The organism is Pseudomonas citronellolis (assembly GCF_001586155.1).
Taxonomy (GTDB): Bacteria; Pseudomonadota; Gammaproteobacteria; order Pseudomonadales; family Pseudomonadaceae; genus Pseudomonas; species Pseudomonas citronellolis.
Window position 1 is genome coordinate 4,452,321 of sequence record NZ_CP014158.1, and the last position, 54,901, is coordinate 4,507,221.

Here is a 54,901-nt window from a genome sequence, read left to right on the forward strand (position 1 = left end):
GAAAGGCCGGCTGCGGCAGTTGCACGCCGCGGGCGCGGTAGTAGTCGCCGGCGTTGAACTGCAGCTGGTAGACCCCGGCGCGGAAGTCCTCGCCCTGCAGCAGCGGCTCGTCGCAACGGCCGTCGTCGTTGGTCACGCGGGTGGCGACCAGTTCCAGCTGCTGGCCTTCCACGCGGTAGAGCTCGACCTTGATGCCATGGCCGGGGCAGCCGTGGGCGGAATCCAGTACGTGCGTCGTCAAACGTCCCATGGGCTCTGGGCATCCCCGGCGCGGCCGGCGGACGCCGTCCTCCTTCTCGGTGTGGTGTGGGTTGCACCCCGCAGGCGGCGGCCGGCCGGGTGGATTGGATGGGACGAAAATACGCCATCACCCAAACATTGTATACAAAAAATTTGCTCCAGCACCCCGAAACGGCGCCCACGCACCAGCACGCGGCACTTCGATCCGCAGCCGGAGCCAGGAAGGCCACAGCCCGCCGGGCTGACCGTTCGGGCAGTCAGTTTGCTTGCTTTACCGACGGATGCGGATGACGACGGATGGCGAAATCGGCACGCGGGATTGTATTTACATACGGCCACACAACTTGTATACAATGTCTCGCAACACGGTGACGCACGCCCTACCGCCCGCGCCACCCCCAACAAGAAGGAACACTGCAGTGAGCGCTGACTACCCACGCGATCTGATCGGTTACGCCGACAACCCTCCCCACCCGCACTGGCCGGGCGACGCCCGCATCGCGCTGTCCTTCGTGCTCAACTACGAGGAAGGCGGCGAGCGCTGCATCCTCCATGGCGACAAGGAATCCGAGGCCTTCCTCTCCGAGATGGTCGCCGCCCAGCCGCTGCAGGGCGCGCGCAACATGAGCATGGAATCCCTCTACGAATACGGCAGCCGCGCCGGCGTCTGGCGCCTGCTCAAGCTGTTCAGGAAATACGACCTGCCGCTGACCATCTTCGCCGTGGCCATGGCCGCCCAGCGCCACCCGGACGTGATCAGGGCGATGGTCGCCGCCGGCCACGAGATCTGTAGCCACGGCTACCGCTGGATCGACTACCAGTACATGGACGAGGCCCAGGAGCGCGAGCACCTGCTGGAAGCCATCCGCATCCTCACCGAGCTGACCGGCGAGCGCCCGCTGGGCTGGTACACCGGCCGCACCGGCCCGAACACCCGGCGCCTGGTGCGCGAGGAAGGCGGCTTCCTCTACGACTCCGACACCTACGACGACGACCTGCCCTACTGGGACCCGCAGAGCACCGCCGAGAAGCCGCACCTGGTGATCCCCTACACCCTGGACACCAACGACATGCGCTTCACCCAGGTGCAGGGCTTCAACAAGGGCGACGACTTCTTCGAATACCTCAAGGACGCCTTCGACGTGCTCTACGCCGAAGGCGCCGAGGGCGCGCCGAAGATGCTCTCCATCGGCATGCACTGCCGCCTGCTCGGCCGCCCGGCGCGCCTGGCCGCGCTGGAGCGCTTCATCCAGTACGTGAAGGGCCACGAGAAAGTGTGGATCGCCCGCCGCGTCGACATCGCCCGCCACTGGCACGAAAAGCACCCGTTCAAGGAGAGCCAGGCATGAGCCGCTTCCAGACCCTCACCCCGGCCAGCCTCGACCGCGCGGCCTTCGTCGTCGCCTTCGCCGACATCTACGAGCACTCCCCCTGGGTGGCCGAGAAGGCCTACGACCTGGGCGTGGACGAAAGCCTCAACGACATCGAGAGCCTGCAGCAGCGCATGGCCGACATCCTCCTGTCGGCCAGCCATGAAGCCCAGCTGGCACTGATCAATGCCCACCCGGACCTCGCCGGCAAGGCCGCGGTGCGCGGCGAGCTGACCGCCTCCAGCACCTCCGAGCAGGCCGGCGCCGGCATCCACGAATGCACTGCCGAGGAATTCGCCCGCTTCAACGAACTCAACGATGCGTACAAGGCGAAATTCGGCTTCCCCTTCATCAAGGCGGTGAAGGGCAGCAACCGCCACCAGATCCTCGCGGCCTTCGAGGAGCGCATCCACAACACGCCGGAGCAGGAATTCCAGACCGCCCTGGCCGAGATCAACAAGATCGCGATGTTCCGCCTGCAGCAGCTCTGAGCCGCGCAACCGGAAATTCACGTCACCAAGGAGAACAAGATGAGAACCTACAACGCTCCCTTCGAGAAATTCGTCAACCTGGCCGACGAGCGCCTGGGGAGCAAGGTGATCAGCGTCACCGACGAATGGTTCGCCGCTGCCAGCCGCATGCTGCAGCCCACCCCCGCGGTGTGGAAGGAAGGCGTATTCGACGACAACGGCAAGTGGATGGACGGCTGGGAATCCCGCCGCAAGCGCTTCGAAGGCTATGACCACGCGGTGATCCGCCTGGGCGTGCCGGGCTCGATCAAGGGCGTGGACATCGACACCAGCTTCTTCACCGGCAACTTCCCGCCGTCGGCCTCCCTCGACGGCTGCTTCGTGGCCGAGGGCGAGCCGAACGACGACACCCAATGGACCGAAGTGCTGTCCTCCGTCGAACTGCAGGGCAATAGCCACCACTACCACGAGATCAGCGACGAGCGCCCCTACACCCACCTGCGCCTGAACATCTACCCGGACGGCGGCGTGGCGCGCCTGCGCGTGTACGGCATCCCGTTCCGCGACTGGGCCAAGCAGAACCCCGACGAGCAGGTCGACCTGGCCGCGGCACTGAACGGCGGCCGCGCCCTCGCCTGCTCCGACGAACACTTCGGCCGCATGAGCAACATCCTCAACCCCGGCCGCGGCGTGAACATGGGCGACGGCTGGGAAACCGGCCGCCGCCGCACCCCGGGCAACGACTGGGTGATTGTCGCGCTGGGCCACGCCGGCATCGTCGAGAAGATCGTCGTCGACACCCTGCACTTCAAGGGCAACTACCCGGAGAGCTGCAACATCCAGGCGGCCTTCGTGAAGGGCGGCACCGACAGCCAGATCGCCACCCAGAGCCTGTACTGGCGCGAACTGCTGCCGAGCCAGAAGCTGCAGATGCACAACGAGCACACCTTCATCGAGCAGATCAGGGAACTGGGCCCGATCACCCACGTGCGCCTGAACATCTTCCCGGACGGTGGCGTCAGCCGTCTGCGCCTGTTCGGCAAGGTGGCCAGGTAAGCGAAACACCGCCGTCGTCCCCGCTGGCGCGGGGGGCCAGAGACACTGGGCCCCCGCGTTCGCGGGAGTGACGGAAAAAGCGGTTCCCGGGCCCCGCCCGGGTTCAGTACAACAAATACAAGTGACCAGCCATGCGTACCCTGAAGATCGAACCGTTGACCAAGGAAGCCTTCGCCCCGTTCGGTGATGTCATCGAGACCGAGGGCAGCGCCCACTTCATGATCAACAACGGTTCCACCCGCCGCTATCACAAGCTCGCCACGGTCGAGACCGCGCAGCCCGAGGATAAGGCGATCATCAGCATCTTCAGCGCCGAAGCACTGGAGATGCCCTTGCGCATCCGCATGCTGGAGCGTCATCCGCTGGGCAGCCAGGCCTTCGTCCCGCTGCTCGGCAACCCCTTTCTGGTCGTGGTCGCGCCACTTGGCGACGTACCTGTACCGGGCCTTGTCCGCGCCTTCCTGACCAACGGAAGGCAGGGCATCAATTACCACCGCGGCGTCTGGCACCACCCGGTGCTGACGATCGAAAAGCGGGATGACTTCCTGGTGGTCGATCGCAGCGGTTCCGGCAACAACTGCGACGAGCATTTCTTCACCGAGGACGAGCAACTGCTCCTCGACCCCCAACTAAACTAATAAGAGAGGCCCGTCCGCCGCGACGCCGGCGCCCGGGCAAGAGGTAATGACTGTGGAAGCACATCTCATCGAATGGGCGAACCTGCTGGTTCGCTGGATTCACATGATCGTCGGCATCGCCTGGATCGGTGCCTCGTTCTACTTCGTCTGGCTGGAAAACAACCTCAACCGCGTCAACCCGCGCGAGGGGCTCTCGGGCGACCTCTGGGCGATCCACGGTGGCGGCATCTACCACCTGGAGAAATACAAGCTGGCGCCGCCGAAGATGCCGGACAACCTCCACTGGTTCAAATGGGAGGCCTACTCCACCTGGCTCTCGGGCGTGTGCCTGCTGACCATCGTCTTCTACCTGAACCCCAGCCTGTACCTGGTGGCCCCGGGCAGCGACCTGGCGCCCGCCGCAGCCATCGCCATCGGCATCGGCTCGCTGATCGCCGGCTGGTTCATCTACTCCGGCCTGTGCGACTCGCCGCTGGGCAAGACCCCCGCCCTGCTCGGCGCCATCCTGTTCGCCCTGCTGGTGCTCGCCGCCTACCTGCTCAGCCAGGTGTTCAGCGGCCGCGGCGCCTACCTGCACGTCGGCGCGATCATCGGCACCATCATGGTCGGCAACGTGTTCCGGGTGATCATGCCGGCCCAGCGCGCGCTGGTTAAGGCCATCGAGGAAGGCCGCGAGCCCGACCCGGTGCTGCCGGCCAAGGGCCTGCTGCGTTCGCGCCACAACAACTACTTCACCCTGCCGGTGCTGTTCATCATGATCAGCAACCACTTCCCGAGCACCTACGGCAGCCACTACAACTGGCTGATCCTGGCGTGCATCGCGGCGCTGGCGGTGATAGTGCGGCACTACTTCAACACCCGCCACAACGGCAACGGCATGGCCTGGGCCCTGCCCGCCGGCGCCGTGGGCATGATCGCCCTGGCCTTCGTCACCGGCCCGACGCTGCAGAGCGCCGCCCCCGCCGGCAACGCCGCGCAGGTGCAGTACCAGCCGCTGCCGGAAACCGCCATCGGCGGCAAGACCGCCGCCGAACGCGCCAAGGAAGAGGCCAACAAGCCCGCCGCCGCGCAGGCCCAGGCGCAAGCCTCGGCGCCCGCTGGCGTGGATTTCGACAAGGTTCATCACGTGATCCAGGAGCGCTGCGTGGCCTGCCACTCGGCCAAGCCGACCAGCCCGCTGTTCAGCGCGGCCCCGGCCGGCGTGATGTTCGACACCCCGCAGCAGATCCAGGCCCAGGCCGCGAAGATCCAGGCCCTGGCCGTGGCCTCCCAGGTCATGCCGCTGGGCAACATCACCCAGATGACCCAGGACGAGCGCAACCTGCTCGGCAACTGGATCGCCAAGGGCGCCCAGACCAACTGAGCCACCGCGGTTCGCCGGAACCAGAAAGACCGCACCTTCGGGTGCGGTTTTTTTATGCCGTAGGCTTTTCGTACCCCACGCCGAGCTGGAGCGGACTCCGTCCGCGATTCCGCCGGCAAGGCTTGCGCCCGATGTTTCGCCTGCACCATGTAGGAGCGCGCCCTGCGCGCGAATCGCGGACAAAGTCCGCTCCTACCCCTCCCGGCAAACACAACGCCCCGTAGGATGGTGTTGAGCGAAGCGATACCCATCGCCACGACCGCATGGGTTTCGCCAAGGCTCAACCCATCCGTTGAGGCGCACCTCGGCGCGGCCTGCAAGACAGTTGCTCCTACAGAAGCACCGACTCCACGAAATAAAAATGTAGTCCCACCCGACCTACGGCTACATCCCGCCAAGACCACGGAACACGCGGCCTAGAGCGACCCGAAACCCATCATTCACAAGCCGACCGGATAGTTGTATACAAAAACATATTGAAGCGAATACACATCGACGCTATAAAGTCCCGCACCGCTTCACCCGCACGGCCCCGGGGGTGTGGCGAGCCAGTACTACCCGGTCGCCGAGCCTGATCGGCGTCCACCAGTGACACAACAATAAAAAATCGAGGTGTTGCATGTCCGAGGTAACTGAGCGCCACGCGGCCGGCTCGTCCGCCGACCAGCGTCTGCCGTTGCTGCAACTGCTGCTGGTGGGATTCCAGCACGTGCTCCTGATGTACGGCGGCGCCGTGGCCGTCCCGCTGATCGTCGGCCAGGCCGCCGGCCTGTCCCGCGAGGAAATCGCCTTCCTGATCAACGCCGACCTGTTGGTCGCCGGCATCGCCACCGTGGTGCAGTCGCTGGGCATCGGCCCGGTCGGCATCCGCATGCCGGTGATGATGGGCGCCAGCTTCGCCGCCGTCGGCAGCATGGTGGCCATGGCCGGGATGCCCGGCGTGGGCATCAACGGCATCTTCGGCGCGACCATCGCCGCCGGCCTGTTCGGCATGCTCGTCGCGCCCTTCATGAGCCGCATCGTGCGCTTCTTCCCGCCGCTGGTGACCGGCACCGTGATCACCTCCATCGGCATGTGCCTGTTCCCGGTGGCCATCAACTGGGCCGGCGGCGGCAAGGGCGCGGCCAACTTCGGCGCCCTGGAATACCTGTTCCTGTCCAGCCTGGTGCTGGCCGCCATCCTGCTGGTCAACCGCTTCCTCAAGGGCTTCTGGACCAACGTCTCGGTGCTCATCGGCATGCTGCTGGGCTATATCGTCGCCAGCGCCATGGGCATGGTCGACCTGTCCGGCATCGATACCCGCCCGGCCTTCGAGGTGGTCACCCCGCTGCACTTCGGCGCGCCCAGCTTCCACCTGGCGCCGGTGCTGTCGATGTGCCTGGTGGTGCTGATCATCTTCGTCGAGTCCACCGGCATGTTCCTCGCCCTGGGCAAGATCACCGGCGACGAGATCTGCCCCAAGCGCCTGCGCCGCGGCCTGCTGTGCGATGCCACGGCGTCGTTCTTCGCCGGCTTCATGAACACCTTCACCCATTCGTCGTTCGCCCAGAACATCGGCCTGGTGCAGATGACCGGGGTGCGCAGCCGCTTCGTCACCGTGGCCGCCGGCGGCTTCCTGATCCTCCTCAGCCTGATGCCCAAGGCCGCCTACGTGGTCGCCTCGATCCCGCCGGCGGTGCTCGGCGGCGCCGGCATCGCCATGTTCGGCATGGTCGCCGCCAGCGGCATCCGCATCCTCCACGAGGTGGACATCGTCGACCGCCGCAACCAGCTGCTGGTGGCGGTGAGCATCGGCATGGGCATGGTCCCGGTGGTGCGCCCGGACTTCTTCGCCGCCCTGCCCGCCTGGATGGAACCGATCACCCACAGCGGCATCGCCATGACCGCGATCTGGGCCGTGCTGCTCAACCTGCTGTTCAACATCCTCGGCGAACGTGGCCGCGACGCCCTCTGCGGGCACCACTGAAGCCGACGCTTTCGGCGGGCCCCTCCCGACGCCCGCCGCTTCCAGCCGCGCCTCACTCCTGCGCGGCTTTTTTCATTCGCGCGGTAGTGACTGGAGCATCTGCCGGCGCAGTGCCGTAGGGGTTAAGAACGCCTACACCGCCGGGAAGCTCCATTCGCGAGCAAGCTCGCTCCCACGAACCCAGAGAACCGCCGAACCGGATCAGAACACCAGCTTGTAGCCAATGCTGAACAACATCACCGCCAGGCACGGCCGCAGGACGTTGTCCGAAATGCGCCCGGACAGATGGCTGCCCAGGTAGATCCCCGGCAGCGAACCGCACAGCAGGTACCCCAGCAGTTGCCAGTCCATGTTGCCCATGCTGGCATGGCCCAGGCCGGCCACCAGCGTCAGAGGCACCGCGTGGGCGATCTCGGTGCCCACCAGGCGGCGGGTGGCGAGGAAGGGATAGAGCACGAACAGCGCCACCGTGCCCAGCGCGCCGGCGCCGATGGAGGTCAGCGCGACCATGGCGCCAAGCACCACGCCGGTGAGAATCGTGAGGCCGTTGAGGCTGGCGCCGCCCAGGTGGTAATGATCGCCGGCATGCTTGTGGGCGAAGGCCAGCAGCTTCTGCTTGAACAGGATGGCCAGGGCGGTGAGCAGCAGGACCACGCCCAGGGCGTGCTTGATCACCGTGTTCAGCGCCTGGGTGTCGGCGCCCAGGCTGTGCAGGAACAGCAGAGTCAGGCCCGCCGCCGGCACGCTGCCGAGGGTCAGCCAGCCGGTGATGCGCCAGTCGACGTTCTTGTGCCGGGTGTGCACCAGCACGCCGCCGGACTTGGTGATGGCCGCGTACAGCAGGTCGGTGCCCACGGCGGCCGCCGGGTTGATGCCGAACCAGAGCAGGATGGGCGTCATCAGCGAACCGCCGCCGACGCCGGTCATGCCCACGATGAACCCGACCAGCAAGCCTGCGACAACGAAACCAAGGACGCCGAATTCCATCAACCCTTCCTGAAAGCCGTGAACGGCTTGCGAAAACCGGCGGGCAGGATAGCGGCTTTCCTTATAAGCGCTTATATCAATATCGACTTAATTTATAACCAAATCTTAAAGCGCCGCCCACGAAAAAGGGGCCCGCAGGCCCCTTCTCCGTCACGCGCCGGTCAGTCGCTGTCCGGCTTGCTGTCCACCACGCCGGTGGTGTTGTTCAGCAGGCTCTTGGTCGCGGTCTGGATGAAGGATTCCAGGCGCTTCTTCAGCTCGGCCTCGTCCGGCACACCCTGCACGCGCTCGGCCTTGGGATGGGCGCCGACCTGGTAGTCGTACACGCGGATGTCGCCTTCCTTGGGCTTGATCAGGATGCGGTTGCCGGAAAGGATGGCCACCACCTGTTCGCTGCCCGAGGGCTTGATCACGCCGAAGCCCTTGTCGCCGGCCGGCAGGTTCAGCAGGTCGCGGCCCCAGCACTGGTGGCGCACCTCGCCGCCCAGGCGGCCCATGATGGTCGGCACTATGTCGATCTGGGTGCCGACGGTGTCGCGGCTGGCGCCGTACTTCTCCTGGATGCCCGGGGCGATGATCAGCAGCGGCACGTTGAAGCGGAACAGGTCCATCTCGGTCAGCTGTTCCGGCGCGCCGAAGCCGTGGTCGCCCACCACTACGAACAGGGTGTCCTTGTAGTACGGCGACTTCTTCGCCTTCTCGAAGAACTGGCCCAGCGCCCAGTCGGAGTAGCGCATGGCGGTCAGGTGCTCGTCGAGGCTGCCGTTGCCGGTCACGCGTTCCACCGGCAGGTCCTTGGGCAGGGCGTAGGGCACGTGGTTGGAGAGCGTCTGCAGCAGGGCGTAGAACGGCTTGCCGCTGGCGGCCAGGCGGTCCAGTTCCTCGTTGCCGCGGGAGAACATGTCCTGGTCGGACACGCCCCAGGTCGGGTCGGAGAACACCGGGTTCACGAAGTCGTTGCGGCCGACGAAGGTGGTCATGCCCTGGTTGGCGAAGAAGCCGGACTGGTTGTCCCAGGCGAAATCGCCGTTGTAGACGTAGACGTCGTCGAACTGGCGCGCGCTGAGCAGCTGCGGCAGGCCGGAGAACTTGTGGCCGCCCTCGGGCGTCTGCATCAGGTACTCGAAGCCCGGCAGGTTGGGGAAGCAGGCCATGGTGGCGAACATGCCCTGGTGGGTATGGGTGCCGTTGGAGAAGAACTGGGTGAACAGCAGGCCTTCCTTCGACAGCTTGTCGAAGTACGGGGTGATGTTGCCCGGCGCGCCCAGGGCGCCGACGAAGTGGCCGGCGAAGCTTTCCATGAGGATCACCACCACGTTCTTCACGCCCGGCAGCGTGCCTTCGGCCGGCGGGGTGAAGTCGCGGCGGATGGCCGCGTCGTCGGCGTCCACCAGCTTGTCGTTGGGCGTCAGCAGCATCTGCCGCACGGTGTCGCGGGCCTGGTCGTCGGGCAGCGTGGCCTTCCAGATGTTCGCGCGGTCCTCGCCGAAGCGGTCCTCGGCGGCCTTGAGCAGGGTCATGGAGCCGTTCAGGCCCAGGTGGTTGGCGAACATCGAGTCGGTGGTGAAGGCATCGCCCCAGCGCAGCGGCGGGCCCTGGCGCAGGGTGCCGCGGTAGGCGACGCCGGCCACCAGCACCACCACCAGCAGGGCGGCGACGCGCAGGTACCAGGCGGCGGCCGAGGCGCCCACGGCGCTGGGCCGGGTGGCGCGGTCAACGCCGCGGAACAGCATGAACAGCAGCCAGGTGGCCACGGCCCAGGCCAGCAGGTAGCGGACCACCGGGTAGCCGTACCAGATCATGCTCATGACCGTCTTCGGGTCTTCGGACATGTACTGGAACACCAGGCTGTTCAGGCGCTGGTGGAACTCGCGGTAGAAGTCCAGCTCCAGCACGCCGAGGAACAGCGTCAGGCTGGCCAGGGCGGTCAGCCACAGGCGCCAGAACATGCGCCAGCGCATGGCGGTGACGCTGGCCAGGGCGAAGATCATCGGCGCGACTATCAAGATCACCGCGCGGATGTCGAAGCGCAGCCCGGTGACGAAGGCCTCGACGAAGGCGCTGGCCGGGGTGTCGCCGATCAGCTCGCGGTTGTAGATCAGCAGCGCCAGGCGCAGCAGGGAGAACATCAGCATCAGCGCCAGGCTGCCGAGCAGGATGAACCCCAGGTGGCTGGACACCGTGGCGCGCGCCAGGTTGGCGGCGCGCTGGCGGGTATTCAGGACTTCCGATTGGCCCATGTTTCAGGTTCCGTTCTGTGCAACGTTCGGTTCGGGCGCCCTCCCCTGCGGGGAGGTGCGGAGGCTCCACGTCCGGGAGCCGGACGTGGAGCGGGCGGCGCATTCTAGTCGGTGAAAATTAGCCAGACCTTAAGAAAATGCCGTCAAGGTGTCGGATTATGCCCAACGCAGGTGAAAAAAGAGTCGCCGCCGCCGGATGGTTCCGACAACGGCGCTTGCGGATCAGTCGTTGTGCGGCTTGCCGATGGCCTGCAGCACGTACTGCGGCAGGGCGAAGGCGCCCTGGTGGATTTCCGGGTTGTAGTAGCGGGTGGCGATGCCGCTGGCGGCGAAGCGCTGGCGCAGGGTTTCCAGCGGCACGCGGCGCAGGGCCGGCTCAAGAGCGCCCCAGGCGAAGGTCATGGCGCCGCCGATGTAGGTGGGCACCGCCGCCTGGTAGAAGTGCCAGTCGGCGAACAGGCCGTTCATCCGCCCAGCGGTGTTGCGCACGGTGTCCAGCTGCATGAACGGGGTGCCGTTCTGGGTGACCAGCACGCCGCCCGGGTTCAGGCAGCGGTGGCAGGCCTGGTAGAAGTTCTCGGAGAACAGCACCTCGCCCGGGCCGATGGGGTCGGTGGAGTCGGAGATGATCACGTCGAACCTGCGCTCGGTAGTGGCGACGAAGCGCATGCCGTCGTCGATCACCAGGTCCAGGCGCGCATCGTCGAAGGCGCCGTTGGAGTGGCGCGGCAGGAACTGCCTGCACATGTCGACCACGGTGCCGTCGATCTCGACCATGGTGATGTGCTCGACGCTGGCGTGCTTGCACACTTCGCGCAGCATGCCGCCGTCGCCGCCGCCGATGATCAGCACGCGCTTGGCCGCGCCATGGGCGAGGATGGGCACGTGGGTGAGCATCTCGTGGTAGATGAACTCATCGGCCTCGGTGGTCTGGATCACCCCGTCCAGGGCCATCACCCGGCCCATGCGGGCGTTCTCGAAGATCACCAGGTGCTGGTGCTCGGTGCGCACCTCGTGGAGCAGCTGGTCGACGCTGAAACGCTGGCCGTAGCCTTCGTAGAGGGTTTCCTGGTAATCGCGCATGGGCGGTCTCCCGGTTCAACGGTGAATGAAGCGGGCCGAGGGCCGGCCGTGAAAGGCGCGCATTCTACTGTGCAAGGCATGACAGGTCGAACCCGCGCACTTCGCCCATTCATCTTGCCCGCTCAGTTTGCCCGCTCACTTTGCCTACTCACTTTGAAAGCCAGCTGCGGGACGACAGCGCGGCGGCGGCGGGTTATGGTCAGCGCCATGAACGCACCCATCACGCCCCTCGTCCTGCACCTGCCCTACCAGCCGCCCTGGGACTGGGCACAGTTCCACGCCCATTTCGCCCTGCGCCGCCTGGCCGGGGTGGAAACCCTGGGCGAGGCGCACTACCGGCGCAGCCTGCGCCTGGAAGGCGTGCCCGGCTGGATGGACATCCGCCCGCTGGCCGACGAGCCGGCGCTGCGCCTGGAGCTGCACCTGGACGGCGCCGGCGCCGACAGCGCCCCGCTGGCCGCGCGGGTGCGCAAGATGTTCGACCTGGACAGCGACCCGCGGGCGGTGGCCGCGCACCTGGGCGCCGACCCACTACTGCGCCCGCTCGTCGAAGCCTGGCCAGGGCTGCGCCTGCCCTGCGCCTTCGATCCGTTCGAGCAGGCGGTGCGCGCCATCGTCGGCCAGCAGGTCACGGTAAAGGCCGCGGTGACCATCACCGGCCGCTTGGTGCAGCGCCTCGGCCAGCCCCTGGGCAACGCCGTGGCCGACGGCCCGCAGTACCTCTTCCCTACCCCGCGGGCCCTGGCCGAGGCGGACCTGGACGGCATCGGCATGCCCGGCAAGCGTGTGGCCAGCCTGCAGCGCTTCGCCGCCGCGGTGGCCGAAGGCGCCCTGGAACTGCATGTGGAGGATGGCGCGCAAGCGCTGGTGAAGCGCCTCTGCGAACTGCCCGGCATCGGCCCCTGGACCGCCGAATACGTGGCCCTGCGCGCCTTCGGCGAGGCCGACGCCTTCCCCACCGCCGACCTGGGCCTGCTCAAGTCGCCGGTCTGGGGCGAGGCCGGCACCAGCGCCCGCGACCTGCAACGCCGCGCCGAGGCCTGGCGCCCCTGGCGCGCCTACGCCGCCGTCTATCTCTGGCAAGCCTACTCGCAAGGCAGCCGCATCGGAGGATGAAGCCATGCATTACCGCTACTACGACAGCCCCCTCTGCCGCCTGCTGCTGGCCGGCGACGAACAGGGGCTGCGCATGCTCTACATGACCCCCTTCGAAGGCCACGAGCCGGGCCCGGACTGGCGCGAGGCCAGCAGCCAGCTCGACGCCGTGATGCGGCAGTTGGACGAATACTTCGCCGGCAAGCGCAAGGTCTTCGACGTGCGCCTGGCGCCCCAGGGCACCGAGTTCCAGCGCCAGGTCTGGCACGCGCTGACGCAGATTCCCTACGGCCACACCACCTGGTACGCCGACCTGGCCGAACGCATCGGCCGGCCGAAGGCGGTGCGCGCGGTGGGCGCGGCCAACGGCGCCAACCCGATCAGCATCATCATCCCCTGCCACCGGGTGATCGGCCGCGACGGCAGCCTGACCGGCTACGGCGGCGGCCTGCCGCGCAAGGAGGCGCTGCTGCGGCTGGAGGGGGTGATGGTGGGGGAATCGCGGGAGTTGGAGTTGGTTTGATGGGGTTTCCAGGTGGTTTTCGTGTTTCGGGGAATCGATCCGAAACACCAATGCCAACCGGCAAACTCCATTCGCGAGCAAGCTCGCTCCTACGAAACCCCCCGCCCCCGCTACACCCGCACGTTGCCCTTGGGCCCGGCGATCGCCCAGATCACCAGCCCCAGCAAGGGCAGGATGAGGATCACCAACACCCAGATGATCTTGATGGGCACGTCCGCGCCGCTCTTGAGCACGCTGATGATCGCCCAGACATCGAGGGCGAAGATGATCAGGCCGATCAGGCCGTTGAAGGTCGAACCCATGGCGCCGCTCCCGCTGCTGGAGGTGTGCCCTCCAGCATAGACGGCAGTGGCCTCAGCAGCGGGCCGGGTCGATCAGGGCGAAGCTGGCCAGCGTCTCGTGGCCTTCCAGGGCGCCGCCTTCGCGGGCCAGGCCGATGGTTGCCAGGCCGGCTTCGCGGGCGGCGTCCAGCTCCTGCACCACGTCGGAGAGGAACAGCACCTGCTCCGCCGGCAGGCCGATGGCCTCAACGATGCGCGCGTAGGAGGCGGCCTCGCGCTTGGGCCCGCTGGTGGTGTCGAAGTAGCCGGAGAACAGCGGCGCCAGGTCGCCGGCCTCGGAGCAGCCGAAGATCAGCTTCTGCGCCTGGATCGAGCCGGAAGAGTAGACGTACAGGTCATAGCCCTCGGCCTTCCAGCGGCGCAGCGCCTCCACCGCGTCCGGGTAGACGTGGCCCTTGAGCTGGCCGGCGCGGTAGCCCTGCTCCCAGACCATGCCCTGCAGCGCTTTCAGCGGCGTGGCCTTGCGGTCTTCGGCGATCCACTGCAGGAGGATGGCGATGCAGCGCTCGACGTCGGCGCCGGCTTCGCCGCTCTCGGCGCGTACCGCGTCCAGCTGCGCGGCCACTTCCGGCTCGCCGGCGTGCTCGCGGACGAAATCCGGCAGGTGCGCGGCGGCATAGGGGAAGAGCACGTCGAAGACGAAGCTGACGGCGCTGGTGGTGCCTTCGATGTCGGTGAGGATGGCTTTGATCGGCATGGTAACTCCGGTGCAACGCTATCCGTAGGAGCGGACCTTGTCCGCGATGGCCGGAGGTTCCGGCGCGATTCGCGGATGAGATCCGCTCCTACGAAAGAAATAGAACGGGGGTGTCAGTCTTCCAGCAGCGGGAAGCGCCGGGCGATCTCGTCGCCGGTGAACTTCGCCACCCAGCCCTCGGGGTTGTTGAACAGGCGGATGGCCACGAAGTGCGGGCGCTCGCCCATGTCGAACCAGTGGCGGGTGCCGGCCGGCACCGAGATCAGGTCGTTCTTCTCGCAGAGCACGGCGTAGACGTGGTCCTCGACGTGCAGGGTGAACAGGCCGCGACCGGCGACGAAGAAGCGCACTTCGTCCTCGCCATGGCGGTGTTCGTCGAGGAACTTGGCGCGCAGCTCGTCCTTCTGCGGGTGGTCGGCGCTGAGGCTGACCACGTCGACGGTGACGTAGCCCTGCTCGTCCTTCAGGCGCTGGATCTCCGCCGCGTAGGCGGCCAGCACCTCGTCGGGGCTGGCGCCGGGGGCGATGGGCGCGCTGGCCTGCCAGCGCTCGAAGCGCACGCCGAGCTCGGCCAGGGTGGCGGCGATGTCCTCGGCGTGGGTGAGCAGCTTCAGCGGCTGCTCGGGGGCGGATTCGTGGTAGACGGTCAGGCTGCTCATGCTCGGGTCCTCGGGTACTGCCGGATTCGCTCAGCGCGTGCCGCCGCGAAGGCTGATCACTTTAAGTTCGCATTCGAAGAGGAATTCGAAGGCTTCCACCTGGCGCAGGGCGTCTTCCATGCGCGGCCCCCAAGTGTACAGGCCGTGGCCGCGGATCAGGTAGCCGGGGCAGTCCGGGTGGGCGTCCAGCCAGGGCTGGACCTTGCCCGCCAGGCGGGCGATGTCCTGGTCGTTGTCGAAGATCGGCACCGTCACCCGGCCCTCGTGGGTGGTGACGCCGGCAAAGGCCTTCTGCAGCTCGTAGTCTTCCAGCTCCAGGCGGTCGGCGGGGGTCAGGCGCGAGAGCACGGTGGCGTTCACCGAGTGGGTGTGCAGCACCGCGCCTATCTCGGCGCGCCAGGCATACAGCTGGGTGTGCAACAGCGTTTCCGCCGAGGGTTTCTTCCCCGCCTCGAGGCTGTTGCCGGCAAGGTCGGTCTCCAGCACGTCGTCGACGCCCAGCAGGCCCTTGTGCTTGCCCGAGACGGTGAGCAGCGCGCGGTCGGCGGCCAGGCGCGCGGAATAGTTGCTGCTGGTGGCCGGCGACCAGCCGCGGCCATACAGGAAGCGCCCGGCCTCGATGATCTGGCGGGTCAGGTGTTCACGGTTGTTGCTCATGGCCGCTCCTCTTTCAGACGGGTACGGATGATAACGGCTGCGGCCAGCGCCGCCAGGCTGGCGATGGCGAAAGTCCAGGCCGGGCCCAGGCTGGCCCAGCTGTAGCCGGAGTAAAGCGCGCCCAGGGCGCCGCCGGTGCCGGCCAGGGCGGCATAGAGCGCCTGCCCTTGCCCCTGCTGGCGCGCCTGGAAGCTGCGCTGGACGAAATGGATGGCGGCGGCGTGGAAGGCGCCGAAGGTGGCCGCGTGCAGCAGCTGGGCGAACAATAGCAGGCCCAGGTGGTCGGCCAGGCTGCCCAGCAGCAGCCAGCGCAGCGCCGCCAGCAGGAAGCTCGCCGCCAGCACCTGGCGCAGGCTGAAGCGCCCCAGCAGGCGCGGCATCGCCAGGAACAGCAGCACCTCGGCCACCACGCCCAGGGCCCACAGCCAGCCGATCAGCCCGCGGCTGTAGCCGAGGGCCTCCAGGTGCAGGGTGAGGAAGGTGTAGTACGGCCCGTGGGACAGCTGCATCAGGCACACGCACAGGTAGAAGGCGATCACCCCCGGCTGGCGCAGCTGGGCCAGGAAGCCGCTGGCCGGCGCGTCGCCGTGGCGCCAGGCCGGCTGCGCGTTGGGCACCCACCAGCTGGCGGCGACGATGCCCAGCATGATCGCCAGCAGCGCCCAGGGGTAGTAGTCCAGGCTGGCGGCCTCGAACAACCGGCCCAGGCCGACCACGGTGCAGATGAAGCCGATCGAGCCCCACAGGCGGATGCGGCTGTAGCTGGCGGTGCGCTCGCCCAGGTGGGCCAGGGTGATCACTTCGAACTGCGGCAGCACCGCGTGCCAGAAGAACGCATGCCCGGCCATCACCAGCGCCAGCCAGGCGTAGCTGTGGTCGAGGAAGATCAGCGCGAAGCACGCCGCCGTGCACAGCGCGCCGAAGCGCACGATGCGCAGGCGCTGGCCGGAACGGTCGCCCAGCCAGCCCCACAGGTTCGGCGCCACGCAGCGCATCAGCATGGGAATGGCCACCAGCTCGCCGATGCGCGCGGCGGAAAAGCCCAGGTGGTGGAAGTACAGGGCGAGAAAAGGCGCGGTCCCGCCCAGCAGGCAGAAATAGAAGAAGTAGAAGCTGGACAGGCGCCAGTAGGGGAAAGAAGCAGCCATGGGCTGGAAGCTCGAAGCTGGAAGTGGCGGCTCTGGGCTTCAGGCTTCCAGCTTCTGGCTCAGAGCTGCCCCAGCACCGGCGTATTGACGCGCACATCGGCATTCTGCGCGCGGTGGCGCAGCAGGTGGTCCATCAGCACGATGGCCATCATCGCCTCGGCGATGGGGGTGGCGCGGATGCCCACGCAGGGGTCGTGGCGGCCCTTGGTGACCACGTCCACCGGGTTGCCGTTCACGTCGATGGAGCGGCCGGGGGTGGTGATGCTGGAGGTGGGCTTGAGCGCCAGGTGCGCGACTATCGGCTGGCCGCTGGAGATGCCGCCGAGAATGCCGCCGGCATTGTTCGACAGGAAGCCCTCGGGGCGCAGCTCGTCGCGGTGCTCGGTGCCGCGCTGGGCGACGCTGGCGAAACCGGCGCCGATCTCCACGCCCTTGACCGCGTTGATGCTCATCAGCGCGTGGGCCAGTTCCGCGTCCAGGCGGTCGAAGATCGGCTCGCCCAGGCCCGGCGGCACGCCTTCGGCGACCACGGTGATCTTCGCGCCCACCGAATCCTGGTCGCGGCGCAGCTGGTCCATATAGGCCTCCAGCTCCGCCACCTTGTCCGGGTCGGGGCTGAAGAAGGCGTTCTGCTCGACGCTGTCCCAGGTCTTGAAGTGGATTTCGATCGGGCCCAGTTGGCTCATGTAGCCGCGCACCCGGATGCCCAGGCTCGCCAGGTACTTCTTGGCGATGGCCCCGGCGGCCACGCGCATGGCGGTCTCGCGGGCCGAGGAACGACCGCCGCCGCGGTAGTCGCGCACGCCGTACTTGTGGTGGTAGCTGTAGTCGGCGTGGGCCGGGCGGAACAGGTCCTTGATCGCCGAGTAGTCCTTGGACTTCTGGTCGGTGTTGCGGATCAAGAGGCCGATCGGGGTGCCGGTGGTCTTGCCCTCGAACACGCCGGAGAGGATTTCCACCTCGTCGGCTTCCTGGCGCTGGGTGGTGTGCCGGCTGGTGCCGGGCTTGCGCCGGTCGAGGTCGCGCTGCAGGTCTTCCAGGGAAAGCTCAAGGCCCGGCGGGCAGCCGTCGACGATGGCGACCAGCGCCGGGCCGTGGCTTTCGCCAGCGGTGGTGACGGTGAACAGCTTGCCGTAGGTGTTGCCGGACATGCGAGGCTCCGCGGAAGACTTGGGTGAACGAAAAGGCCCAGCAGTATACCTGCGACATACCGCCCTGCGAACCTTCCGCGGCGCGCGCCGTCAAACCGCTATCATGCAGTCCATGAAGCCTTCCATGCCGCGCCTTATCGCCCTTCTTTCCTGCTGGCTGTTCGCCGCAATGACCTACGCCGCCTCCCCCACCATCCTGCAACGCCCCTACGACCTGGACACCGGCCACGGCGTGCTGCGCGGAACCCTGCTGCTGCCGCAGACCGCCAGCCCGCCGCCGCTGGCCCTGCTGGTGGCCGGCTCCGGCCCCACCGACCGCGACGGCAACAACCCCGAGGGCGGCAACAACGCCTACCTGCGGCGCCTGGCCGAGGCCCTGGCCAGCAACGGCATCGCCAGCCTGCGCTACGACAAGCGCGGCATCGCCCGCAGCCGCGACGCCGCGCCGGACGAACGGCAGCTGAGCGTCGACGGCTACGTCGACGACCTGGTGGCCTGGAGCGACCGGCTGGCCGCGGACCCGCGCTTCGGCCCGCAGGTGCTGGTGGGCCACAGCGAGGGCGCGCTGATCGCCAGCCTGGCCGCGCCACGCAGCAAGGCCGCGGCCCTGGTGCTGATCGCCGGCAGCGGCCGGCCGATCGACAAGGTGCTGCGCGAACAGCTCTCGGTGCGCCTGCCGCCTCCGTTGCTGGAGAAGGCCGATGCCATCCTCGACCGGTTGCGCGGCGGCCACCAGGTGCCGGAGGTGCCGGCGCAGCTGAACGCGCTGTTCCGCCCCAGCGTGCAGCCCTACCTGATCTCGCTGTTCCGCCACGATCCGGCGCGGGCGCTGGCCCGGGTGCGCCAGCCGACGCTGATCCTGCAGGGCACCAGCGACATCCAGGTCGACGTGGCCGACGCCCAGGCGCTGCAGCGCGCAAGGCCGGACGCCGAGCTGCAGTTGATCTCCGGCATGAACCACATCCTGCGCATCGTCCCGGCCGACGTGAAGAAGCAGCTGGCGTCCTACAACGACCCCGGGCTGCCGCTGGCTCGCGACCTGGTCCAGCGGCTGGTCGGCTTCATCCTGCGAACCCGCCCGCAGACTCCATCGGCCGAAGGCATGAGCTGAAACGGGCGTCTCAAGAAATCACTGTCGGCGTCGATAATCGCTTAGCCCCTGTATGAAAGTCGTTACTTACACGCTTCCTACAGAAGTTGAGTTGATCCCTGGCCGTCGGCCAGGCCCGAGGAATCCGATGACCGACGCCGACCCGCGCAGCGACGCCGCCGCTCCCGCCGAAACACCGGCCCCGCCCCATCCCTGGGCGGAGCTGGCGCCGGAGCATTTCCGCCTGCTGCGTCTGGCGCCCCTGCCCACCGACCGCAGCACCGGCGCCCGCGCCCTGCGCTTCGTCCAGCTCGGCCGGGTGGAGCGCCACGCCCCGGAGCAGAGCCTGCTGCGCCTGAGCATCCAGCTGCCCGGCCAGGCCCTGCGCAAGGAGCAGAACCTGTTCGAGGTGTGGGCCGACCACCGCAACAAGGAAGTGCGCTTCGGCGCCGACAGCGGCTTCGCCCTGGAGCCGATCAACCGCGGCCTGGGCCGCTTCCTGCTGGCCCAGGGCATCGCCTGGGCGCGGCAGAAGTGGGCGCACTACAAGGTCGAGGGCGGCGTGCTGGGGGTGAAGGACGCGCCCAACGAGGACATCCGCCTGCGCCGCGACCACTTCCTGCGCGCCCAGGGCTTCGACGTGGAGTACGAGGACTCGCGCCTACTCAAGGCCCGCTACGACGCCGGGCGGGTGAGCGAGCTGTACGACGACTGGAACAAGGACAAGGTGCAACTGCTGCCGCTGCTGGACGCCGCGGCCATGCTGGAACAGGCCGACCAGAACCTGGCCAGCCAGGACAACGAGATCCGCAAGCTGCAACAGCGCATCGAGACCTTCCGCCGCGACGACACCAGCCTGCGCTTCATCATCGCCTGCCTGACGGTGTTCGCGGTGTTCCAGGCCGGGCTGCTGATCTGGATGGCGACGCACTGAGGGCCCGGCGCGGACGGACGGGCACGGCTCGCTCCTACGAAGAGCACGGCCGCGGGAGACTTTTGTAGGATGGGTTGAGCGAAGCGATACCCATCACCACGGCCGCATGGGTTTCGCAAGCTCAACCCATCCTACGAAAAGCACCTCGGCGCAGTCGGCAAGACAGTTGCTCCAACAAGAAAATGCCGTGCCCCACGGCGTACGTAGGGCGAATAACGCTCCGCGTTATCCGCCCTGCTGGCGGAATCGCGGATGAATCCGCTCCTACGCCCTCAGGCAAACACAAGACCCGTAGGATGGCGTTGAGCGAAGCGATACCCATCGCCACGGCCGCATGGGTTTCGCAGGAGCCCCCGGTATCGCCCCCTGTAGGAGCGCGCCCTGCGCGCGAAATCGCGGGCAGGGCCCGCGGCGCCTCAGTTCACCCGCGAGCGGAACAGCGCCTGGTGTTCGCGGCACTGCGCCGCCGACAGCAGGAACACCCCGTGCCCGCCGTGGCGGAATTCCAGCCAGGTGAAGTCCACCTCCGGGTACAGCGCCTCGACGTGCACCTGGCTGTTGCCCACTTCGACGATCAGGGTGCCCTGCTCGGTCAGGTGGTCGGCGGCCTCGGCGAGCATGCGCCGCACCAGGTTCAGGCCGTCGTGGCCGCAGGCCAGGCCCAGTTCCGGCTCGTGCCGGTACTCGGCCGGCATGTCGGCGAAGTCCTCGGCGTCGACGTAGGGCGGGTTGGAGACGATCAGGTCGAAGCGCTGCCCCGGCAGGCCGGCGAAGCCGTCGCCCTGCACGGTGTAGACGCGCTCGCCCAGTTCGTGGCGCTCGATGTTGACGTTGGCCACTTCCAGGGCCTCGAAGGACAGGTCGGCCAGCACCACTTCCGCTTGGAGGAATTCGTAGGCGCAGGCGATGCCGATGCAGCCCGAGCCCGTGCACAGGTCGAGGATGCGCGCCGGTTCCGCCGCCAGCCAGGGCTCGAAGCGCTGCTGGATCAGCTCGGCGATGGGCGAACGCGGCACCAGCACGCGCTCGTCGACCACGAACGGCAGGCCGCAGAACCAGGCCTCGCCCAGCAGATAGGCGGTGGGCACGCGCTCCTCGATGCGCCGGCGCAGCAGTTCGCGCAGGTGTTCGCGCTCATCGTCCTCGAGGCGGCAATCCAGGTACGCATCGGCCATTTCCCACGGCAGGTGCAGCGCGCCGAGCACCAGCAGGCGGGCGTCGTCCCAGGCGTTGTCGGTGCCATGTCCGAAGTACAGCCCCTCGGCATGGAAGCGGCTGACCGCCCAGCGGATATGGTCTCGAAGGGTCAGCAAACGGGATTCGGTCACGGCGCAGGGTCCTCGCGGCGGGCAAAAAGGCCGGCATTCTAGCCCAAGGCGGCCTGCCGCGGGCGCACACCGGCGTCGAGGGGGTCAATACCACTTTGCGCGGGTTTCGCATAGATTCACAGCGCCCGCGGAACAGACCACAATGGTGGCATACGCATCATAGGAGTTCGTCATGTCTCAACCGCTCAGCATGCTGAAGATCAGCGGACGCGGCTATCCGCCCGCCACCCTCCGCCAGAGCACGCTGCTGATCATCGACGCCCAGGAAGAGTACCGCAGCGGCGTCCTCGCCCTGCCCGGCCTGGAACCGGCGGTCGCGCAGATCCGCCAACTGCTGGATGCCGCGCGCAGCCAGGGCACCCCGATCGTCCACGTGCGCCACCTGGGCATCCACGGCGGCCTGCTCGACCCGCAGGGCCCGCGCGGGCAGTTCCTGCCCGAACTGGCGCCGCTGCCCGGCGAGGTGGTGGTGGAGAAGCGCCTGCCCAACGCCTTCTCCGGCACCGAACTGCACGACCGCCTGCAGCACAACGGCCGGCTGGACATCATCGTCTGCGGCTTCATGACCCATTCGAGCATCAGCACCACCGTGCGCGCGGCCAAGGACTACGGCTACCGCTGCACCCTGGTCACCGCCGCCTGCGCCACCCGCGACATCCCCACCCCGGATGGCGGCGTGCTCTCGGCGCGCGACCTGCACCACGCGGAAATGGCCGCCCTGGGCGACAACTTCGCCGCCGTGGTCGGCGAGGCCCAGGCGCTGATCTGAGCGCCGTCCGTCCCGCTGCGGCGGCAAGCCGCCGCCGCAGCTATTAGGCTGTAAGGCGACACATCCAGCGGGCACGCGCCGGACGGGCGGGCCAGGCATTCCCTGCGGGGGCGGAACCCCCTCCCGCCGACACCGGTCATAGCCTCGTTCAGCAGATGAGGAAGCCGGGATGAAGATGTCCGACAGTTTCGATCCACGCACACTACGCCCGAAGCGACCGGGCCGCTGGCGCTGGCGTTTCGTGGCCGCCGTGGCCGCGCTGATCGCCGCGTTCGGCGTGCTCGGCGCCCTGGCCGGCGGCGCGGCCTTGCTGCGCCGGCAACCGGCGGCGGGGGTCATGCACATCGAACCGGCGGCCGGCGCGGTATTGCTGGTGATCGGCCTGCTCGCCCTGTGGCTGGGCGTGCTCTTCTGGCGCCTGGCGCGGCGCCGCGCGCGGCGTGGCGACGGCCTCAGCCTGTCGCCGCGGCTGATGAAGAAGCGCGGCTGAGCGGCTTGCCGCAAAGCGCCCGCGGTCCGCTAGAATGCCGCCTCTTCGCGGAGGCTCCATGCAAGACGACGATTTTTCCCTGTTCGCCAACGAGATGCGCGGCGTCAAGCGCATCCAGGTGGACCAGGCCGACACCGGCAAGCCCAAGGCCGACCGCCAGCAGGTCAGGCTGCGCCAGCAGAACGCCACGACCAAGGTGGAAAACCAGCGCGTCGACGGGCTGTCCGACCTGTTCGTCATCGACGTCGGCGCCGAGGACGAGCTGTACTGGGCCCGCGACGGCGTGCAGGAAGGCCAGATGCGCAAGCTCAAGGCCGGCCAGATCGGCTTCGAGGGCAGCCTCGACCTGCACGGCATGAATATCGAGAAGGCCCGCGAGCTGCTCTGGGACTTCCTCGCCGAGGCCAGCCGCCTGGAGGTGCGCTGCGTGCGCGTCACCCACGGCAAGGCGGCGCGCACCGACGGTCGCCGGCCGCTGCTCAAGAGCCACGTCAACACCTGGCTGCGCCAGCACCCGCAGGTCCTGGGCTTCACCTCGGCCCTGCCGCGCCACGGCGGCACCGGCTCGCTCTACGTGATGCTGCGCCGCACCATGCTGGAGGGGCGCGACGAATAATCCGTCGCTCCCGCTGGCGCACCGCGCCCTTGCCAGCACGCCACGCGCGCCCTACCCTGCGCCTCTGCGCTTCAACGAGTCCCAACAGGTAGAACATGTCCCTGGAACAAAACTACTCGCAGATCCTCAGCCAGCTCGGCGAGGACGTCACCCGCGAAGGCCTGCTCGACACGCCCAAGCGCGCCGCCAAGGCCATGCAGTACCTCTGCCGCGGCTACCAGCAGACGCTGGACGAGATCGTCAACGGCGCGCTGTTCAGCTCCGACAACAGCGAAATGGTGCTGGTCAAGGACATCGAGCTGTACTCGCTGTGCGAGCACCACCTGCTGCCCTTCATCGGCAAGGCCCACGTGGCCTACATCCCCAACGGCAAGGTGCTGGGCCTGTCCAAGGTAGCGCGCATCGTCGACATGTACGCCCGCCGCCTGCAGATCCAGGAGAACATGTCGCGGCAGATCGCCGAGGCCGTGCAGCAGGTCACCGGCGCCCTGGGCGTGGCGGTGGTCATCGAGGCCAAGCACATGTGCATGATGATGCGCGGCGTGGAGAAGCAGAACTCCTCCATGGTCACCTCGGTGATGCTCGGCGAGTTCCGCGAGAACGCCGCTACCCGCAGCGAGTTCCTCAGCCTGATTCGCTGAGGTCGCTTGCGGGGATGGAAAACCGGCCTGTGGGGCCGGTTTTTCTTTGGGCTTCGGGTAGTCCGTGCGGCCGGGGGTAATCGCGGACGGAGTCCGCTCCCCCGTAGGATGGTGTTGAGCGAAGCGATACCCATCGCCATGACCGCATGGGTATCGCAAGCTCAACCCATCCTACGAAAAGCACCTCGGTGCAGCCCCGTAGGATGGGTTGAGCGAAGCGATACCCATCACCGCCACCGCATGGGTTTCGCAGGCTCAACCCATCCTACGAAGAACGCCTCGGAGCGGCCTGGGAAGTTCGGGCGTAGCGGACTTTGTCCGCGATTGGATTCACCGCCCACGCCGGACGCTCCGATGGCACGAACGGCTCCTGGCGGACTCAACCCCCCGCCGTGTAGTACCCCACCGCCACCAGGTAATGCCCGCTCTTGCGCAGCAGGGCGTGCTTGTTCTCCACCTTGCCGGTCACCGGGTTGCGCCACTGGTAGTCGAACTGCCCTTCGCCCTTGCTCTTGGCCAGCGCCAGCATGGCCTGGCCGATGGCGTTGCCGGCCGGGTCCTTGAGGCTGGCGAAGTCGGTGCCGACCATCCGGGTGTTGTAGCCGTGGGCGACGAACTTGCCGGTGTCCATGTCGACCACGAAGGCGTAGAGGTCATCCTCGATGAAGGCCTTGTCGAGGTCGTTGATGCGCTTGAAGGTGGCTTCCGGCGCCCCTTCCACCGCCTTCGCCGCTTTATCCAGCATGGCCTCGGCCTGGCGGGCGTCGGCGCGCGGGATGTAGTAGCCCACCGCCAGGAAGCGGTCGCCTATGCGCTGGTAGTAGGTGTGCTTGCGCTCGACGCGGCCGTCGGCCCAGTTCTTCCAGCGGTACTCGGTTTCCTGCACCTTGCCGTTCTCCGGGGCCTTGAGGGCCTTGGCGAACTGCTTGCGCATGTTCGGGTCGAGCAGTTGCGAGACGTCGCGGCCGATCAGCACCACCGAGGGGCCGCCGCTGGCCAGCATCACACCCTTGCTGTCGACGACGTAGACGTACAGCTCGTTATCGATGAACTCGCCCTGGCGGCTGAACGCGGCGAAGGCCTTGTCGTCCTCCTGGCGGTAGTAGCCCACGGCCTTCTCCAGCAACTGCCGGGCCCGCTGGGCCTGGGCGGCGTCGGCCGCGGTGCTGGTGGCGGCCGGCAGGTGCAGCGGGGCCAGGCAGGCGAGGCAGAACAGCAGCGCACTGAACAGGCGTTTCATGCAGGGTCCTCCATGTCGTCCCTTCTTGTTCTGGACTGAGCATAGATGGCCGCCACGGTTTCGCCCGCCGGCGTCAGCCGAAGAAGCGCTTCATCGAGCGCGACAGCCAGCCGCCGTGGCTCTGGTCGTGGGTCAGCTCGTGCATGCTGGCCTTGACCGACTCCACGTAGTTGGCGTCGTCGTTGCGGATGTGGGTGAACAGCCAGCGCCCGAGCAGCCCCTTGAGTTCCTCGGCGACGTCCTCGCCGGCGGCGAAGCGCAGGCGGTAGTCGGATACGCGCTTGATGAAGAGTTCGTGGACCTTCTTGTGGGCGCGGGTGAACTGGTAGCCGGAGTCTTCCAGCAGGGTTTCCTCGAAGGCGAAGTGCGACTGGGTGTAGTCCACCAGTTCCTCGATCACCTCGCCGACCCGCGCCTTGTCCAGGGTGCCCTGGGCCTCGTGCAGCTGGTTGATCATCTCGACGATTCGCTTGTGCTGGTTGTCGATCACCTGGATGCCGGTGTTCAGGTCATCCTGCCAGACCAGATAGGCCATTTTTCCCTCCCCCACCGGTCGCCGGCATTCCTGCCGCCGCGGCCCGGTTACTGCTCTATTGTTGGCTGGGTCCAGGGTAGGGAGGCGAAACGGCGCGCGCCATGATGCCCGTCAATGGGGAGGCCCTTAAACTGCGAGCCAGAGCGCACGAATACGAAAAAGCCCGCGCGATGGCGGGCTTCTTCTGACACTTCGGGCCCCTCAGTCGAGCATGTCGACGTGCCGCGGGTGCGCCGCGACGCGCGCCATCCAGGCATTGATCGCCGGGTAGCCGGAGAGGTCGAAACCGCCCTGGTGCGCCACGTGGGTGTAGGCGTACAGGGTGATGTCGGCAATGGAGTAGCTGTCGCCCACCAGGTAGGGCGTGCGCGCCAGCTGCTGCTCCATCACGTCCAGGGCCTTGTAGCCGCCCTTGAGGCAGTCCTCGTACTCGGCGCGGCGCTCGTCCGGCATCTTCAGGTAGAACTGGATGAAACGCGCCACCGCCACGTAGGGCTCGTGGCTGTACTGCTCGAAGAACTGCCACTGCAGCACCTGGGTGCGCAGGCGCGGCTCCTTCGGCAGCAGCTCGCTGCCGTCGGCGAGGAAGTTGAGGATGGCGTTGGATTCCCACAGGCAGCTGCCGTCCTCCAGTTCCAGCACCGGCACCTTGCCGTTGGGGTTCTTCGCCAGGAATTCCGGGGTCTGCGTCTCGCCCTTGAGGATGTCGACGTCCTGCCACTGGTACGGCAGGCCCAGCAAGTGCAGGACCAGCTTGACCTTGTAGCAGTTGCCGGACAACCGGTCGCCGTAGACGGTGTACATGTCGCCTCCTCAGGCAGGTTGGGCCGCTTGCGCTTCGCGGATCACCGCAGCCAGGCGGCGCAGGCCTTCGCCCAGGCGCTCCGGCGCCACGTGGCTGAAGTTCAGGCGCAGGTGGCCGGGGTTGGCGTCGGGGTCGGTGAAGAAGGGTTCGCCGGGCATGAAGGCCACGTTCTGCTGCAGGGCCTTGTCCAGCAGGCCGCGGGTGTCCAGCGGCTGCTTCAGGGTCAGCCAGAAGAACAGCCCGCCCTGGGGCACGTTCCACTCGGCCAGGTCGGCGAAGTGTTCTTCCAGCTGGGCCTGCATGGCGTCGCGGCGGATGCGGTAGAAGTCGCGCAGCTCGGCCAGGTGGCCGCGGTAGGCCTCGGTGCCGAACCACTGCAGGGCCTGCCACTGGCCGATGCGGTTGGTGTGCAGGTCGGCCGACTGCTTCAGGCGCAGCAGGTGCGGGAACAGGTCCGGGGTGGCGATCAGGAAGCCCACGCGCAGGCCCGGCAGCAGGGTCTTGGAGACGGTGCCGGTGTAGATCCAGCTGGCCTTCTTCAGACGGCTGACCAGCGGGGTGGCGCTGCCGGCGTCGAACACCAGCTCGCGGTAGGGTTCGTCTTCGATCAGGGTCACGCCGAACTCGTCGAGCAGCGCCGCCACTTCGTCGCGGCGTTCTTCGCTGTAGCGCACGCCGGACGGATTCTGGAAGGTCGGGATGAGGTAGGCGAAGGCCGGCTTGTGCCGCTCCAGGCGCTGGCGCAGCGCGGCCACGTCAGGCCCCTCGGCGCCCAGCGGCACGGTCACGCAGTCGGCGCCGAACAGCTGGAAGGCCTGCAGCGCGGCCAGGTAGGTCGGCGCCTCGAGCAACACCTCGGTGCCCGGGTCGATGAACAGCTTGCTGGCAAGGTCGAGGGTCTGCTGCGAACCGCTGACGATCAGCACCTGGCTGGCATCGCAGGGCACGCCCAGGGCCCGCGCTTCGGCGGCGATGGCCTCGCGCAGGGCCGGCTCGCCCTCGCTCATGCCGTACTGGCCCATGCTGGCCGGCATGTCCGCCCATTCCACCTTGGGCAGCATGGGTTCGGCCGGCAGGCCGCCGGCGAAGGACATCACCTCCGGACGTTGCGCCGCAGCGAGGATTTCACGGATCAGGGAGCTTTTCAGGCGGGCGATACGTTCGGAGAAGGCCATGGGGTCACCGGTAGCGGAGGCAGGAGCAAATGGGTCAAACTGGTTGACCGAAGCTACGACGGCCGAACGGATACGTCAATATGCCTGACCTTCTGCCCTCCGACACCTGGTCGGAAGCCATGCAAGCCTTTTACTTCAGCTACCGGGCGTTCACCGCCAAGCCGGACGAGATCCTCGCCCGCCGCGGCCTGGGCCGGGTGCACCACCGCATCCTGTTCTTCGTCGCGCGCCAGAGCGGGTTGAGCGTGAAGGAACTGCTGGCCACCCTGGGCGTGAGCAAGCAGGCGCTGAACATGCCGCTGCGGCAATTGCAGGAGATGCAGCTGATCCGCAGCGAGGCCTCGCCGGCCGATAAGCGCAAGCGCCTGCTCAGCCTCACCGCCGAGGGCGCCAAGCTGGAACGGGCCCTGCGCAACGAGCAGGCGCGCCTGCTGCAGCGCGCCTTCGCCGAGGCCGGCGAAGAGGCGGTGCACGGCTGGCTGGCGGTCAACCAGGCCCTGGCGCAGCCGCTTCAGGAAACCTGAGCGCCGCCCTCCAGCTCCCGCGCGCCGCGCAGGAACATCAGCGCCAGCGGCAGCAGCGCCGCGGCGGCCAGGACGGTGCCGGGGATGAACAGCAGGATGCTGGCCATGCACACGCCCGAGAGCACGTCGAGCCAGCCCAGCACCTTCACCGAGGGGTACGGCAGGCCGATCTTCAGCACCCGCACGCCATACCACAGGCCCACCAGGCCGCTGGGCAGGAACAGCGCCATGAAGCCGGCCAGGGCGGCGTTGGGCGTGCCGTCGAGCTGGGCGTCGAAGATCACCGCGTAGGCCTGGATCACCAGCGCCAGGCCGATGGACAGCCACAGCGGCCAGGCCATGCCGCGGGCGCCGAAGCGCTCGACCAGGAACTGCGTGGCGCGCCAGCTGAGGTAGCAGCCGAGCAGCGTGCAGAGCACGCCCAGCCACAGGCTGTAGCTGTCCAGGGCGTCGCCGCGCCCGCTGCCGCCGAGGAACGACAGGCCGAACAGCACGCTCTGCGCCAGCAGCAGCGCCAGGCTCAGCCAGGCCAGCAGGCGCAGGTGGCCGGGGCTCCAGCGGCCGCCGGCGAGGCTGGCCGGGGTGCGCGCCTCGATCAGCTCGACCTTGGGCGCGGCATAGGGGTTGTGGTCCATGGCGGGACTCCACGACTGCGACCTGCCCACCATATCCACAGCACGCCGGGCGCGCCACTGTACGGCCCGATCCGCCCCTGGCTGTTACGCGACAGCCCGCAGGCCGGGGGTTAGGCTGCGGAAAAACCACAAGACGCGTGCCGCCATGCCCCTCGAACTCCTGGCCGCCTTCATCGGCTTCGCCTTCGTCACCTCCATCACGCCCGGGCCGAACAACATGATGCTGCTGGCCTCCGGGGTGAATTTCGGCGTGCGCCGCACCGTCCCGCACATGCTCGGCATCAGCATCGGCTTCCTGCTGCTGGTGGTCGCCGTGGGCCTGGGGCTGGACCAGCTGTTCCACGCCTTCCCCTTCACCTACCAGGCGCTGCGCTACCTGGGCGCGGCCTACCTGCTGTACCTGGCCTGGGGCATCGCCCGCGCCGGCGCGCCGCAGGCCAACGGGCGCGGCAGCGGCAAGCCGTTCAGCTTCCTGCAGGCGGCGGCCTTCCAGTGGGTCAACCCCAAGGCCTGGATCATGGCCATCGGCGCCATCACCACCTATACCCCGCAGCAGGGCTTCGCCGGCAACGTGCTGCTGATCGCGGTGCTGTTCGCCGTGGTCAACCTGCCCAGCGTCGGCGTCTGGACGGTGCTCGGCAGTTGCCTGCGGCACTGGCTGGAACAGCCGGCGCGGCGCCGCGTGTTCAATATCGGCATGGCCTTGCTGCTGGTAGCCTCCCTCTATCCCCTGTTCGTGGACATCGCCCCCGCATGACCGATTCGACCAGCGCGCGCCTGCGCCCCTTCGCCGACTCCTCCCCCGCCGCCGTGGTGGCCGGCTTCGTCGCCATGCTCACCGGCTACACCAGCTCGCTGGTGCTGATGTTCCAGGCCGGCCAGGCCGCCGGGCTGAGCAACGCGCAGATTTCCTCGTGGATCTGGGCGCTGTCCATCGGCATGGCGCTGACCACCATCGGCCTGACCCTGCGCTACCGCACGCCCATCGTCATCGCCTGGTCCACCCCCGGCGCCGCGCTGCTGATCAGCAGCCTGCCGGGCGTGCCCTACTCGGAAGCCATCGGCGCCTTCATCGTCTGCGCCGCGCTGATCACCCTGTGCGGCGTCACCGGCAGCTTCGACCGCCTGATGCGCCAGGTGCCCGGCTCGCTGGCCTCGGCGCTGCTGGCCGGGGTGCTGTTCCGCATCTGCATCGAGATCTGCCGCGCGGCCGAGCAGCAGACGCTGCTGGTGGCGGCGATGTTCCTCAGCTACCTGCTGGCCAAGCGCCTGTCGCCGCGCTACGCGGTGTTCGTCGCGCTGCTGGTGGGCGTGGCCCTGGCCGGCGCCCTGGGCCTGCTGAACTTCAGCCACTTCCAGCTGGAGCTGGCGAAACCGGTGTGGACCACGCCGAGCTTCTCCCTGGCCGCCACCATCAGCATCGGCATCCCGCTGTTCATCGTCGCCATGGCTTCGCAGAACATGCCCGGTCTGGCCGTGCTGCGCGCCGACGGCTACCAGGTGCCGGCCTCGCCGCTGATCTCAACCACCGGCATCGCCTCGCTGCTGCTGGCGCCGTTCGGCTCCCACGGCATCAACCTGGCGGCCATCAGCGCGGCCATCTGCACCGGCCCGGAAGCCCACGAGAACCCGCACAAGCGCTATACCGCGGCGCTCTGGTGCGGGGTCTTCTACGGCGTGGCGGGCATCTTCGGCGCCACCCTGGCGGCGCTGTTCGCCGCGCTGCCCAAGGCGCTGGTGCTGTCCATCGCCGCCCTGGCGCTGCTCGGCTCGATCACCAACGGCCTGAGCAACGCCATGGCCGAGGCCCGCCAGCGTGAGGCGGCGATGGTTACGTTCCTGGTGACTGCTTCGGGTTTCACGCTGTTTTCCGTGGGCTCGGCCTTCTGGGGGCTGGTGGCGGGGTTGGTGACGCAGTTGGTGTTGAATTGGCGTCGGGCGATTTGATGAGGAAGGTTCAGGGGTTGGGAGAGAGCCCCTCTCCCCAGCCCTCTCCCTGAAGGGAGAGGGGGCTTGTCCGTGCCAACGGGGAGAATGGCCTACGCCGGATACTTCGCGCTTGCCGGCTAACTGTGGAGTACCCACGCACGCCGAACGGTCCCCTCTCCCTGCCGGCCAAAACAGGCTCCTGCTGTAACAGAATGCAAAACACTGGGAGGGCGCCGGTCGCCTGCGCTGTTCCAGGTCAAGCCCGGCGGACGCCCGCCTGTCCATGCTGTAGCTCATCCCTGCCCCATCCGACAGGAGCCTTGCATGAGCCGACGCCGCGCTTCCCACTCCGACGCCAGCGCCACGCCCTGGCACAGCCTCGCCGGCGACGAGGTCCAGGCCCGCCTGCGCAGCGGCCCCGGCGGCCTCGACGAGGCCGAGGTGCAAAGCCGCCGCCAGCAATACGGCGAGAACCGCCTGGCGCCGCCGCGCCGGCGCGGCCCGCTGCTGCGCCTGCTGCTGCAGTTCCACAACATCCTGCTCTACGTGATGCTCGCCGCCGCGCTCGTCACCGCGCTGCTCGGCCACTGGGTGGACACCGCGGTGCTGCTGGGCGCGGTGCTGATCAACGCGGTGATCGGCTTCATCCAGGAAGGCAAGGCCGAATCGGCGCTGGACGCCATCCGCGGCATGCTCTCCTCCACCGCCACCGTGGTGCGCCAGGGCAAGCGCCAGCAGATCGACGCCGCCGCCCTGGTCCCCGGCGACCTGGTGCTGCTGGCCTCCGGCGACCGCGTGCCGGCCGACCTGCGCCTGCTCGGCGGCAAGGAACTGCGCGTCGACGAGGCGGCGCTGACCGGCGAATCCCTGCCGGTGGAGAAGAGCGCCCAGGCGGTGGCCGCCGACGCGCCCCTGGGCGACCGCTACGGCATGGCCTACTCCGGCACCCTGGTGGTCTACGGCCAGGCCCGCGGCCTGGTGGTGGGCACCGGGGCGGACACCGAGCTGGGGCGCATCAACCAGATGCTCAGCAGCGTGGAGAACCTGACCACCCCGCTGCTGCGGCAGATCGACCGTTTCGGCCGCATCCTGGCCATGGTCATCCTCGGCATCGGCGCCCTGGTGTTCCTGCTCGGCACCCTGTGGCTGGGCGAGACGCCGGAGCAGATGTTCATGATGGTGGTGGCCCTGGTGGCCTCGGCCATCCCCGAGGGACTGCCGGCGATCATGACCGTGACCCTCGCCCTGGGCGTGCAGCGCATGGCCCGCCAGCGCGCCATCGTGCGGCGCCTGCCGGCGGTGGAGACGCTAGGCTCGGTGACGGTGATCTGCTCGGACAAGACCGGCACCCTGACCTGCAACGAGATGACCGTGCAGCGCCTGGTCTGCGCCGAGCGGGTGTATGAAGTGGAAGGCGTCGGCTACGTCCCCGAGGGCGGCTTCAGCGTCGACGGCCGCGCCGTGCAGCCGGACGCGCAACCGGCGCTGCTGCAGGCGATCCGCGCCGGGGTGCTGTGCAACGACGCCCAGCTGCGCGAGGACGGCGGCCAGTGGAGCATCGAGGGCGACCCCACCGAAGGCGCGCTGCTGGTGCTCGGCGCCAAGGCCGGGCTGCCCCAGGAAGCCTGCGCCCGGGACTGGCCGCGGCTGGACAGCATTCCCTTCGAGTCACAGCACCGTTTCATGGCCAGCAGCCACCAGGACGCCGAAGGCCGTCCGTGGATACTGGTCAAGGGCGCGCCGGAGCGCATCCTCGAAATGTGCTCGACGCAGCTCACCGATGCCGGCGCGGCGCCGCTGGACCCGGACTACTGGCGGCGCATGGCCACCGACACCGCCGCCCGCGGCCTGCGCCTGCTGGCCCTGGCCGCGCGGCAGGCGGCGCCGCAGGGTGCGCAACTGGGCTTCGAGGACGTCGCCGGGGGCTTCACCCTGCTGGCCCTGGTGGGCCTGATCGACCCGCCGCGGGCCGAGGCCATCGCCGCCGTGGCGCACTGCCAGCAGGCCGGCATCCGTATCAAGATGATCACCGGCGATCATGCCGAGACCGCCCGCGCCATCGGCGCCCGGCTGGGCATCGGCGTCGGCCGCCCGGCGGTGACCGGCGCCGAGGTGGCGCTGATGGACGACGCCGAACTGCGCCGCGTGGCCCTGGAGGTGGACGTGTTCGCCCGCGCCAGCCCCGAGCACAAGCTGCGCCTGGTGCAGGCCCTGCAGGAGGACGGCCAGGTGGTGGCGATGACCGGCGACGGCGTCAACGACGCCCCGGCGCTCAAGCGCGCCGAGGTCGGCGTGGCCATGGGCCGCAAGGGTACCGAGGCGGCTCGCGAGGCCGCCGACGTGGTGCTGGCCGACGACAACTTCGCCAGCATCGCCAGCGCCGTGCGCGAGGGCCGCGCGGTCTACGACAACCTGAAGAAATTCATCCTGTTCATGCTGCCGACCAACGGCGGCGAAGCGCTGGTGGTGATCGCCGCGCTGTTCCTCGGCCTGGGCCTGCCGCTGACGCCGGCGCAAGTGCTGTGGATCAACATGGTCACCTCCAGCACCCTGGGCCTGGCCCTGGCCTTCGAGCCGGCCGAGCACGACATCATGCGCCGCCGCCCGCGGCCGCCGGGCAACGCCCTGCTTTCCGGGTTCTTCGTCTGGCGCGTGCTGATGGTGGCGCTGCTGATGATGCTCGGCGCCTTCGGCCTGTTCCTCTGGGAGCTGCAGCGCGGCACCGGCATCGAGTCGGCGCGGACCATGGCGGTCAACGCGGTGGTGATCGGGGAGATGTTCTACCTGATCAACAGCCGCTCGATCTTCGGCTCGGTGCTCAACCGCGAGGGCCTGTTCGGCAACCGCTGGGTGCTGCTGGCCATCGCCGCGTGCATCCCGCTGCAGCTGGCCTTCACCTACGCGCCCTGGATGCAGGACATCTTCGGCTCCAGGGGCCTGAGCCCGGCCGAATGGCTACGGGCGCTGGGCGCCGGGCTGCTGGTGTTCCTCGGCGCCGAGCTGGAGAAGTGGGTGATCCGCCGCAGCGGCCTGGCGCAGCGCCTGGCCAGGCACTGAGCCTCAGAGCGCGGTGTGCCCGCCATCCACCGGCAGCGCGATGCCGGTGGTGAAGCCGGCGTTGTCGCTGCACAGGTAGAGCACCGCCGCGGCGATCTCCTCGACCTGGCCGACGCGGCCCACCGGGTGCATGGCGGCGGCGAACTCGGCTTTCTTCGGGTCGGCCTCGTAGGCGCGGCGGAACATGTCGGTGTCGATCACCGCCGGGCACACGGCGTTGATGCGCACCTTCTTCTTCGCGTATTCCACCGCCGCCGACTTGGTCAGGCCGATCACCGCGTGCTTGGAGGCGGCGTAGATGCTCATCTTCGGCGCCGCGCCCAGGCCGGCCACCGAGGCGGTGTTGACGATGGCGCCGCCGCCCTGGGCGAGCATCACCGGGATCTGGTGCTTCATGCACAGCCAGACGCCCTTGACGTTCACCCCCATGATGGCGTCGAACTCGCTTTCCTTGCCCTCGGCCAGCCGGCCCTGCTCGATCTCGATGCCGGCGTTGTTGAAGGCGTAGTCCAGGCGGCCGTAGGCCTCCACCGTGGCGGCGACCAGCGCCTGGACCTCGGCGTCGCGGGTCACGTCGCAGCGGATGAAGCGCGCATCGCCGCCGGCGGCGCGGATCAGCTCGACGGTGGCTTCGCCGCCAGCTGCGTCGACGTCGGAAACCACCACCTTGATGCCCTCGTGGGCGAAGGCCTGGGCGGTGGCGCGGCCGATGCCGGCGGCGGCGCCGGTGACCAGGGCGACCTGGCCGGAAAGCAGCTGACTCATGGACTGTCCTCGAACGGATGGAGAATCGTCCGAGTCTAGCCGGCGCCCGCCGCGGGCAAAGCATTATCAGGCCGCTGTAGCTCGTACTATCCGTGCGAGTGATGAATACCTCGCGCCTGGATCATTTACATGGATAACCGGGCATTCTCGTGGTCGGCGGCAGCTTGCCGACGCCGCCGCCGCGGACTATCCCTAGGTTTTCCCCTCCCCGAGGCCACTGCCATGACCGCCCCGCTCAACCGCCAGTTCGTGCTCGCCCAGCGCCCCCAGGGCGCCATCGACCAGGACACCTTCCGCTACCAGGAAACCCCGCTCGGCGAGCCCGGCCCGGGCCAGGTGCTGGTGCGCAACCTGTACCTGTCGCTGGACCCGGCCATGCGCGGCTGGCTCAACGACGCCAAGTCCTACATTCCGCCGGTGGGCATAGGCGAGGTGATGCGCGCCCTCGGCGTGGGCCAGGTGGTGGCCTCGAACAACCCGGCCTTCGTCGTCGGCGACCACGTCAACGGCGCCCTCGGCGTGCAGGACTACTTCCTCGGCGAGCCCAGGGGCTTCTACAAGGTCGACGCGAACCGCGCGCCGCTGCCGCTGTACCTCTCGGCCCTGGGCATGACCGGCATGACCGCCTACTTCGGCCTGCTCGACGTCGGCCTGCCCAAGGCCGGCGAGACCGTGGTGGTTTCCGCCGCGGCCGGCGCGGTGGGCAGCGTGGTCGGGCAGATCGCCAAGATCAAGGGCTGCAACGTGATCGGCATCGCCGGCGGCGAGGACAAGTGCCGCTACCTGGTGCAGGAACTGGGCTTCGACGGTGCCGTCGACTACAAGAACGAAGACCTCGCCCTGGGCCTGAAACGCTGCTGCCCCAACGGCATCGACGTGTTCTTCGACAACGTCGGCGGCGACATCCTCGACGCCTGCCTGGCGCGCCTGGCGCCCAAGGCGCGCATCGTGATCTGCGGCGCCATCAGCCAGTACAACAACAGGCAGGCGGTGAAAGGCCCGGCCAACTACCTGTCGCTGCTGGTCAACCGCGCGCGCATGGAAGGCATAGTGGTGATGGACTACGCCAGCCGCTTCCCCGAGGCCATGCGCGAGATGGCCGGCTGGCTGGCCGAGGGCAAGCTGAAGTCCAGGGAAGACATAGTCGAAGGCCTGCAGACCTTCCCGCAGACGGTGCTCAAGCTGTTCAGCGGGGAGAACTTCGGCAAGCTCATCCTCAAGCTCTGAAGGCTTTGCGACACCCTGCAGGAACGCCCCCTGGGCGCGAATCGCGGGCAGGGCCCGCTCCTACAGGTGCAGAAGAGCCGCTGACGTAGGATGGGTTGAGCGAAGCGATACCCATCGCCGTGACCGCATGGGTTTCGCAAGCTCAACCCATCCTACGAAGAGCATCCCGGCACAGCCCTTCTAGCGTCCTCTCGAAATCCTTCGTCTTCCTATGCCTGTAACTGACGCCAGGCAAGCCGCGGCCCTACACTGTGGCTAAGCTTCAGCCCGACGTTTCACGGAAGACACCCATGCCCCTCACCCGCTGGCTGCCCGGCCTGGACAACCTGCTGCACTACCGCTCCGCCTGGCTGCGCCCGGATGTCGTCGCCGGCCTGTCGGTGGCGGCCATCCAGATTCCCACCGCCATCGCCTATGCCCAGATCATCGGCTTCCCGGCCCAGGTCGGGCTCTACGCCTGCATCCTGCCGATGCTGATCTACGCCCTGGTCGGCAGCTCGAAACAGCTGATGGTCGGCCCCGACGCCGCCACCGCGGCCATGGTCGCGGCGGCCATCACCCCGCTGGCGGCGGGCGACCCGCAGCGCCTGTTGCAACTGTCGATGATCGTCGCGGTGATGGTCGGCCTGCTGTCCATCGTCGGCGGTCTGGTGCGCGCCGGCTTCATCGCCAGTTTCCTGTCGCGGCCGACCCTGGTGGGCTACCTCAACGGCATCGGCCTGAGCCTGATCGCCGGCCAGTTGGGCAAGCTGCTGGGCTACCACACCGAGACCAGCGGTTTCCTCGCCGGCCTGCTGGCCTTGCTGCGCAACCTCGGCAGCACGCACTGGCCGACCCTCGCCCTGGGCGTGGCGACCCTGCTGCTGATGATCCTGCTGCCGCGGCGCTACCCGAAGATTCCCGGCGCCCTGGTCGGCGTGCTGTTCGCCACCCTGGCCAGCGTGGCGCTGGGCCTGGACCGCTACGGCGTCGCCCTGCTCGGCGCCGTGCCCCAGGGCCTGCCGGAGCTGAGCTGGCCGCGCACCAGCGTGCAGGAAATGGGCAACCTGTTCCGCGACGCCCTGGGCATCACCATCGTCAGCTTCTGCAGCGCCATGCTCACCGCCCGCAGCTTCGCCGCGCGCCACGGCTACAGCATCGACGCCAGCCGCGAGATGGTCGCCCTGGGCGTGGCCAACATCGGCGCCGGGGTGTCCCAGGGCTTCGTCATCAGCGGCGCCGACTCGCGCACCGCTGTCAACGACATGGTTGGCGGCCAGACGCAGATGGTCGGCATAGTCGCGGCATTGGTCATCGGCCTGGCGCTGGTGCTGTTCAGCGCGCCGCTGGGCTGGATTCCCATGCCGGCCCTGGGCGCGGTGCTGCTGATGGCCGGCTGGGGGCTGATCGACTTCAGCGCGCTCAAGGGCTTCTGGCGCCTCTCGCGCTTCGAGTTCGGCCTGTGCCTGCTGACCACCGTCGGGGTGCTCAGCGTCGGCGTGCTGCCGGGCATCTTCGTGGCCATCGTCATCGCCCTGCTGCGCCTGCTGTACCTGACCTACAAGCCGAGCGACGCGGTGCTCGGCTGGGTCCACGGCATCGACGGCCAGGTCGAGCTGAGCCGCTACCCGCAGGCGCACACCCTGCCGGGCCTGGTGATCTACCGCTTCGACGCGCCGTTGCTGTTCTTCAACGCCGACTACTTCAAGCAGCGCCTGCTGCAGGTGGTGGCCGAGACCAAGGCGCCGCGCGCCGTGCTGCTCAACGCCGAGGGCGTGCTGAACCTGGACGTCAGCGGCCTGACGGTGCTGCGCGAGGTGCAGCAGACCCTGGCGGCGCAGGACGTGCACCTGTCCCTGGCGCGGGTGCCGCGGGAAACCCTGGCGATGCTGGAGCGCTCCGGCCAGTTGGGCGAGCTGAAGCCGCCGCTGGTGTTCAGCTCGGTGCGCGCGGGGGTGAACGCCTACCGGCGCTGGTACAAGCGCCAGCAGGAGGCCGCCGCAAGCGCAACTGTTCTTGCCCTGGGCAGGCCTGCGGCCCCCTCACCCTAACCCTCTCCCGGAGGGAGAGGGGACCGTTCGGAGTACATGGGTGTTTCGGCGTTAGCCGGCTAGCACAGGGACTGCCGGCTGAAACCGGGCCGTCTCTCGGCACGGACTAGCCCCTCTCCCTCCGGGAGAGGGCTGGGGTGAGGGGAAAGCCCGAGCGCAGATGTCATTCCCCTGCAGGAGCGCGCCCTGCGCGCAAATCGAGTCCGCTCCAGGGGCTCGGTGCTGCCTACAGGCGGAACTGCCCCACCATCCCCTGCAGGTCGCGGCTGAGCTGGGCCAGTTCGACGCTGGAGGAGGCCGTGGACTCCATGGCCTGGGCCGATTCGTCGGCGATGCCGCGGATGCTGGTGACGCTGCGGTTGATCTCCTCGGCCACCGCGCTCTGCTGCTCGGAGGCCGCGGCGATCTGCTGGTTCATCTGATGGATCACCGCCACCGCCGCGGCGATCTCGCCCAGCGCGGTCTCGGTCTGCTCGGCGTCGCCGACGCTCTTCTCCACCAGTTGATGGCTGTGCTGCATGTGCTGCACCGAGGCCTGGGCGCCGTTCTGCAGCGCGCCGATCAGCTTCTCGATCTCCGCCGTCGACTGCTGGGTGCGCCGTGCCAGGGCGCGCACCTCGTCGGCCACCACGGCGAAGCCCCTGCCCTGCTCGCCGGCCCGGGCCGCCTCGATGGCGGCGTTGAGCGCCAGCAGGTTGGTCTGCTCGGCCACCGCCTTGATCACGTCGAGCACGCTGCCGATGTTCTGGCTCTCGCGGCCCAGGTCGTGGATGCTGGCGGAGGCCTCGCGCACCGCCTCGGCCAGCTCGGAAATGCGCCCGAGGGTGCGCCGCACTACCTGCTGGCCGCTGGCCACGGTGCCGTCGGCCTGCTCTGCGGAGTGCGCCGCGGCCTCGGCGTTGCGCGCCACTTCGTGGACGGTGGCGGCCATCTGGTTCATCGCCGTGGCCACCTGGTCGGTCTCGGCCTTCTGGCTGTTGACGCCGCTCTGGGTGCGCTCGGTGACGCCGGACAGCGCCTGCGCCGAGGAGGTGATGCGGCCGACGCCTTCATGAAGACGGCTGACGATGCCGCGCAGGCTCTGCGCCATGGCGTCCACCGCGGCCATCAGCTGGCCCACCTCGTCCTTGCGCTCGACGCGGATGGTCTGGCTCAGGTCGCCCTCGGCGATGCGGCTGGCCATGCCGATCACCTGGCGCAACGGGCGCACGATCAGCAGGCTGATCAGCAGCGCGGCCAGGGTACCGACCAGCAGCGCCAGCGCCGCCGAACCGAGCATGGCGCCCACGCTGCTGTGCAACACGCTGACCATGGCCGCCTGTTGCGCGGCGTAGGAGGCATCCACCTGCTGCATCATTTCTTCGGCGCGCTGCGACATCTCGCGGTGCGCCTGCTGTTCCTTGGCCAGGCCGGCGGAGTAGTCGCCGAGGTTGTTGCCGAAGCCGTCGATGTTGGTGGCCACGTCCTTGATCACCGAGACGTAGGCCGGGTCGGTGATTGCAGTCTGCAGTTGCTTCGACAGCTCCAGGGCCTCGTCGGCGGACTTGATGCGCGCATCGCCCGCGGCCTCGCCGTCCTTCTGGTCCAGGCGCGCGCGGGCCTCGTTCAGGCCCTGCAGCACCAGGCGGTAGAGCTGGCCGACCTGGGCCGCCTGCTTGAGCAGTTCCTCGCCGTTCTGGCCCTGGCTCTGCTTGAGTTCGTAGGCGCCGTCGTCGGCCAGGCTGGACTGCAGGATATCCAGGCTGTTGGAGGCGCTGGATACCGACCAGTTGGCGGCCTCCAGGGCCAGGTGGCGGCTCTTGCTGGCCTGCTCGAAGCGGTCGAAGGAAGCCAGGTAGCCGGCCATGGCCTGGGCCACGCGCGCCATGGCCTCGGCCTGGCCGGGGTGGGCCTTGAGCTGCTCGACGTGCCCGGCCAGGACCTTGGCGCGCTGGCGCAGTTGCTCGGCGGCCTTGGGGCTGGCGTCGCGGACGAAGTCCTTCTCGCTCTGGCGCATCTCCAGGACTTCGCGGTTGACCGCGCTCATGGCGTCCAGCAGGGCGAAACGCTGCTCGATGGAGCGCAGCGCGCCGACGCCGATCCCGGCCACCAGCGCCGTCAGCAGCAGCACCAGGCCGAAGCCCAGCGCCAGTTTCTTCGCCGTGCCCAGATTGGCCAACCGCCGTTGCACGAACGCGACCATGCCACCCCTCCCCTTGCCGAATGCCTTGCGGGAGAGTCTTCGACCGAAGCTCTCCCGTTCTTTGTCGTTGCTTTGGGACGGAACATTAGGAGCCGGCCGACCGGCGGAACAAGGGGCGGCGTCGATGATGGCAATTCGATGTTGCGCACGGACATGCGCAGGTCGCATCCAGGACAGTCGCGCGCCAAGGTCCCGGCGCACGGCGGCCTGCGCCCCTATTTGGGGCGGATCATGCTGAAGGTATCGCGGGTGAAGCTGTAGTGGGTGCCGCCCAGGCGGCCGACCAGGTCGAGCTTCGCCGGGTCGACGTGGCGTTCGTCGCGCAGCACGGCGTCGTCGATGTGCGCCAGCAGCACGCGGGCGAAGATCAGGTAGCAGCTGGGCTTGTCCGCCGGGTAGGGCTGGATCTGCGCCAGCTCGCACTCGAAGGCCACGGCAGCGCCGGCCACCCGCGGCGGCGCCACGCGCACGCTGGGCAGGGTGGCGATGCCGACCTGTTCGATCTCGCTGACGCCATGGGGCAGCGTGGCGGCGGTGGCGTTCATGGTCTCGGCCTGGGCGGCGCTGACCAGGTGGATCACCAGTTGGCCGGTCTCGCGGACGTTGCGCAGGGTGTCCTTGACGCTGCCGTCGTCGCGGATGCTGGTGTTGACCATCAGCGTCGGCGGCTCGTCGCTGATGACCTGGAAGAAGCTGAACGGCGCCAGGTTGCCCTGGCCCTGCGCGGACAGGGTGGAGACCCAGGCGATGGGCCGCGGGGTGACGGTGGAGGCCAGCCAGCGGTAGGCATCGGCGGGCGCGAGGGTGCTGAAATCGAGTTGCATGGGAGGGGTTCCTGACTGCCGGGCGGGCCGGAGCGCCCGTCCGCCCGGCGATTATGCCCGCCTTGCCCGCGCCCGGTCAGCGGCCCGCGCGCGATTCCTTGATGTAGAAGCGCGCCTTGCTGGCCTTGTCCAGGCAGCCGCCGTAGGACTCGACCTGCTGCTCGGTCTTGGCCGCGCTGATCAGCGCCAGCGCCTTGGAATAGCTGACGGTGCCGGCGAAGCCCTCGGCCTTGGCCAGGTCCAGCTCGTGCCAGGCGGCGTTCAGTTCGCTGGCGCAGCTGTCGCGGTTGACCGTCTTGCCGGAGCAGCCGGCCAGCACCAGGCTGGCGGCGAGAACTGCGAAAAGTGCCTTCATGACGACCTCCTTGGTGGTTCGGGCGACTTCCAGCTTAGACCGCCGCGGCCCAAGGTTACAGGTGGGTTTGGCGTAGGGCGCATAACGCCTACGGCGTTATGCGCCCGACGTGACGGCCTGCCTTTCGTAGGAGCGGTCTACCGCGGTGGCCGGGAACGCAGGTACTCCACCACCTCGTCGTGGTTGCCGCGGAACTCGATGCGCGATTCCTTGCTCTGCAGCTGGTAGGCGTACATGGGGTCGTAGTATTCGCCCAGCAGCCCTTCGATCCAGCCGCGGTGCAGGTCCACCGCGCCGCTACGGCGCTGTTCGTCCAGGGCCTCGTCCATGATCGCCGCCAGGCGCTGGTAGCGCTCGCCGCCCAGGCGCTTGACGATGCCCGACAGGCTCTTGCGCAGGTAGGCGGCGAAGGCCTCGAACCCCTCTTCCGGCGCGCCCTTCACCTCGACGAACTCGGCGCACAGGTCGATCACGTAGTCCTTGAGGATACGCTCCACCCGGCCCTCGAAGCTGTCCTCCAGCCACACCAGCGGGTAGCCCTGCATGCCCTGGTACAGCTCCAGCGGCAGCGAGCAGCTGCCGACGATGCGCCCCTCGTCCTCCAGCACGAACTGGCTCAGGCCGGCGTGGCGCTTCTTCAGGATGTCGATGGCCAGGCGGTTCTCGAAGTCGATCTGCGCCGGCTGCGGCGTGGCCCGGCGGCCGAAGCTGGAGCCGCGGTGGTTGGCGTGGCCTTCCAGGTCCAGGGCGTTGTCCAGCTGCGCCACCACCTCGGTCTTGCCGGTGCCGGTGAGGCCGCCGATCAGCACGAAGGAACATTCCTCGGTGGCCGCGCGGGTGGTGTCGAAGAGGAAGCCGCGCAGCGCCTTGTAGCCGCCGACCACGCGCGGGTATTCGATGCCGGCGTCCTTCATCCACTGCTGGACGATCTGCGAGCGCAGGCCGCCGCGGAAGCAGTACAGGTAGCCGTCCGGGTGGCGCCGGGCGAAGTCCAGCCAGGCTTCGATGCGCTCGGCCTTGAGCGGGCCGCAGACCAGCTCGTGGCCCAGAGCGATGGCCGCCTGCTGGCCATGCTGCTTGTAGCAGGTGCCCACCTTCTGCCGCTCGACGTCGTTCATCAGCGGCAGGTTCTCGGTGTGGGGGAAGGCGCCCTTGGTGTATTCCACCGGGGCGCGCACGTCCATCAGCGGGACGTCATTGAGGAAGAGTTCGCGGTAGTGCCGGGTGTTGTCGCGCATCAGGCCACCTCTACCGCGTGACTCTGTCGCTCGACCAGCTCGCCGATGGGCGCCAGTTGCAGGCCCAGCTCGGCGGCAGTGGCGAGGAATTCCGCCTCGCCCTCCGGGGTCACCGCCACCAGCAGGCCGCCGCTGGTCTGCGGGTCGCACAGCAGCAGCTTGTGCAGTTCCGGCAACGGCGCGATGCGCTCGCCGTAGCTGTCGAAGTTGCGCAGGGTGCCGCCGGGCACGCAGCCCTGCTCCAGGTAATACTGCACGTGCTCCAGGCGCGGCACCGCGTCGAAGCGCACCCGCGCGGTCAGGCCGGCGCCGTCGGCCATCTCCACCAGGTGGCCGAGCAGGCCGAAACCGGTGACGTCGGTCATGGCGGTCACCCCGGCGAGCTTGCCGAAGCGGCTGCCGGGCTTGTTCAGGGTGCACATCCAGTCGCGGGCCAGGCCCACGTCCTCGGCGCGCAGCCTGGACTTCTTCTCGGCGGTGGTGAGGATGCCGATGCCCAGCGGCTTGGTCAGGTACAGGCGGCAACCGGCGGTGGCGGTGTCGTTGCGCTTCATGAAGCGCTTTTCCACCAGGCCGGTGACGGCCAGGCCGAAGATCGGCTCGGGGGCGTCGATGGAGTGGCCGCCGGCCAGCGGGATGCCCGCCTCGTCGCAGACCTTGCGGCCGCCGGCGATCACCTCGCGGGCGATCTCCGGGGCCAGCACGTTGACCGGCCAGCCGAGGATGGCGATGGCCATCAGCGGGTCGCCGCCCATGGCGTAGATGTCGCTGATGGCGTTGGTGGCGGCGATGCGGCCGAAGTCGAAGGGATCGTCGACGATGGGCATGAAAAAGTCGGTGGTGGACACCACGCCGCGCTCGCCGTCGATAGCATAGACCGCAGCGTCGTCGCGCGAGGCGTTGCCGACCCACAGGTTCGGGTCCAGGTTCTGCGCGCCGCTGCCGGCCAGGATCACTTCCAGCACCTTGGGGGAAATCTTGCAGCCGCAGCCGGCACCGTGGCTGTACTGGGTCAGGCGGATGGGTTCGCTCATGTTGGCTCCGGGGCGGGAAGTCGATCGGCCGATTCTAGCAAACACCCTTGGCGCCCCGCCCTACCCGGGCGTATCGTCAGTGACATCCGGCGCCGGCCCAGGCCGCCCGCCGCGCCTTGCAATGCGTTGTTTTCAGAGGAATAACCGTCCATGTCGAAACAAGTGGCGCTGGTGCTCGGCTCCGGCGGAGCACGGGGTTATGCGCATATCGGCGTGATCGAGGAACTGGAGCGGCGCGGCTACGAGATCGCCTGCATCGCCGGCTGCTCCATGGGCTCGGTGATCGGCGGCATCTACGCCGCCGGCAAGCTGGGGGAATACCGCGACTGGGTGGAAAGCCTGGACTACCTGGACGTGCTGCGCCTGCTGGACGTCAGCTTCCGCCTCGGCGCCATCCGCGGCGAGCGGGTGTTCGGCAAGATCCACGAGATCATCGGCGACATCAACATCGAGGACCTGCCCATCCCCTACACGGCGGTGGCCACCGACCTCACCAACCAGCAGGAAATCTGGTTCCAGGAAGGCGATCTGCACCAGGCCATGCGCGCCTCGGCGGCCATTCCCAGCCTGTTCACCCCGGTGATGCAGGGCCCGCGCATGCTGGTCGACGGCGGCCTGCTCAACCCGCTGCCGATCGTGCCGGTGGTGTCCAGCCACGCCGACCTGATCATCGCGGTGAACCTCAACGCCACCAACCAGCGCCAGTACCAGTTGCCGGTGATCGAGCGGCCGGCGGCGCTCAAGGGCCGCTTCGACAGCCTGATCGGCAGCCTCGGCGACAAGCTCAGCCGGTTCCGCCGCCACGGCCCGGAGCTGGAACCGCCGGAACTGCGCGCCGAAGCCCTGCTGGAGCCGGTGCCCGACAGCGAGGAACCGGCCGAGCCGGAGATGCAGCAGCCGGCCGCGGCGCCCCTGGGCAAGGGCTCGCCGAAGTCCGCCAGCGGCAGCCAGGTGATCGACAGCAGCAGCCCGGCCTCGTTGCTGGAGCTGGTCAACCAGAGCTTCGAGGTGATGCAGACCTCCCTGGCGCAGTACAAGATCGCCGGCTACCCGCCGGACGTGCTGATCAACGTGCCCAAGCGGGTGTGCCGCTTCTTCGAGTTCTACAAGGCGCCGGAGCTGGTGGCCCTGGGAAGGCAGATCGCCAGCGATACGCTGGACCGGTACGAAGCGGAGAATCCGTAGGGCGCATAACGCCTGCGGCGTTATCCGCCGATTGGCCTGGATCGGTACGAGGTGGAGAATCCGCGTCCACAGGATTGCACCGACCTTTCCACCCGCGCCGAACAGCCCCCTCTCCCGCTTGCGGGAGAGGGCTGGGGAGAGGGTGCTCTTTGCGCGGCTTCGAGCTATCGCGGACGGAGTCCGCTCCTACGACGGGGTTTCGCCTGGCACACAGGTGCGGGCCCTACCCGCGATTCGCGCAAAAGTTGCGCTCCTACGGTTCATGCCGGGCGGCAGGCCCCATTGTAGGAGCGGACTCCGTCCGCGATTTTCATCAGGCATCGCGCAGGCGATAGCCGACGCCGGCCTCGGTGACGATGAAGCGCGGGTTGGCCGGGTCGTCCGCCAGTTTCTGCCGCAGGTGGCCGACCACCACGCGCAGGTAGTGGGTGTCCTCGACGTGGGTCGGGCCCCAGATGTCCTTGAGCAGTTGCTGCTGGGTGACCACCCGGCCCAGGTGCCGGGCCAGGGTGGCCAGCACCGCGTATTCCTTGCGGGTCAGCGCCACTTCGGCGCCGTCTAGGCTCACCCGGCGGTAAGCGAAATCCAGCGCCAGCGGGCCCACTTCGACGCGGGCTTCCTGGCTCTCGCCCTGGTGGCCCTGGCGCAGCAGCGCGCGGATGCGGGCGAGGAATTCCTGGATGCCGAAGGGCTTGGTCACGTAGTCGTTGGCGCCGCCGTCCAGGGCCAGCACCTTCTCGCTCTCGGCGGCGCGCACCGAGAGCACCAGCACCGGCACCTGCGACCATTCGCGCAACTCGCGCAGCACCTCCTGGCCGTCCTTGTCCGGCAGGCCGAGGTCGAGCACCACCAGGTCCGGGCGGTTCAGCGCCGCCTGGGCCAGGCCCTCCTCGCCGCTGCCGGCCTCCACCACCCGGTAGCCGCCGGCGTTGAGGCTGATGCGCAGGAACTTGCGGATTTGCGGCTCATCATCGATGACCAGGATGCAGGCGGCGTTAGCGTTGCTCATCGGGCTCGGCTGGCTGGGGGCGGTGGCGCCTAGCTTGGGCCTTTCAACTACCGGCATCAAGCTGCTCCAGGTCCGGCTGGCGCTGCAGCGGCAGGTGCAGGGTCAGGGTGGTGCCGCGGCCATCCAGGCCGTCGCCGACGCTGATGCGCCCGCCGTGGGCGCCGACCATGCCCTGACAGATCGCCAGGCCCAGGCCGGTGCTCGGCCCGCCGCGGTCGCCCCGGGCGGCGCTGTAGAACATGTCGAAGATCTTCTCGCGCTCGACCTCGGGAATTCCCGGGCCTTCGTCGCTGACGCTGAACTGCAGCTCGTCGCCGACCTGCGCGGCCTGCACCCGCAGGCGCCCGCCCGGCGGCGAGAAGCGCGCGGCGTTCTCCAGCACGTTGACCAGCGCCTGCTCGATCAGCGCCGCGTGCACGTACAGCAGCGGCAGTTCGGCCGGCACTCGGGTCTCCACGCGGTAGGGCGCGAGCAGCGCGCGCAGGCGGTGCACGGCGCTGCCGACGATGTCCTCCGGGGCCACCCAGTCGCGCGCCAGCTTCAGCCCGCCCTGGCCCAGGCGGGTCATGTCCAGCAGGTTCTGGATGTAGCGGTCCAGGCGCTCGGCCTCGTCGCGGGTGCTTTCCAGCAGTTCCTTGCGGTCGGCCGGGGGAATCGCGTTGCCCAGGGCCAGCAGGCTGTCGATGGCACCGCGCATGGTGGTCAGCGGGGTGCGCAGGTCGTGGCTGACCGAGGCCAGCAGAGCGCTGCGCAGTTGCTCGGTCTCGCCGTGCAGGCGCGCGGCTTCCAGGTCGTCGGCCAGGCGCGCGCGGGCCAGGGCCTGGGCCAGCGGCTGGCCGAGGGCGGCGAGCAGGCGGCGGCGCTGGCCGGGCAGCGGCTCGCCGTCCTTGGGCCGCACGCCGAGCAGCGCCAGCGGCCCCTCCTCCGCCGACAGCGGCCACCACCACCAGCGCCCCGCCGGCAATGTGCCGGTGCCCAGGCCGGCCGGCTGGTCGTGCTGCCAGGCCCAGTCGGCGGCGGCGCGCTCCTGCTCGTCGAAGCCGCGGGCGTGGCCGCTTTCCACCTTCCAGTCGTCGTGCTGGCGGGCCAGCACGCAGATGTCCAGGTCATTCCACAGGGCGAACTGCTGGGCGGCGGCGGCCAGCACCGCCTGGCGGTCGGTGGCGGCGGTGAGCTTGCGCGAGAGTTCCAGCAGCGCGCCGGTCTCCTCCTGGGTGTCGCGCAGCACTTGCAGCTGGCGGCGCTGGCGCGCGGCGAGGTTGCCGGTGAGCGCGGCCATGAGCAGGAAGAACAGCAGGGTCAGCACGTCCTGCTCGCGCTGGATGGAAAGGGAGAAGTACGGCGGGATGAACAGGAAGTCGTAGGCCAGGAACGACAGCACCGCGCACACCAGCGCCGGCCACAGGCTGCTGCGCACCGCCACCAGCAGCACCGCGGCGAGGAACACCAGGGAGATGTTCGGCAGCTCCAGCAGGCGCGACACGCCCCAGGCCAGGGCGCTGGCCCCGGCGGCGGCCAGGGCCGCCAGCAGGTAGTCGCGCCAGTGGCCGCGCTCGCCGCGGCGCGGGGTGGCCGGGGCCAGGTCGGCCTCGCTGTCCAGCACGCTGACTTCCAGGCCTTCGCCCAGGCGCAGCAGGCGCGCCGCCAGGCCGCCGCCGAACAGCCGGCGGTACCAGCGCTGCCGCGAACGGCCGACCAGGATCAGGCTGGCGCGGCGCTCGCGGGCGTGCTCGACCAGGGTGCGCGCCACTTCCCCGCCGCGCAGTTGCACCACCTCGCCGCCCAGGCGCTCGGCCAGTTGCTGGGCGTTCTGCAGGTACAGGCGCGATTGCTCGTCGCGGGCGTCGCCGGTGTCGACGTGGACCAGGCTCCAGGGCAGGTGGCGGCGCTCGGCCACCCGCGAGGCATGGCGCACCAGGCGCTCGGCGTTGCGCTCGCCGTCCACGCCCAGCAGCAGGCGGCCGCGCAGCGCCGGGGCCTCGCCGCCCTGCTGGCGGTAGCGGTGCGCCAGGTCCGCATCCACCCGCGCGGCGGCGGTCTGCATGGCCAGTTCGCGCAGGGCAGTGAGGTTGGTCTGGCTGAAGAAGGCGTCGATGGCCGCCCTCGCCTGTTCCGGCACGTAGACCTTGCCTTCGCGCAGGCGCTCCAGCAGCTCGCGCGGCGGCAGGTCCACCAGCAGCAGTTCGTCGGCTTCCTGCAGCACCCAGTCGGGCACCGTCTCGCGCACCTGCACGCCGGTGATGTCGCGCACCTGGTCGTTGAGGCTTTCCAGGTGCTGGACGTTGACCGTAGTGTAGACGTCGATGCCGGCGGCGAGCAGTTCCTGGATGTCCTGCCAGCGCTTGGCGTGGCGGCTGCCGGGGGCGTTGCTGTGGGCCAGCTCGTCGACCAGGGCGAGCTGCGGCGGCTCGCGCAGCAGGCCGTCGAGGTCCATCTCGGCGAGGTGGATGCCGCGGTATTCCGAGCGCAGCAGCGGCTGCTGCGGCAGGCCGGCGAGCAGCGCCTCGGTCTCGGCGCGGCCGTGGGTCTCGACGATGCCCACGCGCAGGTTCACGCCCTGGCGCAGCTGGCCCTGGGCGGCCAGCAGCATGGCGTAGGTCTTGCCCACGCCGGGGGCGGCGCCGAGGAACACCTTGAGGCGTCCGCGGCCGTTGCGCTCCAGGTCCGCGAGCAGGGCGTCGGCGCGCTTGGGATCGGTCATGCTGGCCTCCAGGGGGTTGCGCGCAAGTCTAGCGAGGCAGTTGCTCGAGGGCCATGTTCAGGGCCAGCACGTTGACCACCGCCGGGCCCACCAGCGGCCGCCGGGTGTGCGCCTCGACCAGGTTGTGCACGGCCTGCTCCGGCAGGCTGCGGGCCTGGGCGATGCGCGGCACCTGGTAGAGCGCGGCGTCCGGCGGCAGCTGCGGGTCCAGCCCGCTGCCGGAGGTGGTGACCAGCGCCAGCGGCACCGGGCGCCCGGCCACCGCCTCGGCGGCGGCGTCCTTGGCGATGCGCTCGGCCAGCGCCGGGTTGCCCGGGGCCAGGTTGGAGGCGCTGCTGGAGACGGTGGCGTAGTCGCCGGCCGAGGGCCGTTCGTGGAACCACTGCGGGCCCTCGAACTTCTGCGCCAGCAGCGCCGAGCCGCGGACTTCGCCCTTGGCGTCGCGCACCAGGCTGCCATTGGCCTGTGCGGGGAAAGCCACCTGGGCGACGCCGGTGACCAGCAGCGGATAGGCCACGCCGGTGACCAGCGAGAGCAGGGCCAGGGAGGCGATGGCGGGACGGATGTGATTGAGCATTTTCGGTTTCCTCTGGATTGCAGAACGATCCCCGTAGGAGCGGATCTCATCCGCGAAGCGTGGACAAAGACCGGGCCCGTAGGATGGGTTGAGCGAAGCGATACCCATCGCCACGGCCGGCAGTCCCGTTCAGGCCAGGCCCAGGGCCACCAGCAGCAGGTCGATGGCCTTGATCCCGATGAAGGGCGCGATGATCCCGCCCACCCCGTAGATCAGCAGATTGCGCCGCAGCAGGTGCATGGCGTCGCTGGCCGCCACGCGCACGCCGCGCAGGGCCAGGGGGATCAGCGCGATGATGATCAGCGCGTTGAACACGATGGCCGAGAGGATGGCGCTCTGCGGGCTGGCCAGGCGCATGACGTTGAGCACCTGCAGCTGCGGGTAGATGCCGGCGAACAGCGCGGGCAGGATGGCGAAGTACTTGGCCACGTCGTTGGCCACCGAGAAGGTGGTCAGCGCGCCGCGGGTCACCAGCAGTTCCTTGCCCACCTGGACCACGTCGAGCAGCTTGGTCGGGTCGCTGTCCAGGTCCACCAGGTTGGCCGCCTCGCGGGCCGCCTGGGTGCCGTCGTTCATCGCCATGCCGACGTCCGCCTGGGCCAGCGCCGGCGCATCGTTGGCGCCGTCGCCGCACATGGCGACCATGCGTCCCTCGCCCTGCTCCTGGCGGATGCGCGCCAGTTTCTTCTCCGGCGTGGCCTCGGCGATCACGTCGTCCACCCCGGCCTCGGCGGCGATGGCCGCGGCGGTCAGTGGGTTGTCGCCGGTCACCATCACGGTGCGGATGCCCATGCGGCGCAGTTCGGCAAAGCGCTCGCGGATGCCCGGCTTGACCACGTCCTTGAGGTGGATGACGCCCAGCAGCCTGCCGTCGGCCACCACCAGCAGCGGGGTACCGCCGCTCTGGGCGATGCGTTCGACTTCCTTGGCCAGGCTTTCCGGCATGTCGTCGCGGGCGCGGCCGACGAAGGCCAGGGCTGCGTCCACCGCGCCCTTGCGGTACACGCGGCCGTCGAGGTCGACGCCGGACAGCCGTGTCTCGGCGCTGAAGGCGATGGGCGTCAGCTGCTCGCGCGACGGCTCCGGCAGGATGATCTGCGCGCGGAGGAACTCGACGATGGACTTGCCCTCCGGGGTGTCGTCGGCCAGCGAGGCGAGGAAGGCGCCCTCGGCCAGCTCCGGCGCGGTCACCCCGGGCGCGGCGTGCAGCGCAGCGCAGCGGCGGTTGCCGAAGGTGATGGTGCCGGTCTTGTCGAGCATCAGCACGTGCACGTCGCCGGCGGCCTCCACCGCGCGACCGGACTTGGCGATCACGTTCAGCCGCACCAGGCGGTCCATGCCGGCGATGCCGATGGCCGAGAGCAGGCCGCCGATGGTGGTGGGGATCAGCGTCACCAGCAGCGCCACCAGGAACACCAGCGGCAGGCTGCCGCCGGCGAACAGGGCGAAGGGCTTGAGCGTCACCACCACCAGCAGGAAGATCAGCGTCAGGCCGATCAGCAGGATGTCCAGGGCCACCTCGTTGGGCGTCTTCTGCCGCTTGGCGCCCTCCACCAGGGCGATCATGCGGTCGAGGGTCGACTCGCCGGGGTTGACGCTGATACGCACCAGCAGCCAGTCGGAAACCAGCCGGGTGTTGCCGGTCACGGCCGAGCGGTCGCCGCCGGACTCGCGGATCACCGGCGCCGATTCGCCGGTGATGGCGGCCTCGTTGACCGCCGCCACGCCCTCGATCACCTCGCCGTCGCCGGGGATCAGCTCGCCGGCCACCACGCGCACCACGTCGCCCTTGCGCAGGCTGGTGGCCGGCACGCTTTCGTAGGCGCCGTCGACGTTCAGGCGCTGCGCCATCAGGCCTTGGGTGCCGGCCTTGAGGCTGTCGGCGCGGGCCTTGCCGCGGCCCTCGGCGAGGGCCTCGGCGAAGTTGGCGAAGAGCACGGTGAACCACAGCCAGGCGGCGATCTGCGCGGCCACCGACAGCGGCACCGCATCACCGCCGGTGAAGCACAGCACGGTGGTGAGGATGGCGGTCAGTTCCACCACCAGCATCACCGGCGAGCGCTGCAGCTGGCGCGGGTCGAGCTTGACGAAGGCCTGCAGCAGCGCCGGCCTCCACAGCGCGGCGAAGCTCAGGCTGTGGCGTTTCTCGGGGGCGGACGTGGCGCTCTTGAGCGGCATGTCCTGGGTCTTGGCGTTCATCTATCGGCTCCTCAGAAGCCCAGGGTCAGGTGATCGGCCACCGGGCCGAGAACCAGGGTCGGCAGGAAGTTCAGGCCACCGACCAGGAGGATGGTCGCCGCCAGCAGGCCGACGAACAGCAGGCCGTGCGTGGGGAAGCTGTTCGGCCCCACCGGCACGCGCTTCTTGGCCGCCAGGCTGCCGGCGATGGCCAGCACCGGGACGATGTAGCCGAAGCGGCCGATGAGCATGGCCAGGGCGATCATCAGGTTGTGGAACGGGGTGTTGGCGCCGAAGCCGGCGAACGCCGAACCGTTGTTCGCGGTGCCCGAGGTATAGGCGTAGAGCAGCTGGCTGAAGCCGTGGGCGCCGGGGTTGCTCACCGCGCTCGCCGGGCCCGGCAGGCTGGCGGCGATGGCGCCGAGCACCAGCACGCCGACCGGCATCACCAGCAGGGTGGCGACCAGCAGGCGGACTTCGCGGGCCTCCAGCTTCTTGCCCAGGTATTCCGGGGTGCGGCCGATCATCAGGCCGGCCAGGAACACCGCGACCAGGACGAACAGCAGCATGCCGTAGAGGCCGGCGCCGACGCCGCCGAAGACCACCTCGCCGAGCATCATGTTGAACATCGCCACCAGGCCGCTGAGCGGGTTGAGGCTGTCGTGCATGGCGTTCACCGAGCCGTTGGAGGCGGCCGTGGTGGTCACCGCCCAGAGCACGCTGGCGGTGGTGCCGAAGCGGCTCTCCTTGCCTTCCAGGGGCGCGCCCTGGGTGATCGGCAGGTGCGCCAGCGCCGGGTTGGGCTGGTACTCGGCCCACAGGGCGACGCCCAGGCCGACGACGAACAGCAGCAGCATGCAGCCGAGGATGGCGCGGCTCTGGCGCAGGTCCTTGACGTAGTGGCCGAAGGTGAACACCAGCGCCGCCGGGATCAGGATGATCGACGCCAGCTCGAACAGGTTGGCCCAGGCCGTGGGGTTCTCGAACGGGTGCGCCGAGTTTACGCCGAAGAAGCCGCCGCCGTTGGTGCCCAGTTGCTTGATGGCGATCTGGCTGGCCGCCGGGCCCAGCGGGATGGACTGCTCGGCGCCCTGCAGGGTGGTGGCATGGACGTAGTCCAGGAAGGTCTGCGGCACGCCCTGCCAGACCAGCAGCAGCGCCAGGACCAGGCACAGCGGCAGCAGGCCGTAGAGGGTCGCGCGGGTCAGGTCGACCCAGAAGTTGCCGAGGTGCTGCGTGGACTTGCGGGCGATGCCGCGGGCCAGCACCACCAGCACCGCCAGGCCCACCGCCGGGCTGACGAAGTTCTGCACGGTCAGGCCGAGCATCTGGCTCAGGTAGCTCAGCGCCGCCTCGCCGCTGTAGGCCTGCCAGTTGGTGTTGGTGACGAAGCTCACCGCGGTGTTGAAGGCCAGGGTCCATTCCAGGCCCGGCAGGTGCTGCGGGTTGAGCGGCAGCGCGCCCTGGCCGACGAGGATGGCGAACAGCAGCGCAAGGCCGGCCAGGTTGAAGGCGAGCATGGCCAGGGTGTAGGTCTTCCAGTCCTGCTCGGCCCGCGGGTCGATGCCGCAGACGCGGTAGACCAGGCGCTCCACCGGCGCCAGCACCGGGCTGAGGAAGGTGCGCTCGCCCTCCATCACCTTGTAGTAGAAGCGCCCGAGCAGGGGCGCGGGCAGCAGCACCAGGGCGAAGAAGGCGGCGATCAGCAGCACGTCATGGCTGTTCATGCAGGCTCCTTAGGCGCGGTCGGCGCGCAGCAGCGCCACCAGCAGGTAGATGAAAAGTCCCGTGGCCAGGACCAGGGACACCCCGTCGAGCACGCTCATGTCTGTCTCTCCTCACGCAGGCGGATCCTTGCGATGGCGAAATTGTCCGCAAAGGGGGCGTAAAGAAGCGATTGGCGGGGCTTCCGGCGGGCATAAAGAAAGCGTAAAGAAGCGCTGTGGCGCGGCTTTGTAAGCACGCCGATACATTGACGACACTCTGTCGATATCCGTTGCCGTCAACCTTGCCTACCGTGGCCCCCCGTGCGACGGCGGGTTAGCATTGACCCCGCGCCCCGGGCGCTCCCAGCGACAGGTACTGCATGTTTCCCTCCAGCCCCACCTCCAGCCAAGACAGCCAGCGCCGCTGGACCATCCGCGCCCTGCTGGTGGACGACGACGAGCCGATCCGCGAACTGCTTTGCGGCTACCTGGCGCGCTTCAACATCGAGGCGCGCGGCGTGGCCGACGGCGCGGGCATGCGCCAGGCGCTGGCCGAGGAGAACTTCGACGTGGTGGTGCTGGACCTGATGCTGCCCGGCGAGGACGGCCTGTCGCTGTGCCGCTACCTGCGCAGCGAATCGGACATCCCGATCCTCATGCTCACCGCGCGCTGCGAGCCGGCCGACCGCATCATCGGCCTGGAACTGGGCGCCGACGACTACATGGCCAAGCCCTTCGAACCGCGCGAGCTGGTGGCGCGCATCCAGACCATCCTGCGCCGCGTGCGTGGCGACGAGGCGCGCAACGAACCGCGCGCCCAGGTGCGCTTCGACCAGTGGCGGCTGGACAGCGTGCTGCGCCAGCTGCACTCCCCGGAGGGCCTGGTGGTGCCGCTGTCCAACGCCGAGTTCCGCCTGCTCTGGGTGTTCCTCGAGCGCCCGCGCCGGGTGCTCAACCGCGAGCTGCTGCTGGACGCCGCGCGCGGCCGCGCCATCGAGGCCTTCGACCGCAGCATCGACCTGCTGGTCTCGCGCCTGCGCCAGAAGCTCGGCGACGACCCGCGCTCGCCGCGGCTGATCAAGACCGTGCGCGGCGAAGGCTACCTGTTCGACGTCCGTGACATCGCCTGACCCCGGCCCGGCCAAGGAGGCCAGATGAAGAAGCGCTCGCTGCAGCTCGCCGACAGCCTGTTCGCCCGCCTGTTCGGGGTGTTCCTGCTGGCCATCGTGGTCGCGCACCTGCTGGCCTTCGTCTGGTTCAGCCACTTCCGCCATCCCGGCCCGCCTCCACCGCCGCCGCCACCGCCCCATGAGCAGTTCGAGGGACACATGGTCGGCCCGCCGCCGCCCCCGCCGCCGCGGTTGCCGTTCTGGAGCATGCCCTTCCTGTTCCAGTTGCTCGCCCTGGTCGGCGCCGCCTGGTTCGGCGCGCGCCTGCTCGCCAGCCCGGTGGAGCGCCTGGGCAATGCCGCGCTGCAGCTGAGCGAGGACCTGGACAGCCCGCCGCTGCCGGAAACCGGGCCGCAGGAGGCGCAGCGCGCGGCACAGGCCTTCAACCGCATGCGCGAGCGCATCCGCGAGCAGGTGCAGCAGCGCGGCCGCATGCTGGTGGCGGTGTCCCACGACCTGCGCACGCCGCTGTCGCGGCTGAAGCTGCGTGTGGAGGAGATCGACAACCCGCAGCTGCGCGCGCGCTTCGCCCAGGACCTGGGCGAGATGATCGGCATGCTCGACTCCACCCTGCACTACCTGCACCAGGAGCGCACCAGCGAGGCGCTGCAGTGGTTCGACGTCAACGCCCTGGTCGAATCGCTGGCCGAGGACGCCTGCGAGCATGGCGCCCGCGTCAGCGTCGAAGGCCAGTGCGCACCGCTGAAGGTGCAGCCGCTGGCCCTGCGCTCGTGCCTGTCGAACCTGCTGGACAACGCCCTGCGCTACGCCGGCGAGGTGCAGCTGATACTGCGCGACAGCGGCCAGCAGGTGGAGATCCTCGTCCGCGACCACGGCCCGGGCATCCCCGCGCAGATGCGCGAGCAGGTATTCGAGCCCTACTTCCGCCTGGAAGGCTCGCGCAACCGCAACTCCGGCGGCGTCGGCCTGGGCCTGGCCATCGCCCGCGAGGCGGCGCGGCGCCACGGCGGCGACCTGCACTTCGAGGAAACCCCCGGCGGCGGCGCCACCGCGGTGCTGCGCCTGCCGCGCGCCTGAGGTTTTGTCGGCCGCCGCATACAAAGCGCACATACCGCCGACAAGGCGCCCATCGAACCTGCCAGGACCGGAACTCCAGTTCCGGACCTATAACCTCATGGAGGCAGTCCGATGATCAGCGGAGTCAGCAGCTACAGCAGCTATTACAGCAGCGCCGCGCTCGCCAGCACCCAGCGCAGCGCCAGCAGTTCCAGCAGCACCACCAGCACCAGCGGCAGCAGCGACAAGGCG

52 protein-coding genes and 1 pseudogene (2 of these 53 only partly in view) are annotated in these 54,901 nt (G+C 68.9%); 24 read left to right on the forward strand and 29 right to left on the reverse strand.

Annotated elements, in window-relative coordinates; all coding sequences use genetic code 11:
• On the reverse strand, positions 1-250 hold the 5' portion of the coding sequence (gene uraH, locus PcP3B5_RS19275; protein ID WP_009618677.1) for a hydroxyisourate hydrolase. It extends 104 nt beyond the left edge of the window; 250 of the gene's 354 nt are visible here — the first part of the coding sequence; the start codon lies at positions 248-250; its stop codon lies off the left edge, out of view.
• Between the two features lie 409 nt (positions 251-659).
• Between uraH and puuE the strand changes: the two genes are divergently transcribed.
• The 6 genes from puuE (at position 660) to PcP3B5_RS19305 (ending at position 7,103) form a co-directional block, all read left to right on the forward strand.
• Positions 660-1,589 (forward strand): allantoinase PuuE, encoded by a 930-nt coding sequence (gene puuE / locus PcP3B5_RS19280; protein WP_043272146.1) that lies wholly within the window; start codon positions 660-662, stop codon positions 1,587-1,589.
• The gene (uraD, locus tag PcP3B5_RS19285) at positions 1,586-2,101 is read left to right on the forward strand and encodes a 2-oxo-4-hydroxy-4-carboxy-5-ureidoimidazoline decarboxylase (protein WP_061562155.1); all 516 of its coding nucleotides are present in this window, start codon (positions 1,586-1,588) and stop codon (positions 2,099-2,101) included. The genes puuE and uraD overlap by 4 nt, the downstream gene beginning before the upstream one ends.
• A 39-nt stretch (positions 2,102-2,140) precedes the next feature.
• Entirely contained in the window at positions 2,141-3,136 is a 996-nt protein-coding gene (gene alc / locus PcP3B5_RS19290) for an allantoicase (RefSeq protein WP_061562156.1), read from the forward strand.
• A 131-nt stretch (positions 3,137-3,267) separates the two neighbouring features.
• Complete coding sequence (locus PcP3B5_RS19295; protein WP_009618668.1) at positions 3,268-3,774, forward strand: ureidoglycolate lyase; 507 nt, start codon at positions 3,268-3,270, stop codon at positions 3,772-3,774.
• Between the two features lie 52 nt (positions 3,775-3,826).
• A complete protein-coding gene (locus PcP3B5_RS19300; protein ID WP_061563300.1) occupies positions 3,827-5,137 on the forward strand; it encodes a urate hydroxylase PuuD in 1,311 nt (436 codons plus the stop codon).
• A gap of 619 nt (positions 5,138-5,756) precedes the next feature.
• Complete coding sequence (locus PcP3B5_RS19305; RefSeq protein WP_043272150.1) at positions 5,757-7,103, forward strand: nucleobase:cation symporter-2 family protein; 1,347 nt, start codon at positions 5,757-5,759, stop codon at positions 7,101-7,103.
• Positions 7,104-7,304: 201 nt separating this feature from the next.
• On the opposite strand, the gene PcP3B5_RS19310 is transcribed toward PcP3B5_RS19305, so the two are convergent.
• The 3 genes from PcP3B5_RS19310 to speE form a co-directional block, all read right to left on the reverse strand.
• On the reverse strand, positions 7,305-8,090 hold the full coding sequence (locus PcP3B5_RS19310; RefSeq protein WP_009618662.1) for a sulfite exporter TauE/SafE family protein: 786 nt from the start codon (positions 8,088-8,090) through the stop codon (positions 7,305-7,307).
• A 161-nt stretch (positions 8,091-8,251) separates the two neighbouring features.
• Positions 8,252-10,330, reverse strand: a complete 2,079-nt coding sequence (locus PcP3B5_RS19315; protein ID WP_043272151.1) for an LTA synthase family protein — start codon at positions 10,328-10,330, stop codon at positions 8,252-8,254.
• Between the two features lie 222 nt (positions 10,331-10,552).
• Entirely contained in the window at positions 10,553-11,413 is an 861-nt protein-coding gene (gene speE, locus PcP3B5_RS19320; RefSeq protein WP_061562157.1) for a polyamine aminopropyltransferase, read from the reverse strand.
• 207 nt (positions 11,414-11,620) lie between these two features.
• Between speE and PcP3B5_RS19325 the strand changes: the two genes are divergently transcribed.
• Together PcP3B5_RS19325 and PcP3B5_RS19330 are read left to right on the forward strand one after the other, a co-directional pair.
• On the forward strand, positions 11,621-12,529 hold the full coding sequence (locus tag PcP3B5_RS19325) for a DNA-3-methyladenine glycosylase family protein (protein ID WP_061563301.1): 909 nt from the start codon (positions 11,621-11,623) through the stop codon (positions 12,527-12,529).
• 4 nt (positions 12,530-12,533) lie between these two features.
• Positions 12,534-13,031 (forward strand): methylated-DNA--[protein]-cysteine S-methyltransferase, encoded by a 498-nt coding sequence (locus PcP3B5_RS19330; protein WP_061562158.1) that lies wholly within the window; start codon positions 12,534-12,536, stop codon positions 13,029-13,031.
• A 110-nt stretch (positions 13,032-13,141) separates the two neighbouring features.
• Here the strand turns inward: PcP3B5_RS19330 and PcP3B5_RS19335 are convergent, their stop codons facing one another.
• From PcP3B5_RS19335 to aroC, 6 genes are all read right to left on the reverse strand, one after another.
• Entirely contained in the window at positions 13,142-13,333 is a 192-nt protein-coding gene (locus PcP3B5_RS19335) for a PLDc N-terminal domain-containing protein (RefSeq protein ID WP_061562159.1), read from the reverse strand.
• Positions 13,334-13,385: 52 nt separating this feature from the next.
• Positions 13,386-14,069 carry an acireductone synthase gene (mtnC, locus tag PcP3B5_RS19340; RefSeq protein WP_061562160.1) on the reverse strand — a complete coding sequence of 228 codons (684 nt, stop codon included), beginning with the start codon at positions 14,067-14,069 and terminating at the stop codon, positions 13,386-13,388.
• 113 nt (positions 14,070-14,182) lie between these two features.
• Positions 14,183-14,728, reverse strand: coding sequence for a 1,2-dihydroxy-3-keto-5-methylthiopentene dioxygenase (locus PcP3B5_RS19345; RefSeq protein ID WP_061562161.1), 546 nt, complete (start codon positions 14,726-14,728; stop codon positions 14,183-14,185).
• 30 nt (positions 14,729-14,758) lie between these two features.
• Positions 14,759-15,385, reverse strand: a complete 627-nt coding sequence (locus PcP3B5_RS19350) for a methylthioribulose 1-phosphate dehydratase (RefSeq protein ID WP_061562162.1) — start codon at positions 15,383-15,385, stop codon at positions 14,759-14,761.
• On the reverse strand, positions 15,382-16,533 hold the full coding sequence (locus PcP3B5_RS19355; RefSeq protein ID WP_061562163.1) for an MFS transporter: 1,152 nt from the start codon (positions 16,531-16,533) through the stop codon (positions 15,382-15,384). The genes PcP3B5_RS19350 and PcP3B5_RS19355 overlap by 4 nt, the downstream gene beginning before the upstream one ends.
• 59 nt (positions 16,534-16,592) lie before the next feature.
• Positions 16,593-17,684: a chorismate synthase gene (aroC, locus tag PcP3B5_RS19360; protein WP_061562164.1), complete on the reverse strand. Its 1,092-nt coding sequence runs from the start codon at positions 17,682-17,684 to the stop codon at positions 16,593-16,595.
• Positions 17,685-17,796: 112 nt separating this feature from the next.
• Between aroC and PcP3B5_RS19365 the strand changes: the two genes are divergently transcribed.
• Complete coding sequence (locus PcP3B5_RS19365; protein ID WP_061563302.1) at positions 17,797-18,795, forward strand: alpha/beta hydrolase; 999 nt, start codon at positions 17,797-17,799, stop codon at positions 18,793-18,795.
• A gap of 127 nt (positions 18,796-18,922) precedes the next feature.
• Entirely contained in the window at positions 18,923-19,708 is a 786-nt protein-coding gene (locus PcP3B5_RS19370) for a hypothetical protein (RefSeq protein ID WP_061562165.1), read from the forward strand.
• A 416-nt stretch (positions 19,709-20,124) separates the two neighbouring features.
• On the opposite strand, the gene prmB is transcribed toward PcP3B5_RS19370, so the two are convergent.
• Positions 20,125-21,036, reverse strand: coding sequence for a 50S ribosomal protein L3 N(5)-glutamine methyltransferase (gene prmB, locus PcP3B5_RS19375; protein WP_061562166.1), 912 nt, complete (start codon positions 21,034-21,036; stop codon positions 20,125-20,127).
• A gap of 172 nt (positions 21,037-21,208) precedes the next feature.
• Between prmB and PcP3B5_RS19380 the strand changes: the two genes are divergently transcribed.
• The 4 genes from PcP3B5_RS19380 (at position 21,209) to folE (ending at position 23,552) form a co-directional block, all read left to right on the forward strand.
• Entirely contained in the window at positions 21,209-21,805 is a 597-nt protein-coding gene (locus tag PcP3B5_RS19380; RefSeq protein ID WP_009618632.1) for a cysteine hydrolase family protein, read from the forward strand.
• Positions 21,806-21,974: 169 nt separating this feature from the next.
• On the forward strand, positions 21,975-22,295 hold the full coding sequence (locus PcP3B5_RS19385; protein ID WP_009618630.1) for a hypothetical protein: 321 nt from the start codon (positions 21,975-21,977) through the stop codon (positions 22,293-22,295).
• Between the two features lie 58 nt (positions 22,296-22,353).
• A complete protein-coding gene (locus PcP3B5_RS19390; RefSeq protein ID WP_058072297.1) occupies positions 22,354-22,911 on the forward strand; it encodes a Smr/MutS family protein in 558 nt (185 codons plus the stop codon).
• A 95-nt stretch (positions 22,912-23,006) separates the two neighbouring features.
• A complete protein-coding gene (gene folE, locus PcP3B5_RS19395) occupies positions 23,007-23,552 on the forward strand; it encodes a GTP cyclohydrolase I FolE (RefSeq protein WP_009618627.1) in 546 nt (181 codons plus the stop codon).
• Between the two features lie 379 nt (positions 23,553-23,931).
• On the opposite strand, the gene PcP3B5_RS19400 is transcribed toward folE, so the two are convergent.
• The 4 genes from PcP3B5_RS19400 to PcP3B5_RS19415 all read right to left on the reverse strand — a co-directional run bounded on the left by PcP3B5_RS19400 (position 23,932) and on the right by PcP3B5_RS19415 (position 27,307).
• Complete coding sequence (locus tag PcP3B5_RS19400) at positions 23,932-24,792, reverse strand: cache domain-containing protein (RefSeq protein ID WP_061562167.1); 861 nt, start codon at positions 24,790-24,792, stop codon at positions 23,932-23,934.
• A 73-nt stretch (positions 24,793-24,865) separates the two neighbouring features.
• Positions 24,866-25,327 (reverse strand): bacteriohemerythrin, encoded by a 462-nt coding sequence (locus tag PcP3B5_RS19405; RefSeq protein WP_009618618.1) that lies wholly within the window; start codon positions 25,325-25,327, stop codon positions 24,866-24,868.
• Between the two features lie 201 nt (positions 25,328-25,528).
• A complete protein-coding gene (locus tag PcP3B5_RS19410) occupies positions 25,529-26,131 on the reverse strand; it encodes a glutathione S-transferase family protein (RefSeq protein WP_043314279.1) in 603 nt (200 codons plus the stop codon).
• Between the two features lie 9 nt (positions 26,132-26,140).
• A complete protein-coding gene (locus PcP3B5_RS19415; protein ID WP_043314278.1) occupies positions 26,141-27,307 on the reverse strand; it encodes an aminotransferase-like domain-containing protein in 1,167 nt (388 codons plus the stop codon).
• Between the two features lie 80 nt (positions 27,308-27,387).
• Here PcP3B5_RS19415 and PcP3B5_RS19420 point away from each other — a divergent pair, with 80 nt between their 5' ends.
• Positions 27,388-27,831 carry a MarR family winged helix-turn-helix transcriptional regulator gene (locus PcP3B5_RS19420; RefSeq protein WP_009618612.1) on the forward strand — a complete coding sequence of 148 codons (444 nt, stop codon included), beginning with the start codon at positions 27,388-27,390 and terminating at the stop codon, positions 27,829-27,831.
• Here PcP3B5_RS19420 and PcP3B5_RS19425 read toward each other — a convergent pair.
• Positions 27,819-28,466, reverse strand: a complete 648-nt coding sequence (locus PcP3B5_RS19425; protein WP_043272164.1) for a hypothetical protein — start codon at positions 28,464-28,466, stop codon at positions 27,819-27,821. The genes PcP3B5_RS19420 and PcP3B5_RS19425 overlap by 13 nt on opposite strands.
• A gap of 145 nt (positions 28,467-28,611) precedes the next feature.
• On the opposite strand from PcP3B5_RS19425, the gene PcP3B5_RS19430 reads away from it, so the two are divergent.
• The 3 genes from PcP3B5_RS19430 (at position 28,612) to PcP3B5_RS19440 (ending at position 33,452) form a co-directional block, all read left to right on the forward strand.
• Entirely contained in the window at positions 28,612-29,223 is a 612-nt protein-coding gene (locus PcP3B5_RS19430; protein WP_061562168.1) for a LysE family translocator, read from the forward strand.
• Positions 29,220-30,413 carry a benzoate/H(+) symporter BenE family transporter gene (locus tag PcP3B5_RS19435; protein WP_061562169.1) on the forward strand — a complete coding sequence of 398 codons (1,194 nt, stop codon included), beginning with the start codon at positions 29,220-29,222 and terminating at the stop codon, positions 30,411-30,413. Before PcP3B5_RS19430 ends, PcP3B5_RS19435 begins: the two co-directional genes overlap by 4 nt.
• Before the next feature lie 306 nt (positions 30,414-30,719).
• On the forward strand, positions 30,720-33,452 hold the full coding sequence (locus tag PcP3B5_RS19440) for a cation-transporting P-type ATPase (protein WP_061562170.1): 2,733 nt from the start codon (positions 30,720-30,722) through the stop codon (positions 33,450-33,452).
• Positions 33,453-33,455: 3 nt separating this feature from the next.
• Here the strand turns inward: PcP3B5_RS19440 and PcP3B5_RS19445 are convergent, their stop codons facing one another.
• On the reverse strand, positions 33,456-34,217 hold the full coding sequence (locus PcP3B5_RS19445; protein ID WP_061562171.1) for an SDR family oxidoreductase: 762 nt from the start codon (positions 34,215-34,217) through the stop codon (positions 33,456-33,458).
• Positions 34,218-34,439: 222 nt separating this feature from the next.
• Between PcP3B5_RS19445 and PcP3B5_RS19450 the strand changes: the two genes are divergently transcribed.
• Both PcP3B5_RS19450 and PcP3B5_RS19455 read left to right on the forward strand, forming a co-directional pair.
• Positions 34,440-35,444: an NADP-dependent oxidoreductase gene (locus tag PcP3B5_RS19450; protein WP_061562172.1), complete on the forward strand. Its 1,005-nt coding sequence runs from the start codon at positions 34,440-34,442 to the stop codon at positions 35,442-35,444.
• A 290-nt stretch (positions 35,445-35,734) separates the two neighbouring features.
• Complete coding sequence (locus tag PcP3B5_RS19455) at positions 35,735-37,474, forward strand: SulP family inorganic anion transporter (protein ID WP_061562173.1); 1,740 nt, start codon at positions 35,735-35,737, stop codon at positions 37,472-37,474.
• A 226-nt stretch (positions 37,475-37,700) separates the two neighbouring features.
• Here PcP3B5_RS19455 and PcP3B5_RS32630 read toward each other — a convergent pair whose 3' ends face one another.
• The 6 genes and pseudogenes from PcP3B5_RS32630 to selD form a co-directional block, all read right to left on the reverse strand.
• Positions 37,701-38,582 carry a methyl-accepting chemotaxis protein gene (locus PcP3B5_RS32630; RefSeq protein ID WP_371263881.1) on the reverse strand — a complete coding sequence of 294 codons (882 nt, stop codon included), beginning with the start codon at positions 38,580-38,582 and terminating at the stop codon, positions 37,701-37,703.
• A 24-nt stretch (positions 38,583-38,606) separates the two neighbouring features.
• Positions 38,607-39,824, reverse strand: a pseudogene (locus tag PcP3B5_RS32635) (HAMP domain-containing protein); the annotation flags it as partial.
• 47 nt (positions 39,825-39,871) lie between these two features.
• Positions 39,872-40,480: a flavin reductase family protein gene (locus PcP3B5_RS19465; protein WP_061562175.1), complete on the reverse strand. Its 609-nt coding sequence runs from the start codon at positions 40,478-40,480 to the stop codon at positions 39,872-39,874.
• A 76-nt stretch (positions 40,481-40,556) separates the two neighbouring features.
• Complete coding sequence (locus PcP3B5_RS19470) at positions 40,557-40,835, reverse strand: hypothetical protein (RefSeq protein ID WP_009618591.1); 279 nt, start codon at positions 40,833-40,835, stop codon at positions 40,557-40,559.
• Positions 40,836-40,972: 137 nt separating this feature from the next.
• On the reverse strand, positions 40,973-42,073 hold the full coding sequence (mnmH, locus tag PcP3B5_RS19475; RefSeq protein WP_061562176.1) for a tRNA 2-selenouridine(34) synthase MnmH: 1,101 nt from the start codon (positions 42,071-42,073) through the stop codon (positions 40,973-40,975).
• Entirely contained in the window at positions 42,073-43,107 is a 1,035-nt protein-coding gene (gene selD, locus PcP3B5_RS19480; protein ID WP_061562177.1) for a selenide, water dikinase SelD, read from the reverse strand. The genes mnmH and selD overlap by 1 nt, the downstream gene beginning before the upstream one ends.
• 150 nt (positions 43,108-43,257) lie before the next feature.
• Here selD and PcP3B5_RS19485 point away from each other — a divergent pair, with 150 nt between their 5' ends.
• On the forward strand, positions 43,258-44,292 hold the full coding sequence (locus PcP3B5_RS19485; protein WP_009618585.1) for a patatin-like phospholipase family protein: 1,035 nt from the start codon (positions 43,258-43,260) through the stop codon (positions 44,290-44,292).
• Positions 44,293-44,605: 313 nt separating this feature from the next.
• Here the strand turns inward: PcP3B5_RS19485 and PcP3B5_RS19490 are convergent, their stop codons facing one another.
• The 6 genes from PcP3B5_RS19490 to PcP3B5_RS19515 all read right to left on the reverse strand — a co-directional run bounded on the left by PcP3B5_RS19490 (position 44,606) and on the right by PcP3B5_RS19515 (position 52,583).
• Entirely contained in the window at positions 44,606-45,301 is a 696-nt protein-coding gene (locus PcP3B5_RS19490) for a response regulator (protein ID WP_061562178.1), read from the reverse strand.
• Positions 45,302-45,344: 43 nt separating this feature from the next.
• Complete coding sequence (locus PcP3B5_RS19495; RefSeq protein WP_061562179.1) at positions 45,345-48,002, reverse strand: sensor histidine kinase; 2,658 nt, start codon at positions 48,000-48,002, stop codon at positions 45,345-45,347.
• Positions 48,003-48,030: 28 nt separating this feature from the next.
• On the reverse strand, positions 48,031-48,579 hold the full coding sequence (gene kdpC, locus PcP3B5_RS19500) for a potassium-transporting ATPase subunit KdpC (protein WP_009618579.1): 549 nt from the start codon (positions 48,577-48,579) through the stop codon (positions 48,031-48,033).
• Between the two features lie 129 nt (positions 48,580-48,708).
• Positions 48,709-50,778, reverse strand: coding sequence for a potassium-transporting ATPase subunit KdpB (gene kdpB, locus PcP3B5_RS19505; RefSeq protein WP_420820136.1), 2,070 nt, complete (start codon positions 50,776-50,778; stop codon positions 48,709-48,711).
• Between the two features lie 11 nt (positions 50,779-50,789).
• On the reverse strand, positions 50,790-52,484 hold the full coding sequence (gene kdpA / locus PcP3B5_RS19510) for a potassium-transporting ATPase subunit KdpA (RefSeq protein ID WP_061562180.1): 1,695 nt from the start codon (positions 52,482-52,484) through the stop codon (positions 50,790-50,792).
• 9 nt (positions 52,485-52,493) lie between these two features.
• On the reverse strand, positions 52,494-52,583 hold the full coding sequence (locus PcP3B5_RS19515) for a K(+)-transporting ATPase subunit F (RefSeq protein WP_061562181.1): 90 nt from the start codon (positions 52,581-52,583) through the stop codon (positions 52,494-52,496).
• A 260-nt stretch (positions 52,584-52,843) separates the two neighbouring features.
• Between PcP3B5_RS19515 and PcP3B5_RS19520 the strand changes: the two genes are divergently transcribed.
• From PcP3B5_RS19520 to xopAW, 3 genes are all read left to right on the forward strand, one after another.
• Complete coding sequence (locus PcP3B5_RS19520; RefSeq protein WP_009618571.1) at positions 52,844-53,593, forward strand: response regulator; 750 nt, start codon at positions 52,844-52,846, stop codon at positions 53,591-53,593.
• A gap of 24 nt (positions 53,594-53,617) precedes the next feature.
• On the forward strand, positions 53,618-54,670 hold the full coding sequence (locus PcP3B5_RS19525) for a sensor histidine kinase (RefSeq protein WP_061562182.1): 1,053 nt from the start codon (positions 53,618-53,620) through the stop codon (positions 54,668-54,670).
• A gap of 111 nt (positions 54,671-54,781) precedes the next feature.
• On the forward strand, positions 54,782-54,901 hold the beginning of the coding sequence (gene xopAW / locus PcP3B5_RS19530; protein WP_061562183.1) for a XopAW family type III secretion system calcium-binding effector. 636 nt of this gene lie beyond the right edge of the window; only the first 120 of its 756 coding nucleotides appear in the window; it begins with the start codon at positions 54,782-54,784; its stop codon lies off the right edge, out of view.

Excerpts from the sequence above, each read along its gene's own strand:
- PcP3B5_RS19440 (WP_061562170.1), top strand. The coding sequence starts at position 30,720 with ATGAGCCGACGCCGCGCTTCCCACTCCGACGCCAGCGCCACGCCCTGG.
- aroC (WP_061562164.1), bottom strand. The coding sequence starts at position 17,684 with ATGTCCGGCAACACCTACGGCAAGCTGTTCACCGTCACCACCGCTGGC.
- kdpA (WP_061562180.1), bottom strand. The coding sequence starts at position 52,484 with ATGAACAGCCATGACGTGCTGCTGATCGCCGCCTTCTTCGCCCTGGTG.
- PcP3B5_RS19410 (WP_043314279.1), bottom strand. The coding sequence starts at position 26,131 with ATGTACACCGTCTACGGCGACCGGTTGTCCGGCAACTGCTACAAGGTC.
- PcP3B5_RS19305 (WP_043272150.1), top strand. The coding sequence starts at position 5,757 with ATGTCCGAGGTAACTGAGCGCCACGCGGCCGGCTCGTCCGCCGACCAG.
- mnmH (WP_061562176.1), bottom strand. The coding sequence starts at position 42,073 with ATGCGCGACAACACCCGGCACTACCGCGAACTCTTCCTCAATGACGTC.
- PcP3B5_RS19380 (WP_009618632.1), top strand. The coding sequence starts at position 21,209 with ATGTCTCAACCGCTCAGCATGCTGAAGATCAGCGGACGCGGCTATCCG.
- PcP3B5_RS19490 (WP_061562178.1), bottom strand. The coding sequence starts at position 45,301 with ATGAGCAACGCTAACGCCGCCTGCATCCTGGTCATCGATGATGAGCCG.
- PcP3B5_RS19435 (WP_061562169.1), top strand. The coding sequence starts at position 29,220 with ATGACCGATTCGACCAGCGCGCGCCTGCGCCCCTTCGCCGACTCCTCC.
- PcP3B5_RS19310 (WP_009618662.1), bottom strand. The coding sequence starts at position 8,090 with ATGGAATTCGGCGTCCTTGGTTTCGTTGTCGCAGGCTTGCTGGTCGGG.
- PcP3B5_RS19495 (WP_061562179.1), bottom strand. The coding sequence starts at position 48,002 with ATGACCGATCCCAAGCGCGCCGACGCCCTGCTCGCGGACCTGGAGCGC.
- PcP3B5_RS19525 (WP_061562182.1), top strand. The coding sequence starts at position 53,618 with ATGAAGAAGCGCTCGCTGCAGCTCGCCGACAGCCTGTTCGCCCGCCTG.
- PcP3B5_RS19365 (WP_061563302.1), top strand. The coding sequence starts at position 17,797 with ATGAAGCCTTCCATGCCGCGCCTTATCGCCCTTCTTTCCTGCTGGCTG.
- PcP3B5_RS19345 (WP_061562161.1), bottom strand. The coding sequence starts at position 14,728 with ATGAGCAGCCTGACCGTCTACCACGAATCCGCCCCCGAGCAGCCGCTG.
- PcP3B5_RS19420 (WP_009618612.1), top strand. The coding sequence starts at position 27,388 with ATGCCTGACCTTCTGCCCTCCGACACCTGGTCGGAAGCCATGCAAGCC.
- PcP3B5_RS19325 (WP_061563301.1), top strand. The coding sequence starts at position 11,621 with ATGAACGCACCCATCACGCCCCTCGTCCTGCACCTGCCCTACCAGCCG.
- PcP3B5_RS19335 (WP_061562159.1), bottom strand. The coding sequence starts at position 13,333 with ATGGGTTCGACCTTCAACGGCCTGATCGGCCTGATCATCTTCGCCCTC.
- PcP3B5_RS19430 (WP_061562168.1), top strand. The coding sequence starts at position 28,612 with ATGCCCCTCGAACTCCTGGCCGCCTTCATCGGCTTCGCCTTCGTCACC.
- PcP3B5_RS19455 (WP_061562173.1), top strand. The coding sequence starts at position 35,735 with ATGCCCCTCACCCGCTGGCTGCCCGGCCTGGACAACCTGCTGCACTAC.
- PcP3B5_RS19295 (WP_009618668.1), top strand. The coding sequence starts at position 3,268 with ATGCGTACCCTGAAGATCGAACCGTTGACCAAGGAAGCCTTCGCCCCG.
- PcP3B5_RS19470 (WP_009618591.1), bottom strand. The coding sequence starts at position 40,835 with ATGAAGGCACTTTTCGCAGTTCTCGCCGCCAGCCTGGTGCTGGCCGGC.
- PcP3B5_RS19485 (WP_009618585.1), top strand. The coding sequence starts at position 43,258 with ATGTCGAAACAAGTGGCGCTGGTGCTCGGCTCCGGCGGAGCACGGGGT.
- folE (WP_009618627.1), top strand. The coding sequence starts at position 23,007 with ATGTCCCTGGAACAAAACTACTCGCAGATCCTCAGCCAGCTCGGCGAG.
- PcP3B5_RS19350 (WP_061562162.1), bottom strand. The coding sequence starts at position 15,385 with ATGAGCAACAACCGTGAACACCTGACCCGCCAGATCATCGAGGCCGGG.
- PcP3B5_RS19450 (WP_061562172.1), top strand. The coding sequence starts at position 34,440 with ATGACCGCCCCGCTCAACCGCCAGTTCGTGCTCGCCCAGCGCCCCCAG.
- PcP3B5_RS19465 (WP_061562175.1), bottom strand. The coding sequence starts at position 40,480 with ATGCAACTCGATTTCAGCACCCTCGCGCCCGCCGATGCCTACCGCTGG.
- selD (WP_061562177.1), bottom strand. The coding sequence starts at position 43,107 with ATGAGCGAACCCATCCGCCTGACCCAGTACAGCCACGGTGCCGGCTGC.
- PcP3B5_RS19370 (WP_061562165.1), top strand. The coding sequence starts at position 18,923 with ATGACCGACGCCGACCCGCGCAGCGACGCCGCCGCTCCCGCCGAAACA.
- mtnC (WP_061562160.1), bottom strand. The coding sequence starts at position 14,069 with ATGCCGATCAAAGCCATCCTCACCGACATCGAAGGCACCACCAGCGCC.
- uraD (WP_061562155.1), top strand. The coding sequence starts at position 1,586 with ATGAGCCGCTTCCAGACCCTCACCCCGGCCAGCCTCGACCGCGCGGCC.
- PcP3B5_RS19400 (WP_061562167.1), bottom strand. The coding sequence starts at position 24,792 with ATGAAACGCCTGTTCAGTGCGCTGCTGTTCTGCCTCGCCTGCCTGGCC.
- PcP3B5_RS19355 (WP_061562163.1), bottom strand. The coding sequence starts at position 16,533 with ATGGCTGCTTCTTTCCCCTACTGGCGCCTGTCCAGCTTCTACTTCTTC.
- PcP3B5_RS19315 (WP_043272151.1), bottom strand. The coding sequence starts at position 10,330 with ATGGGCCAATCGGAAGTCCTGAATACCCGCCAGCGCGCCGCCAACCTG.
- PcP3B5_RS19445 (WP_061562171.1), bottom strand. The coding sequence starts at position 34,217 with ATGAGTCAGCTGCTTTCCGGCCAGGTCGCCCTGGTCACCGGCGCCGCC.
- PcP3B5_RS19515 (WP_061562181.1), bottom strand. The coding sequence starts at position 52,583 with ATGAGCGTGCTCGACGGGGTGTCCCTGGTCCTGGCCACGGGACTTTTC.
- alc (WP_061562156.1), top strand. The coding sequence starts at position 2,141 with ATGAGAACCTACAACGCTCCCTTCGAGAAATTCGTCAACCTGGCCGAC.
- kdpC (WP_009618579.1), bottom strand. The coding sequence starts at position 48,579 with ATGCTCAATCACATCCGTCCCGCCATCGCCTCCCTGGCCCTGCTCTCG.
- PcP3B5_RS32630 (WP_371263881.1), bottom strand. The coding sequence starts at position 38,582 with ATGGCCGCGGTGGACGCCATGGCGCAGAGCCTGCGCGGCATCGTCAGC.
- kdpB (WP_420820136.1), bottom strand. The coding sequence starts at position 50,778 with ATGAACGCCAAGACCCAGGACATGCCGCTCAAGAGCGCCACGTCCGCC.
- PcP3B5_RS19405 (WP_009618618.1), bottom strand. The coding sequence starts at position 25,327 with ATGGCCTATCTGGTCTGGCAGGATGACCTGAACACCGGCATCCAGGTG.
- PcP3B5_RS19425 (WP_043272164.1), bottom strand. The coding sequence starts at position 28,466 with ATGGACCACAACCCCTATGCCGCGCCCAAGGTCGAGCTGATCGAGGCG.
- PcP3B5_RS19415 (WP_043314278.1), bottom strand. The coding sequence starts at position 27,307 with ATGGCCTTCTCCGAACGTATCGCCCGCCTGAAAAGCTCCCTGATCCGT.
- PcP3B5_RS19330 (WP_061562158.1), top strand. The coding sequence starts at position 12,534 with ATGCATTACCGCTACTACGACAGCCCCCTCTGCCGCCTGCTGCTGGCC.
- speE (WP_061562157.1), bottom strand. The coding sequence starts at position 11,413 with ATGCGCGATTACCAGGAAACCCTCTACGAAGGCTACGGCCAGCGTTTC.
- PcP3B5_RS19385 (WP_009618630.1), top strand. The coding sequence starts at position 21,975 with ATGAAGATGTCCGACAGTTTCGATCCACGCACACTACGCCCGAAGCGA.
- PcP3B5_RS19520 (WP_009618571.1), top strand. The coding sequence starts at position 52,844 with ATGTTTCCCTCCAGCCCCACCTCCAGCCAAGACAGCCAGCGCCGCTGG.
- PcP3B5_RS19390 (WP_058072297.1), top strand. The coding sequence starts at position 22,354 with ATGCAAGACGACGATTTTTCCCTGTTCGCCAACGAGATGCGCGGCGTC.